Raw genomic sequence first — 57671 nt, 5'->3', positions numbered from 1 at the left:
GGCCAAACAAGCCCCGCATTGAGCTTGCCGGTGAAAGGACGGCTGGTTAGGGTTGTCAGCAATGTGCAATCCTGACGGGCGTTTATTGTGATCAACTATCTGTGGTTCTTTCTCGCGGCGCTGTTTGAAATCGCCGGATGTTATGCCTTCTGGATGTGGCTGCGATTGGGTAAGAGCGCCTGGTGGATCGCCCCGGCGCTATTGAGCCTGACGCTGTTTGCACTGTTGCTGACCCGGGTCGAGGCGACCTATGCCGGTCGCGCCTACGCGGCCTACGGCGGTATCTACATCATTGCTTCCATTGCCTGGCTGGGCCTGATCGAGCGCGTTCGTCCTCTCGGTTCCGACTGGCTGGGCGCCGCGCTCTGCGTCCTTGGTGCGAGCATCATCCTGTTGGGGCCGCGCTTTTCACAGTCCTGAATCCAGCTCTCCTCGGTAAACTCTCTGACCTGAGCAAGTAAGTAATCTGATTCTGTAGGGCGAGTCGATGCTGTCGGTCAGGGCCGGCTGATTTGCCGTGCCTGCATTGAAGAGGCTCATCGGGCCGGGCAGTCTTGGGTGCTCATAAACCCTTGAGGATTGAGTGCCATGCTTGTACTGAGCCGCGTTGTCGGCGAGATGATTTCCATCGGCGATAACATCACCGTGCGAATTCTCGCCATTAACGGTAATCACGTTCGTTTCGGTGTCGAGGCACCGAAGAACGTCAATGTGCACCGTGCGGAAATCTACCGTCGGATCCTGACCCAACTGAGCGACCCCGAGCCTGTCCGCGACTCCGTTGTCTGACGATCAGTCGAAAAACTCTTTCGGCACCGCGTGCCTGGGCAGCAACTGGCATTGCTCGCTTTCGATATCGAAGAGGATCACCGCCTGGCCTTTGCTCAACGCGTGGCGTACACGCAGCACGCGGGTCTCCTGGGGGGTGTCGTCACCGTTATCGGTACCGTCGCGGCTGACGAAGTCTTCGATCAGGCGGGTGAGGGTATCGGGTTCCAGTTGGTCATAGGGAATCAGCATGGAATCGTCTCTGGCGGCTAGGGGGCCTGATGCTACTGTGCCAAGGCCTGTCGGGCTATAACGTCAAGGTGTAAGACAGGCCCCTCGCCTGTTTCGTCCCGTTCTGACAGACATAGGCAAAAAAAGAATGTTCTCTTCCCGGTGGACTGCGAAGGGCAGTTCGTTATCGGTGAGGAGCAACAAAATGAACAGCATTGTAGTACAGCCCATCGGGCCGGTCTTGCACCTGGTTTTTTCCAGTGCCGGTCGCCGAGCGCTCCTGGGGGGGCTGTTGCTGGGCCTTGGCGGTTGTGTCTCGCCGCTGCCCGAGCTGGCGCCTGCGCCCGGGCAGATCACCCTGGTCCGCGAGGGTTTTACCCTGACCTATGACTGTGAAAACCGCACAGCACTGAGGTACGCCTATCAGTTGAACGCGGACAAGGGCAATGTAAAGCGGCCCAGGGGTTTTGAACTCGACCCCGACCTCCCCGCCGGGTGCCCGACGCAACTTTCCGCCAGAGGCTACAGCGCGGTGCCCGGTTGGGATCGGGGGCACCTGGTGCCCTCCAATCAAATGGACCACAGCAATCTGGCGATTCGCCAGGCCCACTACATGAGCAATATCGTGCCCCAGGCCGCGCGCTTCAACCAGGGGATCTGGGTGCAGACGGAGGAGGTTTCGGAGTGCTATCGCGACCTGGCGCCGGTACAGGTCTACGGTGGGCTGGTCTACGACAACCCGGTGAATGATTTCTTCCTCGAGTCCCATGGTATCCGCACGCCTGATGCCTTCTGGAAAACCATCTTGACCACCGACGCGGAGGGCAAGACCCGGGCCATCAGTTGGTACATCCCCAACCAGGCGACGCTGGAGCCGCTGGATCGCTACATTCTCAGCATCGCGGAGCTGGAGGCATTGCTGGGGACGGACAGCGTCGGCATCCAGGCGAGCGAGGAGGTCAAGGCGCAGAAACCCGCGCGTACCTGGCCCCGGCCACGGGACTGCGACCTGGGCTGAGCTCAGCCAACATTTTCCCTGCCCAATCGTGATGAAAAATCGCGCGACCGTGGCTGCTCGGCGGATGGGTTCCGATGGCGCGGCGTGTTGCGCGCCGAGGTGTTACCCGGCTATCCAAAAGATTTGGATTTATGATTTAACTTACTGATAAGTAATAGATTTTTTGAGATTTTCACGCCTCGGCAGGCTGATACCCTCGATGGACATGGACGAAAGGGTATTTCAGTATGTTGAAAGAGTTGAATGCCGGCGAGCAACGTTTAATGCCGCAGGAGCAGCACGGTTTTCGAAGCGAGAGCGTTTTTGCCCAAAACGCCCCACGTTATCTCAGACGCAGGGCCGCCGAGTGTGATCTGTGGCCCGCCTTGGGCGAAAGCATGAGGTTGAGCGAGTATTACCGCGATGAAATAGACGCGGCGCTCAACCAGTATCAGCCCCTGGCGCAATTTGCCGCGCCGCGGGTGGTCCAGGCCTTGGCGGATAATGGCCTGGGCCGGCTGGATCCCCGCCTTGATTGCCTGTTTATCGCGCCGGATACCGATGCCGACACAGGCGCCTCGGACCTTCCGGCGCGCTCCCTGCTTGACAGCGCCTTGCAAAGTTTCGCTCGCGTCGAGACGTCAGCCTCGGGTTTTACCGTCGGCACTGTCGTGCGCCGTCCGCTGGCCGCCGGCGGCTACCTGCAGCAGGATGTCGAGCCACATACCCTGGCGCAGATTTTTCGTGAGCTGGACCTGGGCGGTCGTTATCAGGAGCACTTGCAGAGCATTTTCCATTGCCCGTGGTTTCCGGGAGCGGAGCCCGTGCCGATGCCCGATCCCCGTTTGTCTTTTCTGCTGGAGCGGCATCGTCAGGCCGGCATGCTGTTCGATGCCCATATTGCGTATCTGAACAACGATATCGAACAGCCGGCCTATGAAATGCTCTGCCGGGTGTTGAATCTGGAGCGCTCGGTCAAATGGGCCGGTCAGCCGGTTCAGGTCAGCCATCTGTCGATGCTGGGGGCCGCCCTGGAAGGGGGATTGCTGTTTACCGCAGCGAATGCTCCGACCCTGGAGAGTGGGGCGTGTGTGGTGTACCTGCCGAACGAGCCGGCTTGCCCGTTCCGGGAACATGTATCGATGGCGGCGTTTTCCGACTGGTTGGCGCAGAAGATCGGCATGGGTACGGACTATCGGTATTTTATCGATCGCCTGGTGGATTACCGCCTGCTGCCCGAGTTCGACAAGGCTGTGTTGGAGCAGGCTACCGAGTATTCCCGTGGGGGCGCGTGCTGGTTGTTCACCACCGAGCCGGTTTCGGTTGATCTGTTCCGCGAACTGGTGCGCTTGCAGCTCACCAAGCTGGTCAATGATGCGCGTGAGCTGGCCATTCCCACCGGTACCGAGTCCCGGGCGGAACGCCAGGCACGCTGGCGGCGCTGGCACGAGCGGGGAGTGTCGGCGGCACAATTGTCGCTCTACGGTCTGCCGGAGCCGGGGGCGTTGGTGTTGGGCGGCCGCTCCCGGGGCCTGTTCGATCTGTTTTACGAAGGCTGGCGGGACTGGCGGGCGCGGGATCGCCTGGGGTTGATCGATACGCTGATGGCGCAGATGATCAATCTGCTCGACCTGGAGCCGGGCGAGCGCGAGCAGCTGTTCTGGGCGCGTGGTCGGCCGTTGGAGTCAGACTTCTGCGCAGGTCTGATCGCGATCATGGATGAGCAGCGCGTCCTGCGCTTGTGGAATCCCGACCCGGGTCCCTACGAGCATCGACGTGCGCTGCTTGTGAACGAGCCGGATGCCCAGGGACTGCTGAGTGACGGTGACGGGCGTTATGTGCGCATCGACGGCAAAGTCTACCGCCTGGACGATCAGGCATTCGACGGTCGCCGACGTCTCAAGCATCCGACCCGCGCGGGTGCCTATTCGCCCCTGGTCCTGCACAACGGCGAAGGGGCCTGGCGGTTTGCGTTCGAAAATCCGGCGAAATGGTCCGATGAAATTTATCTGTTTCGTCGCCTCGGCCCGATCGCCGAAGGGCTGTCCGATGCGGTCTTGCAGCAAGTGCTCAAGGTGACCGGCACCAGTGCTGCTGTCCTGCGGCGGCTGCATGTCGACTTGTTGCCCGTGCCGCGAACGCTCACCGAAAGTCTCAGGCGAGCCCGCCAGCGCGAGGCCTCGGGCGGTGCCGCCGAGGTGCTGGTCACCTCGGTTGTCGAGCCGTTGCCCCGGCAATTTTTTCCCGAATTACCCGCGTGTGTGGAACGCGAGCTGATTGCCGATGCCAATGATGTGCAACGTTATCGGTTGCTGGTTCAGGGGCGCATACCCCTGGCCTTGTCCGAGACCGCCTTGCGGCGTCGGGTGGAACTGACGGTCAACCGCGTCAACGCCGATTTTCTCCTCAATGACCGGGCCACCTTCGAGACCGACTGCCTGGCGTTCCATATGCTCGAGCGCTTGCCCGGTTGGCCGGACAACCTGCGATTGGAGTTGCACTACACGCGTCAGGCGGGACAGGGCGTCACGACCTTCGCCCTGGGGCCTGAGTCCGCTGCGTTCAAGCGACACCTGTCCGCCAACGAGCAACGCGGCAATGAATACCAGGTGCTGGATGCGTCGAATCAGCCTCTGGTCTCGGTCGCCAGCCTGTTGCAGGCCGTGCTCCTGGCGTTGTTGTCTGAACACTGCAGGGCCCTGGGCTTCAACCGGCCTGAGCCCATGCGTGAGGCGCTGGTCGAGCTGGCGCTCAGGCATCGTCACCAGGCGGCACGCTTGTGTGCCTTGTCCAGACGGGTGCTACACGAAGAGCCGCAGGGCTATCCCTTGTTGGAGAGCGCTCCTGGCGACTCACGACGGCACACCCTGATTGCCCGGGTGAATCAGCTCTACCCATTGTTACCGATGGTGCATATCCGCACGTATCTGCAATCGTTGGGGACGGCGCAGCAGGCTGTCGCGTTGCTCGAGTTGCGTGAGCGAGAAAGCGCCCGGCTCAAGGCTCAATTGCTGACCTGGGTTGAAGCGGCCGATTCGCTCGATGACCCGTTGTCCGCCACCGGGAGCACGGCGGCGAGCCGAAAGCAGCTGGCGTATTCGATCAAGCGGGCCTGGGAGCAGGGGGGCTGGGGGCCGGCAGGGGCAAGGGTTCGGGTGACGCTCGACCTGCAAGGGATGCGCGTGGGCCGTTTGCCGGAGCTGGACCGGGAGATCGATTTCGGCCACGTCAGCGAGCTGATTGCCCGGAATATGGCATTGACGGATGCCGACCAGGGTTTTCTCAACCGCTTCAGCGGATTGCTTGAGCTGGATCTTGGCGACAACCGGTTGACCGCTTTACCGGAGGCCTTGTTCGAGATGGCGCAACTGACCCATCTGTACCTGCAAGGCAATCAGATTTCCCTGGGCGCAGACAGTGCGGCGTTGCTGACGACCATGGCATCGCTGGAAACCCTCAATCTCAATGGCAATCCCCTCGCTCAGCTTCCGGATCTGGGGGGCTTGCCGGTCTTGCGGCGACTGATGCTGCGCGATACGGGCATCGACCGTTGGCCGAACGGCTTGTTCACGCACATTGCCCTGGAGGCGCTGGACTTGCGCAACAACAGGATCGCCTCGATCCCCCCCGAATTGTTCAATGCGCCTGCTGCGGTCACGCGTTATATCGGCTTGCAGGGCAATCCCTTGTCCGAAGAAAACCTTCGCCGGTTGGCGGCGCTCAAGCAGAACGCGGGAATCAGCCTGGGTGTGGCGCCACTTCCGCTGCGTGGCAGCGCACAAGAGGAAGAGGATGCCTGGATCGAGCCCTGCGATCCGGCGGAGCCGGTAACGACCGCTTGTCAGGAGCGGTTGGCCGCACAGAAGTTGAAATGGCAGCGCTTGCGTGCCGAGCCGATGGCCGAGGGTTTTTTCCTGCTGTTCTGGCGTCTGCACCTGTGGTCGCGGGAGCAGAACCCGTGGACGCAAGAGGAGACGGCCCTGCGTGTCTGGTCGATCGTCGATGCCGCCACCCATGACACGGTCTTGCGTGAAGCACTGTTCAGCTATGCCGATGGACCGCAGAGCTGTACCGAGACCCTGGAGACGCTGGTCGCCGCCCTGGAGAAGCAGGTCGCGGCGGCGAGCTTTTAAAAAAGGATATTTGAAATGTCAGCCATTCCCAGTTTTGTACCCTCTGCTCTGGACGAACAAAGCGAAAACGAAGATGTGATCAATGCCCATATTCCGCCCTGGTTGTTGACGGCCCGGTCCGAAGATATCGCGCGTTTGCGCGAGCACCTGCGGCGTAGTCTGTTTTTCAAGGAGGAAGTGTCCGAGCGGCTCAAGGACTTGAAACCCGTCGAGGATTTTTGCGCGCCGGTTCTGGAGCACGCATTGCTGAGCCGGTTCGGCCCGGGCCTGGATATCCACCGGGATCAACTGAAAATTGCCGATCGATGGCCGTCACTGAACTATCCAATCGACTCGTCTCACGTTTTTCCGATGACCTATACCAGCCGCAGTTTGCTGGAAGCCGCGTTGCAGAACTTCGGCGCGGGCGAACGTTTCCCCCCCAGATCCCATATGAGTCTGAGGGGCGACCCGAAGCGTATGCCAAAAGTTGCCCTGGCGGATTTCATCGAAGTGGTGCGCCAGCTCGATCTGGGCCGGCTCTATCAGCATCACCTGTGCCAGGTTTTTCATCTCCCGGGAGGTTCGGGGGAAGTGGCGGATGACAACGAGTTTCGTATCGAGTCCACCATCGTCCAGCAAAAGAAAGCCGATATGTTGGTGGATGCCTATATCGCCTACCTGAAAAAAGACATCGATCAGAGTGCACATCAACAGATCTGCAAGTTGATCGAGTTGAATGTCGCCGTTGCCCCGAACGGCTCAATAATGATGGCCAATGGATTGAAGGTGCTGGGTGTTTCGTTATCGGGAATTTGCCTGTTCACCCTGCAGAATGTGCCTCGCAGCGAAACCGCCGCGATGAAAGAGCGGGTCCTGGTGCATATCCCCAACGATCCGCTGACCCGCTTCAAACTCTACGCCTCGCTCGCGGCGTTCCACGCCGAACTGCGCAGCCGCCTTTGGCAGCCCTGGTATGAGGCGTTCTTCTGTCGTTTTGTCAGCCAGCGCGATCTGCCCAGGTTCCTGTCGCAGTTGAGGGCGCGCCTGACCCTTGAGACTCGGGATGCCTCTGGCAATGTCACGAAGTCGCTGAATCAGGCTGCCGATTTATCCTTGACACCGGAGTCGTTGAGCGGCGAGTTGTTTTTTCACTTCTATCGACAACATATCCTGCGACTCCAGGAGGATGCGCGGGTCGTGGCGGTCCCCACCGAAGATGTCGACCAGGATGCCCGCGAGGCCAGGAACCAGTCCTTGTTGAGCCTGGGAGTGACCTTGCTGAATCTGGCCGCCTTCGCCAACCCCTGGCTGGGTTTGCTGATGATGGGGGTGGCGGTCGGGCAACTGTTGGCGGAAAGCTACGAGGGCTATGAGGATTGGCAGCGCGGTGAGCGTGACGAGGCGGTCTCGCACATGATGTCGGTGGCCGAGGACATTGCGACGATGGTGGCCCTGGGTCTGGCCGTGCATTGGGGGGGCAAGGCCCTCAAAGGTTTTTTTCAGCGGCATTCGGACTTTTTCCACGACCTGCTGCCGGTCAAGTCGAGGGATGGTCGCTACCGGCTGTGGCAGGCCGACCTGCGTGCCTATCGCCATGATGTCCCCGAGCTTGCGGACAGGGGGCTGGACCACGAGAGCTTTTACCAGGGGGACGAGGCGGGTGACGGACACCGTTACCTGGACATCGCCGGTGAGCCTTACCGGGTTTATAACGATGAGGCTGCCGGAGCCTGGCGTCTGCGCCATCCGAGTCGTGAGTCGGCTTACGAACCCTTGCTTGAGCACAATGGCAGTGGGGCCTGGAGGCTGGCCCACGAATGGCCCTTGCAGTGGCACGACCCGGTTTACCTGCTGCGTCGTCTGGGGCCTGACGTCCGGTTTTTGAGTGATGAAAGCCTCGAGCAGATCCTGTCGGTTCAGCGACTCGACGAAGTGTCGTTGCGTCGGTTGCATATGAATAATGCCAAGATCCCGGCCGCGCTGGTGGACTCGATACAGCGCTTCAAGCTGGACAATGAATTGAGCTGGTTGCTGATGCCGGCCGCTGCGCCGATATCGGCCGCCGCACGTGTGCTCGACCTGAAGTTGCAGATTTTACCCAGCCTCAAGGGCTGGCCCGAGAATCGCACGCTCATGTTGCTGGATAAGGCGCAAAAACCACTCAAGGAATACGGCGCGGATCTGAGCCCGCAACCACTGCGGATCATGCTTCAGTCCAAGGACGTCGAGGCGGACGGATTGGCGCTGGTCCTGAACAAACTGACGACCCAGGAGCAACGGATGCTGCTCGGTCCAGGGGCAGATCCCGACCAGGCCCCGGCGCTTCTGGAGGAGGTGCTGCGTACGCATATCCGCGAGGAGCGCGCCACGGTGTTCCGGCGCCTCTACAGCTTGTGCTGTTTGAACGATACCGACCTGCCATTGAACTTCAGGCAAGGCTTTGTCGATCTGCCAGACGGAGTCTTGCGTGAAATCCTCGGACAGACGAACGACGTGCTGAAAGGGCGCTTGAATCAGGGTGGCCGCCTGCCCTTTCAATTGATTGAAAAGGCTAACGAGAGCAGGCGTGAGATTTTGCTCAGTCACGCGCTGGACGGTGGTTTTCTCAAAAAAATGGGCGAGCTGAATAGTGCCAGGTTGCAGTTGCCCCAGCTGAGAACGATGGTCGGGTGGCCAGTTGATGTGCGCTGGGAGATTCGCCAGGAGCGCTTCGGCGGGCCTCTGTTGCTCAGGATGGGCGATGAATACCTGCCCCGGCGCCGGGTTCTGGTCAGGACCGAGCAGGGCTACCAGGCCTTTGATGACCAGGGCCTGAGCCTGGGGCCGCTGGCCAAGGGCCCAGATGCCTTGAGCGCGGCCTTGCTGAGCGGCTTGCGGCAGGGGGAGCGCGAGGCGATGGGGGTCAAGCTGGGCGAGGCCGACTTGCTGCACAAGTTGCTGATGGGCAAGGTCCTGGAGCGTCCAAGGGTTGAGCTTGAAGAGGCACTTGGCCTGCCTCCACGTAAGCCCGGACAGCGCTCGCCCGCATGGCGCGACAGCGATATGGGCAGTTGCCTGCGTGTCAGGCGCGGCATTACCCATGGTTCGCGACGTGGATTACGCCGGTTGACCCGGCTGTATCCAGACCTCTGCGAGGCGGAAGCGCGCAACCTTCTGTTTTCCTTTGGCGACGATCCGCTTGAGGTCAGAGCCCGGCTCCAGGCGCTCGAAGAGGAACTCCGGGAACTGCGCTCGACGTTGGTCGCCTGGCGCGGAGAGCAGGCGGTGAGGGCGCATGCCTGGCTGGGCGGAATGGCCGAGAGCCGTGAACAGGCGGCCGAAATCATCGAGCGTTGCTGGCGACGACAAACACCCAATACCTACGATAACAATGGCGTGGTCATCGGTCACAGTCTGAGCCTGGCGGGCTTGCGCGTCGACAGTCTGCCGCATCTGCCCGTGGGTATCAGTTTTGATCATGTCACCGAGCTTTCATTGAAAAATATGAGAGTGAGTCGGATCCCCATCTATTTCCTCGAACATTTTCCCAGCCTGCGCCGATTGGAGCTGAACAACAATCGGCTGGAGTTCCTGCCGGGTTCGATCGCCGATATGAACCGGCTCAGGGAGCTTTATCTGCAGGACAACCGGATCGTACTGACTCAGGACTCCGTCAATGTGCTGTCGAACTTGCACAGCCTTGAAGTCCTGAACCTGAACGGTAACTTCGATGTCAGCTTGCTGGATGTTGGCCAGATGCCGCGCCTACGCCGCCTGCACCTGCGCGGGACGGGCATCGACGGTTTGCCGCGGGGCCTGTTGACGCGGGTTCGCCTGTACGAAGCGGACCTGCGCGACAACCAGATCCAGAACATGCCGAACGCTATCTATACGGCGCCTTCGCCGATCAATCGACGGATCATTCTGCGTAATAACCCCTTTACGCTGGATCACCAGAACCTGTTAGCCGCCTATCGGGTACGCACCGGCATTACCTTCGGCATTCCTGATACGGAGCTGGCGTTGGATGACTACAGTGCGCGCCAGCGCTGGCTGGCCGATATCGAAGACGGCGAGCGCCGCGACAGCCTGCGTGACCTGTGGCATGACTTGCGGCAGGAGGAGGGCTCCGAGGAGCTTTTCGCCTTGTTGGGACGCTTGGGCAGCAGCGCGGAATATCAGAAGATTCGCACCGATCTGACGCGACGGGTCTGGGAGGTGCTGGCAGAAGCTGGTGAGGACAGCACGTTGCGCCGTGAGCTGTTCGACCTGGCGGCCGATCCGCTGACCTGTGTTGACAGTGCCGCGCGAAACTTCAGTCATCTGGAAGTCCGGGTGCTGCTGGCCAGGGCCCAGCTCCTGGCAGTCAAGAGTAATGAGCCGACCGAGTTGCTGAAGCTGGCGCGTGGCCTGTTTCGCCTGGAACGTATCGATGAGATTGCCCGGGCTCATATCAAGGCGCTGTCTGAGCACGCCGAGCAGTCTTCAGCCCGTACGGTCGATGAGATCGAAGTGAATCTGGCCTTTCGGGTTGGCCTGGGGCGTTCCCTGTATTTGCCCGGGCAGCCGAAGGAGATGTTCTTCAGATCCATTGCCGATGTCAGCGAGGAACAGATACTGGAAGCCCGCAGTCGCGTACGGCAGGCTGAGGGGACTGCGGCCATGAAGACCTTTATCGCTTCTCGCGATTTCTGGATCAACTACCTGAGGAAGAAATATCCACGGGATTTCACCCTCTTCAACAAGCCGTTTCATGAGCAGGAGGAACAACTGCTGACCCATTCCCCGGAGATTATCAGCGACAGTTATTCCCGGCGTTTGTCGATGTTGATGGAGAGCCGCCTCGCCGAGGAGCAGAGCTTTCTCGAAGCGCTGACCCAATACGAACTGGATGAGCATCCCGCCACGCTCTGATGCCTCGTCGAGGCACGGTTCAGGGGCTCGTCCGAGACTTGCCGGTGCCGCGAATCAAGGCCCGCAAGGCGAAGCGATTCGGGTGGCAGGCCTCGGCAATACTGCGGGGCAGCGGCAGCGGTTCGTTCTCCAGCCACGCGGCCAGCAGCTCACCCGAGAGCGGGGCGCTGATCAAACCACGGGAGCCGTGGCCGCTGTTGATATACAGGCCCTCGAGCCAAGGGCAGGGAACCTGTGGCACCTGTCGCGCATCCCGGGCGAGGATGTCATAGGCGTCGGCGAACGACTGCGGGTCCGCCAGGGGACCGACGATCGGCAGGTAGTCGGCACTGGTGCAGCGAAAGGCGGCCCGGCCTTGCAGTTGTTCCGGCGCCAAGTCAGCGGCGTTCAGGCGCAGGGCCAGGTCAGGCGAGATGTCCTGGAGCAATCCCAGGTTGCCGATGTGCTCCGCCGTGGTGGGAGCCAGATCCTCGCTCTTGAAGTCGAAGCTGGCCCCCAGGGTATGTTCACCGAGGCGGGCCGGCGCGACATAACCTTCGGCGCAGACCACGGTGTTCAAGGCAGCGCTGCCGGCGGTTTGCGCCAAGCGGGTGATCTGCCCGCGAATGCGCTTGAGTGGCAACCCGGCGCTGGCGGCGAAGCGTTTCACTTCGGCGGCCCCGGCGAGGATCACCACCGGGGCACTGCCCAGCAAGGTATCGGCGTCCCACGCCTGCCATTGGCCGTCGACCTGGCGCAGTTCCAGGGCGTCATGATGGGGGCGCACTTCAATATTCGGATGGCTGGCCTGCCAATGACACAAGGCCGGCGGATGGACCCAGCCGCCTTCCGGGAAAAACAGCCCGCCGTGTTCCAGTGCCACACCGGCCAGGGCCTGTGACTGTGCCTGATCGAGGACGTGCAGCAATTCAGGGCTGAAGGCGGTGGCCAGCTGCGCCTGGCGCTCGGCTTCTTTCTCGTCGAAGGCCAGTTGCAGTACACCGCAGCCGTCCCAGTCGAGGCCACGCTGCAACTGTTCGAGTAAACGCCGGGTATGCCCGAAACCGCTGAGGATCAGTTGTGACAGCGCCGTGCCATGGGCCGACAGCTTGAGGTAAAGGACGCCTTGCGGGTTGCCCGAGGCTTCCTCGGCCAGGGCTCCGTGGCGCTCCAGCAGGCAGACCTGCCAGCCGCGAGCGGCGAGGCTGGCGGCACTGGCACAACCGGCCAGGCCGCCGCCGATCACCAAAGCCCGACGTTCGCCGCCGGGTAGCTGCGGGCGGGCGAACCATGGCTTGACCGGTGGCGGCACGGCAGTCTCTGCTGGCCAGCCGATAAACTCGCCCCGGAGGATTTCCCACTTGTGGCCGATCCCCGGTGTACGGCGCATCTTGAAGCCCGCAGCATTCAGTGAGCGGCGGACCCAGCCGGTGCTGGTGAAGGTGCTCAGGGTCGCGCCGGGAGCCGCCAGTCGCGCCAGTTCGGCGAACAGCTCGGGGGTCCACATTTCGGGGTTTTTCGCTGGTGCGAAGCCATCGAGGAACCAGGCGTCGATCTGGGCATCCAGCTGCGGCAACTGTTCCAGGGCGTCACCGATCAACAGCGTCAGGGTCACCCGGCCATTGTCCAGGAGCAGACGTTGGAAGCCCTGATGGATGGCGACATACTGACCGAGCAGTTGGGCGCTGAACGTCGCCAGTTCGGGCCAGAGGGTCAGGGCGCGTTGCAGATCGGCGCGGCTCAGCGGGTACTTCTCCACACTGACGAAATGCAGCCGGGCACCCGGCACCGCACAGGCTTCGAACAACTGCCAGGCACAGAGGAAGTTCAGCCCGGTGCCGAAGCCGGTTTCGCCGATCACCAGTCTTTCGTTCGGGCCCAGGGCGGTAAAGCGTTCCCGTAAGCGATTCTGCTCAAGGAACACGTAGCGGGTTTCGTCCAGGCCCGATTTGTCGGAGAAGTACACATCGTCGAAGACCCGCGAGTGCGGGCGACCCTGGTCATCCCAGTCGATCTGGGCATGGGCGGGAGGGTTGGGTATTACGCTGGTCATGGGCAACTCGACGGCAACAAGGCGGCTATTCTAGCCCATTGCCGGATGCCATATTGATCCACGGCAAGGCCTGGGGATTTCCTGCCCCGCCGTGCGGTCCGATCCGTTAGTCTTGCTCCATCTTGGAAGGGAGTCGCCCATGTTTGAATCCGCCGAAATCGGTCACGCCATCGACAAAGAGACCTACGACGCCGAAGTCCCGGCCTTGCGCGAAGCCTTGCTGGAGGTGCAGTTCGAACTCCAGCAGCAAAAGCGCTTTCCGGTCATTGTGCTGATCAACGGCATTGAAGGGGCGGGCAAGGGCGAGACGGTCAAACTGCTCAATGAGTGGATGGACCCACGCTTGATCGAGGTCCGCACCTTCGACCAGCAAACCGATGAGGAACTGGCCCGGCCACCGGCCTGGCGCTACTGGCGGCAATTGCCGGCCAAGGGCCGGATGGGTGTGTTCTTCGGCAACTGGTACAGCCAGATGTTGCAGGGGCGGGTCCATGGGCACTTCAAGGACGCGGTGCTGGACCAGGCGATCAATGGCGCCGAACGCCTGGAGCGAATGCTCTGCGACGAAGGCGCGCTGATCTTCAAGTTCTGGTTCCACTTGTCCAGGAAGCAGATGAAGGCCCGCCTCAAATCACTGCAGGACGACCCCTTGCACAGCTGGCGCATCAGCCCGCTGGACTGGCAACAGTCGGAAACTTACGACAAGTTCGTGCATTTTGGTGAGCGGGTGCTGCGTCGCACCAGCAACGACTATGCGCCCTGGCATGTGATCGAGGGTGTCGATCCGCATTACCGCAGCCTGACCGTGGGCAAGATTCTGCTCGAAGGCTTGCAGACGGCGCTCAAGACCAAGGACGCCAAGCCGCGCCCGACCAATGCCGCACCGTTGCTGTCGGGAGTGGACGAGCTCAGTCTGTTGGACAGCCTGGACCTGAACCAGCAGCTGGACAAGGACGACTATGAGGAACAATTGATCACCGAACAGGCGCGCCTGGCCGGTCTGCTGCGGGACAAACGCATGCGCCGGCACGCACTGGTTTCGGTGTTCGAAGGCAATGACGCGGCGGGCAAGGGCGGGGCGATCCGTCGAGTCGCGGCGGCCCTCGATCCACGGCAGTACCGCATCATTCCCATCGCCGCGCCGACCGAGGACGAACGTGCCCAGCCTTACCTCTGGCGGTTCTGGCGGCAGATCCCGGCGCGTGGCAAGTTCACCGTGTTCGACCGTTCCTGGTATGGCCGGGTGCTGGTGGAGCGGATCGAAGGCTTTTGCAGCCAGGCTGACTGGATGCGTGCCTACAGTGAAATCAACGATTTCGAGGAGCAACTGAGCGACGCCGGAATCATCGTGGTGAAGTTCTGGCTGGCCATCGACAAGCAGACCCAATTGGAACGCTTCCAGGAGCGCGAAGACATTCCGTTCAAGCGCTTCAAGATCACCGAAGACGATTGGCGCAACCGCGAGAAGTGGGACCTGTACCGCGACGCCGTCGGTGACATGGTTGACCGCACCAGCACCGAAGTGGCGCCCTGGACCCTGGTGGAGGCCAACGACAAGCGTTGGGCCCGGGTCAAGGTGCTGCGCACGATCAACCGGGCGATCGAGGACGCGTTTGAAAAACGCGACAAGCATGACAAGAAGAACAAGTCGAAGTAAGACGATGGCCGCGCATACGCCAGATGAATGATTGTCGCGGTCGGGAATCGGGTGGGCTTATGCTCATTCGATCCTTCCAACCGACAACAACAATCAATGAGGTGGGTCATGCGTGAAGTGGTGATCGTCGACAGCGTGCGGACTGGCCTGGCCAAGTCCTTTCGCGGCAAATTCAACCAGACCCGGCCGGATGACATGGCCGCCCATTGCGTCAACGCCTTGCTCAGCCGCAATGGTATCGACCCGGCCAGCGTCGAGGATTGCATCGTCGGTGCCGGCTCCAACGAAGGTGCCCAGGGTTACAACATCGGGCGTAACGTCGCGGTGTTGTCGAAGCTGGGCATCGGCACCGCCGGCATGACCCTCAATCGTTTCTGCTCGTCGGGCTTGCAGGCGATTGCCATTGCCGCCAACCAGATCGCCTCCGGCTGCAGCGAGATCATCGTGGCCGGTGGGGTCGAGTCCATCAGCCTGACGATGAAAAGCGTCAACACCGAGAATCTGATCAACCCGCTGCTCAAGGAGCAGGTGCCGGGGATCTATTTCCCCATGGGCCAGACCGCCGAGATCGTCGCCCGACGCTACGGTGTCAGCCGAGAGCAGCAGGACCTTTACGCGCTGCAAAGCCAGCAGCGCACCGCTGCCGCCCAGGCTGCAGGCCTGTTCGACGACGAGATCGTGCCGATGGCCGTGACCTACGCGGTCGAAGACAAGGCCAGCGGGCAGATCCAGCGTCTGCAAGGCGTGGTGGAGCGCGATGACTGCAATCGTCCGGATACCACCCTGGAAAGCCTGGCCGGTTTGAAGCCGGTGTTTGCCGAGGACGGTTCGGTGACCGCGGGCAACTCGTCGCAACTCTCCGACGGTGCCTCGATGACCCTGGTGATGAGCCTGGAAAAAGCCCTGGAACTGGGGCTTACGCCCAAGGCTTTGTTCCGTGGTTTTGCCGTGGCCGGCTGTGAACCGGATGAGATGGGGATCGGCCCGGTGTTCTCGGTGCCGCGCTTGCTCAAGGCCAAGGGCCTGAGCGTGGCGGATATCGACCTGTGGGAATTGAACGAAGCGTTCGCCTCGCAGTGCCTGTACAGCCGTGATCGCTTGGGTATCGACAACGACAAGTACAACGTCAACGGCGGTTCTATTTCCATCGGCCATCCGTTTGGCATGACCGGTTCGCGCCAGGTCGGGCACCTGGTGCGTGAGTTGCAACGACGCAAACTGCGTTATGGCATCGTTACCATGTGCGTGGGCGGTGGCATGGGGGCAACGGGGTTGTTCGAAGCGTTGCGCTGAGTCCCGGGATATACGCGCTCACTGTAGTAGCCAGCCAGCTGGTTCCTACAGTGCCCTGATGGCATTCGCCAGTTGCATGCGTTTTACATACAGGTGGGTTTCGCGTTCGGCATCGGTCCGGGTAAAGAACGGTCCTTCCAGGGTGTTTTCCCGGGTGCTGAAGAAAAACAGGCCATTGATGGCCGTGACCCGGTCACTGCGGAAATGGGTGGCCTCGGTGTGGTCTTGCGCGCGTTTGCCGAACATGGCGAAATCTCGCTGGTGAACTTAGCTGTCAGAAATTCAGCATAAAACTTATGAAGATAGCGCGCCTGATCCTCCGATCAATGGTCGGGGCCAGTTTATTGGCGACGCTTCTGGCACGCTCAAGGTCGCATCGGGCTGTGCTCCCCGGCTGTGTTGCCGACCCGGCAAGGCCTAGAATGGCCGCTTCCCCCCCTATGCCCACAGGACTCTTCATGCACATCTCATCCGGCCGCTGGGGTTATGGCCTGTTTCTGGCGCTGTTGACCGCTGTGCTCTGGGGCATCCTGCCGATCAAGCTCAAGCAGGTATTGCAGGTGATGGACCCGGTGACCGTGACCTGGTGCCGATTGATCGTGTCGGGGGGCTGTCTTTTCGTCTATCTGGCGGCGACCCGGCGTTTGCCCAGCCGCCATGTGCTCGGACCGCGGGGTGGCTGGCTGGTGCTGCTGGCGGTGCTCGGCCTGGTGGGCAACTACGTGTTTTACCTGATGGGCTTGAACCGCCTCAGTCCCGGCACCGCGCAGTTGGTGGTGCAGATGGGGCCGATCTTCCTGCTGATCGCCAGCCTGTTCGTGTTCAAGGAGCGCTTCAGCCTGGGGCAGGGCCTCGGTCTGCTGGTGCTGCTGTTCGGCTTTGGGCTGTTTTTCAACCAGCGCCTGGGTGAATTGCTGACGTCCCTGGGGACTTACACCGCCGGTGTCCTGATGGTGTTGCTGGCGTCGACGGTCTGGACCTTCTACGCCTTGAGCCAGAAGCAATTGTTGACGGTGTGGAATTCGTTGCAGGTGATGATGGTGATCTACCTGTTTTGCGCCTTGTTGCTCACGCCCTGGGTGCATCCGGCCGAAGTCTTGCAACTGAGCCCGTTGCAAGGCTGGCTGTTGCTGGGTTGCTGCTTCAATACCCTGGTGGCGTACGGCGCCTTTGCCGAGGCCCTGGCGCACTGGGAAGCGTCACGGGTCAGCGCGACCCTGGCGATCACGCCCCTGGTGACCTTTGCCGCGGTGGCCCTGGCGGCCTGGTTGTGGCCCGGGTTTGTGCGGCCCGAAGACATCAATGGCCTGGGTTACGGTGGTGCGCTGCTGGTGGTGTTGGGTTCGGCACTGGTGGCGTTGGGGCCATCATTGATGGCCGGGCTCAAGGCCCGGCGCATGCGGTTGATGGCCAATTAAGGCTCGGCGTCAGCCGTTCTTGCCGGACTCGAGCATGTTTTCCGGCCTTACCCAGGCATCGAACTCTTCGTCGGTCAGATAACCGAGCGCCAGCGCCGCCTCACGCAAGGTCAGGTTTTCGCTATAGGCCTTCTTGGCTATCTGTGCCGACTTGTCGTAGCCGATATGCGGATTCAACGCTGTCACCAGCATCAGCCCGCGCTCCAGGTGCGCGGCCATCTGCACGGGATCGGGCTCAAGCCCGGCAATGCAGTGCTGCTGGAAGTTACGGCAACCATCACTGAGCAGAAGGATCGATTGCAGCAGGTTGTGGATGATCACCGGCTTGAAGACATTCAGTTGCAGGTGACCCTGGCTCGCCGCAAAACCGATGGTCACGTCATTACCCAGCACCTGGCAGGCCAGCATCGACAGCGCTTCGCACTGGGTCGGGTTGACCTTGCCGGGCATGATCGAACTGCCCGGTTCGTTGGCCGGCAACTTGACCTCGGCAAACCCGGTACGCGGGCCCGAGCCCAGCAGGCGCAGGTCGTTGGCGATTTTCATCAGGGCCACGGCGAGGGTTTTCAGTGCGCCGGAAAGGCTGGTCAGGGGTTCATGACCGGCCAGGGCGGCAAATTTGTTCGGTGCGCTGATGAACGGCAAGCCGGACAGCGCCGCCAGTTCGGCGGCGACCGCCTCGGCAAAGCCATGGGGCGCATTCAGCCCGGTGCCGACCGCCGTGCCGCCCTGGGCCAGTTCGCAGACCGCCGGCAAGGACGAACGAATCGCCCGCTCGGCGTAGTTCAGTTGGGCGATGTAGGCCGAGACTTCCTGGCCGAAGGTGATCGGCGTGGCATCCATCATATGGGTGCGTCCGGTCTTCACCAGTTTCATATGACGTGCCGCCAGCTCCGCCAGCCCGCCGGACAACTCGGCCATTGCCGGCAGCAACTGCTGGTACACCGCCTGGACGGCGGCGATGTGCATGGCGGTGGGGAAGCAGTCGTTGGAACTCTGGGAACGGTTGACGTGATCGTTGGGGTGCACCGGCGACTTGCCGCCGCGACCTTTGCCGGCCAGCTCGTTGGCGCGCCCGGCAATCACTTCGTTGGTGTTCATGTTGCTCTGGGTGCCGCTACCGGTCTGCCAGACCGCCAGGGGAAACTGGTCGTCATGCTCGCCGGCGAGCACTTCGTCGGCGGCCTGCTCGATCAGTCGGGCGATATCGGCGGGCAGGTCGCCATTACGGTTGTTGACCCGTGCCGCGGCCTTCTTGATCAATGCCAGGGCGTGCATGACCGCCAAGGGCATTTTTTCCGTGCCAATGGCGAAGTTGATCAGCGAACGCTGGGTCTGGGCGCCCCAGTAGGCCTCTTCCGGTACGTTCACCTGGCCAAGGCTGTCGGTTTCGATGCGACTCATTCGGTTTCACTCCTGATGGCGGGTTAGCGCAGTTTAGGTCCTGATCGAACGCCTGGGTTCCCTTCCAGGTTTACTCTCTTCGCGACCATCGGACACCTGCGCGTTCGCCTCGGGGTTGAGTGACACACTTTGTTAGGCGCAGAATGGGCGCCCTTGGGGTTTTACCTCGCCTGTTTAGAAAGGAAACTCGATGACCCGTCTTCGTGCCATCTGTACCGCGGTTGCTCTGGTATGCGCCAGCGGCCAGGTTTTCGCCGATACCGCCAGCCACAACGCCAGTGCCGAAGCTTTCCTGACATTGGCCCATGCCGACAAGCTGGGAACCCCGGTCTACATGCAAGTGCAACAAATGTTCGCCCAGCGTTTCGATCAGACCAAGGCGCCGGAGTCGAAAAGGCCGTTGCTGGACACCTATCAGGCCAAGGCCAATGCCGCCCTGGACCAGGCTATCGGCTGGAACAAGCTCAAGCCCGATATGCTCAAGCTCTACACCGACAACTTCAGCGAGTCCGAACTCAAGGACCTGGTCGCGTTCTACCAGTCGCCACTGGGTAAGAAAGTCCTGGAAAAAATGCCGCAGCTGACCCAGCAATCGGCCCAGATGACCCAGGCCAAGCTGGAAAGCGCCGTACCGGTGGTGAACAAGCTGCTGGAAGACATGACCAACGAGTTGGCGCCAGCCAAGGCCGCTACGCCAGCGGTCAAGAAAAAGCCGTAAGCGGAGCCTGAGATGAGCATGCAGCAACGTATCGAAACCGCACTGGGCGCCCTGCAACCCGAGCACCTGCAAGTCCTGGACGAAAGCCATATGCACAGCCGTGGGTTGCAGACCCACTTCAAGGCGGTGTTGGTCAGCGCCCAGTTTGCCGGGTTGAACAGCGTCAAGCGCCACCAGAAGGTCTACGCCAGCCTGGGTGACCTGATGAGTGAATTCCATGCGTTGGCCCTGCATACCTACACCCCTGAAGAGTGGGTGAAAATCGGCACGGCCCCGGCATCGCCGGTCTGTGCCGGCGGAGGGCATTGAAGCTGGTTTTTTGACCGGTGTTTTTTTGCTAGAATCCGCAACGCGCCGCATAGTCGGCGCGTTTTTTTTTGCATCCGGTTCGCCCTTTGCGAGGGCAGCCACCTGGAGAGAATCACCCATGACTCAACCCATAGTCGTGGCGGCACTTTATAAGTTCGTCACCCTGGAAGATTACGTTGCCTTGCGCGAGCCACTGCAGCAGGCAATGGTCGACAACGGTATCAAGGGCACCCTGCTGATCGCCGAAGAGGGCATCAACGGTACGGTTTCCGGTAGCCGCGAAGGTATCGACGGCCTGCTCGCCTGGCTCAAGCTGGATCCGCGGATGGTCGACATCGACCACAAGGAATCCTATTGCGACGACCAGCCGTTCTATCGGACCAAGGTCAAGCTGAAGAAGGAAATCGTCACCCTGGGTGTCGAGGGTGTGGACCCGAACAAACAGGTCGGCACCTATGTCGATCCGCAGAACTGGAATGCCCTGATCGCCGATCCGGAAGTGCTGCTGATCGACACCCGCAACGACTATGAAGTCTCGATCGGCACCTTCGAAGGCGCCATCGACCCGAAAACCACCAGTTTTCGCGAATTCCCCGATTACATCAAAGCCCACTTCGACCCGTCGCGGCACAAGAAAGTGGCCATGTTCTGCACCGGTGGTATTCGTTGCGAGAAGGCCTCCAGCTACATGCTCAGCCAGGGCTTCGACGAGGTCTATCACCTCAAGGGCGGGATCCTAAAGTACCTTGAAGAGGTGCCTCAGGAGCAGAGCAAGTGGCAGGGCGACTGCTTTGTCTTCGACAACCGTGTGACCGTGCGCCATGACCTGACGGAAGGCGACTACGATCAATGTCATGCCTGCCGTACGCCGATCAGCGTCGAGGAGCGTGCCTCGGAGCACTATGTGGCCGGGATCAGTTGCCCGCATTGCTGGAACACGTTGAGCGAGAAAACCCGTCGCAGCGCCATCGACCGCCAGAAGCAGATCGAACTGGCCAAGGCACGCAACCAGCCACACCCGATTGGTTACAACTACCGTCAATCTTCCGAGGGCTGAACCATGTCCGCGCGCCTGCTGTATGTCATGGACCCGATGTGTTCCTGGTGCTGGGGCTTTGCCCCGGTGGCCGAAGCGCTGGTCAAGCAGGCGCAGGCGGCGGGTGTCGAACTGCACCTGGTGATGGGTGGCTTGCGTACCGGCAGCGGCGCGGCGCTGGAGCCGACGACCCGACGTTATATCCTCGAACACTGGCAGGCGGTCACCGAGACCACCGGCCAGCCGTTCAAGCTCGACGGCGCCTTGCCCGAGGGGTTCGTCTACGACACCGAGCCTGCCTGTCGCGCCGTGATCACCGCGCGCAGCCTGGCGCCGGACTGTGCGTGGGCGCTGGTGGGTCTGATCCAGCGGGCCTTTTATGTCGAGGGCCGGGATGTCACCCAGGCCAGCGTGCTGGTGGAGCTGGCGGAGCAGGCCGGGTTGCCGCGAATCGAGTTTTCCGGGGCCTTTGACACGGCCGAGCAGCATGCGGCCACTGCCGCCGATTTCACCTGGGTCCAGGATCTGGGGATTGCCGGTTTCCCGACCTTGCTGGCCGAGCGTAATGGCCAGTTGGCGCTGCTGACCAATGGCTACCAGCCGTTGGCCGAACTTGCTCCGCTGCTCGGCCGTTGGCTGGAGCGCGCGGCCAGTGCTTGAACAGCCCGAACCGATTAACCCCCCTGCGGACCGTCTGAGCTGGGCCGAAATTCGGCGTCTGGCCCTGCACCATCGAAAAGCGCTGTGGATCGCCAACGCGGTGGCCGTGCTGGCGACCCTGTGCAGCGTGCCGATTCCCCTGCTGTTGCCGCTATTGGTGGACGAAGTCCTGCTCGGCCACGGCGATGCCGCGCTCAAGGTGATGAACCACCTGCTGCCCGATCCCTGGCAGCGCGCCGTCGGTTATATCGGCCTGATGTTGCTGGTGACCCTGTGCCTGCGCTGCGGGGCGCTGGTGTTCAACGTGGTGCAGGCGCGGCTGTTCGCCGGGCTGGCCAAGGACATTGTCTACCGCATCCGCACCCGACTGATCGAACGGTTGAAGCGTATTTCCCTGGGCGAATATGAAAGCCTGGGTAGCGGCACCGTGACCACGCACCTGGTGACCGACCTGGACACCCTGGACAAATTCGTCGGCGAAACCCTGAGCCGTTTTCTGGTGGCGATGCTGACGCTGGTGGGCACCTCGGGCATCCTGGTCTGGATGCACTGGAAGCTCGCGCTGTTGATTCTGTTGTTCAACCCATTGGTGATCTACGCCACGGTGCAACTGGGCAAGCGCGTCAAGCACCTGAAGAAGCTGGAAAACGACAGCACCTCGCGGTTTACCCAGGCGCTGACCGAGACCCTCGACGCGATCCAGGAAGTGCGCGCCGGCAATCGCCAGGGCTTTTTCCTCGGGCGCCTGGGCATGCGGGCCCGGGAAGTGCGTGACTATGCCGTGGCCTCGCAATGGAAAAGCGACGCCTCGAGCCGGGCGACGGGGCTGCTGTTCCAGTTCGGTATCGATATCTTCCGCGCGGCGGCGATGCTTACTGTGCTGTTCTCGGACCTGTCCATCGGCCAGATGCTCGCGGTGTTCAGCTACCTCTGGTTCATGATCGGGCCGGTGGAGCAGTTGTTGAACCTGCAATATGCCTTCTATGCCGCCGGTGGTGCCCTGGAACGGATCAACGAACTGCTGGCGCGTGCCGACGAGCCGCAGTACCCCGGTGGTATCGACCCCTTCGTCGGGCGTGACACCGTGGGTATCGAGGTACAGGGCCTGAGTTTCGCCTATGGCGAGGAGCCGGTGCTCGATCAGTTGGACCTGTCCATCGCCCCTGGTGAAAAGGTGGCGATTGTCGGGGCCAGCGGTGGTGGTAAAAGCACCCTGGTGCAACTGCTGTTGGGGCTGTACACGGCCCAGGCCGGGACCATTCGCTTTGGCGGCGCTTCCCAGGCCGATATCGGCCTGGACACTGTGCGCGAGAATGTGGCGGTGGTGCTGCAGCACCCGGCGCTGTTCAACGATACGGTGCGCGCCAACCTCACCATGGGCCGCGAGCGCAGTGATGAAGCTTGCTGGCGGGCACTGGAAATTGCCCAGCTCGACGCTACGATCAAAGTGTTGCCGCAAGGCCTGGACAGCATTGTCGGGCGTTCCGGGGTGCGTTTGTCCGGTGGTCAGCGCCAGCGTCTGGCGATTGCCCGGATGGTCCTGGCCGAACCCAAGGTGGTGATCCTCGACGAAGCGACCTCGGCATTGGACGCGGCGACCGAGTACAACCTGCATCAAGCCTTGAGCCGCTTTCTCAGTGGCCGTACCACCCTGATCATTGCCCATCGCCTGTCCGCGGTGAAACAGGCGGATCGGGTGTTGGTGTTCGACGGTGGACGGATTGCCGAGGATGGCGATCATCAGCAGCTTATTGCTGATGGTGGTCTTTACGCCAAGCTGTACGGACACCTGCAAAAAATTTGACGCACTTGAGTTTTGTCCGGTTTTCTGTGCTTAGTGGTTGAATTGATTGACGGAAAGACTTTTTCCTCTGTGCGTACGAGCACGGGATGAATTCCAGCGATCTGGTAAGGGGGCGTGGATCCCTTCGATAGCGTGGAAATTAGCCTAGGCTGTGCTATCAGGAGTGGATTTCTCTCGAGTGCTCATCTGGTAGTGCTGATGCAAGGGATCTCATGAAGCAAACGCGGACTCTCGGAACGCCACGGCTATTGGGCATTGTCTGGCCATTTATTGCCGTTGTCCTGTTTCAGGCCTTGCTGGGCTGCCTCAGCCTCTACGTGCTTTCTGCGGTGCGCGGATATGTGGCGGGTGAGAGCCTCTGGTCCAAGGGCCAGAAGGACGCGATCTATTACCTCAATCTGTACGCTGACAGCCGCGACGAAACGATTTTCCGCAAATACCAGGAGGCGATTGCCGTGCCTCAGGGCGGGCACGACCTGCGGGTTGCCCTGGATGCGCCCACTCCGGATCTGGCCGCAGCCCGGCGCGGGATCCTGCAAGGCGGCAACCACCCCGACGATGCCTCCAGCATCATCTGGTTGTACCTCAACTTTCGGCATTTCAGTTATCTGGAGCGGGCCATTGAAAAATGGACGGTGGGCGACAGTTATCTGGTGCAACTGGACGCTGTCGCCCAGCAGATGCACAGGGCGATCTCCGGCAACCAGGAGAGCAATGCCGATATCCAGCGCTGGAAGAGCCAGATATTTGCCATCAATGATGGCGTGACGCCGGCGGCGAAAGCCTTCAGCGATGCCTTGGGCGAAGGTTCGCGGGTCATTCTCCGTTTGCTGCTGATCACCAACCTGGCCACCGCCCTGGTCCTGATCGCCCTGGCCTTGCTGCGCACGCACAAGCTACTGGCCCAGCGCCATGCATTTGCCGATGCCTTGCAACTGGAAAAAGAGCGGGCGCAGATTACCCTGGAGTCGATTGGTGACGGGGTCATCACCACCGATGTGGAAGGCTCCATCGCCTATATGAATCCGGCGGCCGAGCACTTGACCCATTGGAAAGCCGGACAGGCCTATGGCTTGCCCCTGGCGGCGCTGTTCAACCTGCTCGACGAAAATGCCCAGGACGAAGGTTTTACCCTGATCGAACATATTCTCACTGGCCGGCTGGGCGGTGGCAGCGAGCATTCCAAGCTGATCCAGCGCCTGGACGGCAGCACCGTCTCGGTGACGCTGGTGGGGGCGCCGATCCGCAACGCCGGCAAAGTCAGTGGCGCGGTGCTGGTGCTGCACGATATGACCCAGGAGCGGCAGTACATCGCCAATCTGTCCTGGCAGGCCACCCATGACGCCTTGACGGGCCTGGCCAACCGGCGTGAATTCGAGTATCGCCTGGAACAGGCGCTGCACAATCTGAGTCGTCAGCCGGCGCGCCACTCGTTGATGTTCCTCGACCTGGACCAGTTCAAGCTGGTCAATGACACCTGCGGTCATGCCGCCGGCGATGAATTGCTCCGGCATATCTGTGCCTTGTTGCAATCCGGGCTGCGGGAGGGCGACACCCTGGCCCGCCTGGGCGGTGACGAGTTTGGCATCCTGCTGGAGAACTGCCCGGCGGACGCTGCGGAAAAGATCGCCGAAGGCCTGCGCCAGACGGTACAGAACCTGCATTTTGTCTGGAAGGGACGGCCGTTCGTGACCACGGTCAGTATTGGCCTGGTGCACATCGCCCAGGCACCGGCCACCCTGGAGGCCTCGCTGCGGGCGGCGGACATGGCCTGCTACATGGCCAAGGAGAAGGGCCGCAACCGGGTCCAGGTGTATCACGCCGACGACTCGGAATTGTCCTTGCGCTTCGGTGAGATGGCCTGGGTCCAGCGTTTGCACATGGCGCTGGAGGAAAACCGGTTCTGCCTGTATGCCCAGGAAATTGCCGCGCTAGGGCCCGCCGACCACTCCGGTGGGCACGTGGAAATCCTCCTGCGTTTGCATGACGAAGCCGGCCGAATGATCCTGCCCGACAGCTTTATTCCGGCCGCCGAGCGTTATGGCCTGATGATCCAGTTGGATCGCTGGGTGGTGCAGAACGTCTTCAAGGTCATTGCCGAATGCATTGCCCAGAAGCGCGAGGGGGTCATGGCGATGTGTGCGATCAATCTGTCGGGCACCACCATTGGCGACGAGGGTTTCCTCGGCTTCCTGCATGAGCAGTTCCGGGTGCATGGGATTCCACCGGATATGATTTGTTTCGAAATAACTGAAACCAGCGCCATTTCCAATCTCGGCAGCGCCATACGATTTATCAATGAACTCAAGAACTTGGGCTGTCGGTTCTCCTTGGACGATTTTTGCGCGGGAATGTCTTCGTTCGCCTATCTCAAACATTTGCCTGTAGACTTCCTGAAGATCGATGGAAGTTTCGTAAAGGATATGCTGGACGACCCGATTAACCGCGCCATGGTCGAGGTGATCAATCACATCGGCCATGTCATGGGGAAGCGAACGATTGCAGAATTCGTTGAAACACCGCAGATTGAGCAGGCCCTGCTCGAGATCGGTGTCGACTATGCTCAAGGCTACATTGTAGAGCGACCGCAGTTATTCACCTGTGACAGCCTGTTGTGTCGACCCGCCCGGCCCCGGCCTCTCCTGTTCAAGGCGCCTGGTACATTCCGCTGAAACCTTTGCTGATCTGCTTAAATCACCATTCAGAAGGAGCCCGACAGTGATCGACACATTCAGCAGAACCGGCCCGCTTATGGAGGCCTCCAGCTATCCTGCCTGGGCGCAACAGCTCATCCAGGATTGTAGCGAGAGCAAGCGCCGGGTTGTCGAACACGAACTTTACCAGCGGATGCGCGACAACAGGTTGAGCGCGAAAACCATGCGCCATTATCTGATTGGCGGCTGGCCGGTGGTTGAACAGTTTGCGTTATACATGGCACAAAACCTCACCAAGACCCGTTTTGCCCGTCATCCCGGCGAGGACATGGCGCGGCGTTGGCTGATGCGCAATATTCGCGTGGAACTGAATCACGCCGACTATTGGTTGCATTGGAGCCGGGCCCACGGCGTGACCCTGGAGGATCTGCAGGAGCAGCAGGTACCGCCCGAGTTGCACGCGTTGAGTCATTGGTGCTGGCATACCAGCTCGGCCGACCCGTTGATCATCGCGATTGCCGCCACCAACTACGCCATCGAAGGGGCCACCGGCGAGTGGTCGGCGCTGGTGTGTTCGACGGGGGTGTATGCGGCAGCCTTTCCGGAGGAGGACCGCAAGCGGGCAATGAAGTGGTTGAAGATGCACGCCCAGTACGATGATGCCCATCCGTGGGAAGCCCTGGAAATCATCTGTACCCTGGCAGGTAACAATCCTGCCAAGGCTTTGCAGGTCGAGTTGCGGCAGGCCGTCTGCAAGAGCTACGACTACATGTACCTGTTCCTCGAACGTTGCATGCAGTTGGAGCATGCGGAAAAGGCTCCGGCCTCCCGCGAGCGTCAGGCCGCCTTCGCCGAGGGCTGATTGTGCCGGCTTGCTTTTAAGCTTGCATCGCTCCTGCCGGCCTCATCGTCGGCAAGTTGGCTCTCACATAAGCTGGGCACGGCGCTAGTGCTGTGACAAAACAGCTTTTTGTGGGAGCCGGCTTGCTGGCGATGGTCTTGCTAGGCCTATCCAGGCTGTGACTCAGCCCGCCATTGCCAGGCGGTTGCGGCCTTCTCGTTTGGCCACATACAGGGCATTGTCCGCGCGGCGCAGCAGGCTTTCAGTGGACTCTCCCGGTAATAACGTGGCGCAACCCAGGCTCACCGTCAGGTTGATCAACTGGCCGTCGCAATCGTAATCCTGCGCTTGCGCTGCATGACGCAGGCGTTCACCGACCATGGCCGCGGTTTCGCGATGGGTGTTGGACAGCAGAATCAGAAACTCTTCGCCGCCGTAGCGAAATACCCGGTCGACATTGCGCAGTTGGTCCTTGATCGACGTCGCGACGATTTTCAGCACCTTGTCGCCGGTGCCGTGCCCGTGGTTGTCATTGATCTGTTTGAAATGGTCGATATCCAGCATCAGCACCGAGATCGGCTGGCCATGGCGGCGTGCCAGTTCGAATTCCCGTTGCAGGGCCTGCTCCATGGCGATTCTGTTGCCGGTTTCGGTCAGCGGATCGCGCAGTGCGCAGCGCGTGGCGGCACGGTAGAGCAGGGCGTTGCGCATCGGGTACAGCAGGCTTGCCAGCAGTGACTCCAGGTTGCTCAGCTCCTGTTCGCTGAAGCGGGTGTTGCGACGGAATATCAACTCACCCAGTTGCTCGCCTTCATGGCTGAGGCTGTAGCTGATCAGGTGGTGCCCGCGATGGCCGAATTCCAGGCGCAAGTCGCTGTCCGGGTGCAGGTAGCTCAGGGCGTCCAGTGGCACCACGCGCTGAATCTCGCGGAAGAAGATTTCCAGGATGCGCTCCGGCTCCAGGCTGATCTGCAACTGCAAGGCCAGTTGATGACGTAATTGCGCCAGGCTGATGGGGCGTTGCAGGGCAGGCGGAAGCTGGCCAAAGCCCAGACGTTGCAATCTGGCGCGATCAAAATCAATTGCGTTGGTCTGGGTCGGCGTTTTCATAGTGGCAAGCCCCTAAGCACAAAATACGGTCTTACAGGGTGGGCGAGAGCGGTTTGAAAGCCAGTCCCGCGCTGCGTGTTGAGAAAGTTAGAGCGAAAGTCGTGCCAATCAGTTCAATCGAATAAAAGTCGTTTGAATTCAGGCAATTGATTTCGAGGGGAGGGTTGCAGTTGGGCGGCAAGGGCGGCAGTTGTTTGACTTTGGCTGATGGCTTTTTGGAACTAGGTTGCCGCGTGCCGGTATTCCGGCACGCGCGGCAGGGTGAGGCGCAGAGGCTTACTGTGCGTCGAAGGCCTGGCCGTTGACGCCGCTGCTGTCGGGCCCCATCAGGTACAGGTAGACCGGCATGATGTGCTCGGGTATCGGGTTGTTTTCCGGGTTTTCGCCAGGGTAGGCTTGGGCCCGCATGCTGGTGCGGGTGGCGCCGGGGTTGATGCTGTTGGCGCGCACTGGGGCCACGGTCTCAAGCTCGTCGGCCAGGGTCTGCATCAGGCCTTCGGTGGCGAACTTGGACACCCCATAGGCGCCCCAGTAGGCGCGACCTTTGCGACCGACGCTGCTGGAAGTGAAGATCACCGAGGCGTCCTGGGACAGCTTGAGCAGTGGCAGCAGGGTGCTGGTCAGCATGAACATGGCGTTGACGTTGATGTGCATGACGCGCATGAAGTTTTCACCGGACAGCTGTTCCAGTGGCGTGCGCGGGCCGATGATCGAGGCGTTGTGCAGCAGGCCATCGATGTGGCCGAATTCGGTTTCGATCATGGCCGCCAATTCGTCGTACTGGTGCGGCAGGGCGGTTTCCAGGTTGAAGGGGATCACCGCCGGTTGCGGGTGGCCGGCGGCTTCGATTTCGTCGTAGACCTGGCTCAGGTTGGCTTCGGTCTTGCCCAGCAGCAGCACGGTGGCACCGTGGGCGGCATAGGTCTTGGCGGCGGCGGCGCCGATGCCACGGCCGGCACCGGTGACCAGGATGACGCGGTCCTTGAGCAGGTCGGGGCGGGCGGAATAATCGAACATGGCTAAACCTCTACAAATCTAAAACGGCTGACGGGCTCAACAGCTGCACAGCGCGTTATCCAATACCTTGCGCAACTCCAGCGGGTGATCGACCACCACATCGGCGCCCCAGTGATCCGGGTTGTCGTCCGGGTGGATATAACCGTAGCGCACCGCGGCGGTACGGGTGCCGGCGTCGCGACCGGACTCGATATCACGCAGGTCATCGCCGACGAACAGGACGCTGGCCGGGTCGAGGTCGAGCATCTTGCACGCGAGGATCAGCGGCTCCGGATCGGGCTTGCTGTTCTTCACGTGGTCCGGGCAGATCAGCAAGGCCGAGCGTTCCGCCAGCCCCAGTTGTTGCATGATCGGCTCGGCGAAGCGCAGTGGCTTGTTGGTGACCACACCCCAGAGCAGATTGGCTTTCTCGATATCGGCCAGCAACTCGGCCATGCCGTCGAACAGGCGGCTATGGACGGCGCAGGCCTTGAGGTAGCGCTCGAGGAACTCCTGGCGCAACGTCTCGAAGCCCGGCGACTCGGGGTCCATCATGAAGGTCACGGCGACCATGGCGCGTGCACCGCCGGAGATCTCGTCGCGAATCGCCCGATCGGCAATCGGCGGCAGGCCACGCTCGGCGAGCATGGCCTGGCAGATGGCGATAAAGTCCGGCGCGGTGTCGAGCAGGGTACCGTCCATGTCGAAGAGAACCGCTCTCAAGCGCATCGGTTACTCCTCGCGCAGGGTCTGGATCATGTAGTTGACGTCAACGTCCGCCGCCAGCTTGTAGTGCTTGGTCAGGGGGTTGTAGGTCAGGCCGATGATGTCCTTGACCGCCAGTCCGGCTTCGCGACTCCAGGCGCCCAGCTCGGAGGGACGGATGAATTTCTTGAAGTCGTGGGTGCCGCGTGGCAGCAGGCCCATGATGTATTCCGCGCCGACAATGGCGAACAGATAGGCCTTGGGATTGCGGTTGATGGTGGAGAAGAACACCTGGCCGCCGGGCTTGACCATGCGGAAGCAGGCGCGGATCACCGAGGACGGGTCGGGGACATGCTCGAGCATTTCCAGGCAGGTCACCACGTCGAACTGCTCGGGCATTTCCTCGGCCAGGGCTTCGGCGGTGATCTGCCGATACTCGACGCTGACCCCGGATTCCAGCTGGTGCAACTGGGCCACGGCCAGGGGCGCTTCGCCCATGTCGATACCCATCACGGTGGCACCGCGCTGGGCCATGGCCTCGCTGAGAATGCCGCCGCCGCAACCGACGTCGAGGACCTTCTTGCCGGCGAGTTTGACTCGCTCGTCAATCCAGTTGACCCGCAGCGGGTTGATGTCGTGAAGCGGCTTGAACTCGCTTTCACGGTCCCACCAGCGATGGGCCAGGGCTTCGAACTTGGCGATTTCAGCGTGGTCGACGTTGCTCATGGACTGTCCTCTAAAACTTGGAAATCAGGTTGATGTCGCCCGCGGGGCGTTGCGCCATCTTCAATATCTTCAATTCAATACGCGCTCTGGCGCGTCAATCAATGCGCGTGACCGCCGATGCGCTGGCCCCAGGCCCGGGCGGTCGCGCCCAGTTGTTGTTCGTCCATGCGGGTCAGGCGACGGTCTTCAAGCAGCGGCTTGCCGCCGACCCAGACATGTTGCACACAGTCGCGGCCGCTGGCGTAGATCAACTGCGACACCGGATCGTAGATCGGCTGCTGGGCCAGGCCCGACAGGTCGAAGGCGACCATATCCGCAGCCTTGCCGACTTCCAGCGAACCGATCTCCTGCTCCAGGCCCAGGGCCCGTGCGCCATTGAGGGTTGCCATGCGCAGCGCGCGATGTGCGTCCAGTGCCGTGGCGGAGCCGGCGACAGCCTTGGCCAGCAGGGCGGCGGTGCGGGTTTCGCCGAGCAGGTCGAGGTCGTTGTTGCTCGCCGCGCCGTCGGTCCCCACGGCCACGTTCACGCCGGATTGCCAAAGACGCTCCACCGGGCAGAAACCACTGGCCAGTTTCAGGTTCGATTCCGGGCAGTGGATCACGCTGCTGTTGCTTTCTACCAGCAACGCCAGGTCGTCATCGCTGATCTGGGTCATGTGAACGGCCTGGAAGCGCGGGCCGAGCAAGCCGAGGCGGCCCAGGCGTGCCAGCGGCCGTTCGCCGCGTTGCTCCAGGGACTGCTGCACTTCGAAGGCGGTTTCATGGACGTGCATGTGGATCGCGGCATCGAGTTCTTCGGCGATGACCCGGACTTTTTCCAGGTTTTCGTCGCCAACGGTGTAGGGTGCATGGGGGCCGAAGGCAATCTTGATCCGTGGATGGTGCTTGAGGTCGCCGAACAGCTCGATGGCCTGGCGCAGCGACTCATCGACGCTGGCGGCGCCGGGGATCGGGAAGTCGAGGATCGGAATGGCGATCTGCGCGCGAATGCCGCTGTTGTGTACGCGGTCGCTGGCGACTTTAGGAAAGAAGTACATGTCCGAGAAGCAGGTGATGCCACCCTTGAGTTGCTCGGCAATGGCCAGGTCCGTGCCGTCACGGACGAAGGCTTCATCGACCCATTTGGCTTCGGCGGGCCAGATATGCTGTTCCAGCCAGGTCATCAGCGGCAGGTCGTCGGCCAGGCCGCGAAACAGGGTCATGGCGGCATGCCCGTGGGCATTGACCAGGCCAGGGGCCAGCAGGCTTTGCGGCAGTTCGCGGACTTCCTTGGCGCCGAGTTTCAAGGCCTCGGCCCGGGGGCCGATAAAGGCGATGTGCCCGTCGCGAATGCCCAGCCCATGCTCCTTGAGTACCACGCCGGCAGGCTCGACCGGGACCAGCCAGGTCGGGAGCAGGAGAAGATCGAGCGGGGCGGCTGTATTCGGCATCGTGGACGGCTTCCGGGCTTTATCTGAAATAATGGCGAAGTATACCCGAGCGTCCTCGCAGGGGGATCGCTATAATCGGCGGCTTTTGTTCCGGAGTATGGGGTGAATCATGCGCGATCGGTTGTTGGCTGCGGAAAAAGTGAAGGCCATCGATTGGCGTGATGGTGCCTTGTATCTGCTCGATCAGCGCATTCTGCCGTTCGAGGAAACCTGGTTGGCTTACGACAGTGCTGCAGGCGTCGCCGAGGCGATCCGCTCGATGGTGGTGCGCGGTGCGCCGGCCATCGGTATCAGTGCGGCCTACGGTGTAGCGCTGGCGGCGCGAGCGCGAATCGCCGAGGGTGGCGACTGGCGGGCCGCCATGGAGGCCGACTTTGCCCTGCTGGCGAACTCGCGACCGACCGCGGTCAATCTGTTCTGGGCCCTGGACCGTATGCGCGAGCGTCTGGAGCGGGTCAAGGACGGCGCCGACCCGTTGGCGGCCCTGGAGGCCGAGGCGGTGGCGATTCATGAAAGTGATCGCGAGGCCAACCTGACCATGGCGCAATTGGGGGTCGACCTGATCCGCAAGCACCAGGGCAATGCCCAGGCGATCCTGACCCACTGCAATACCGGCGCCCTGGCCACTGGCGGCTTCGGTACCGCCCTGGGAGTGATTCGCGGCGCCTTCCTGGAAGGCATGGTCGAGCAGGTCTATGCCGATGAAACCCGGCCCTGGTTGCAAGGCTCGCGCCTGACCGCCTGGGAGCTGGCCAACGAAGGCATTCCGGTGACCCTGAACGCCGATTCGGCCGCCGCGCACATCATGAAGACCAAGGGCGTGACCTGGGTGATCGTCGGTGCCGATCGTATTACCGCCAATGGCGACGTGGCCAACAAGATCGGGACCTATCAGCTTGCGGTCTGTGCGATGCACCATGGCGTGCGTTTCATGGTGGTGGCGCCGAGTTCGACCATCGACATGGAACTGGCCAGTGGCGACGACATTCCGATCGAGGAGCGTGACGGCAGCGAGCTGTTGAGTGTCGGTGGTCATCGGGTCGGGGCCGAAGTGGAGGCCTTCAACCCGGTCTTCGATGTGACGCCGGCGGATTTGATCGATGTCATCGTGACCGAAAAAGGCATTGTCGAACGCCCTGATACCGCGAAGATGACGCAGTTGATGTGTCGCAAACGTCTGCATTGACCGGTTTTTGTCCCCGGCCAAGGGCTATTTTGCACGCCTGGGAGACGGTCATCCGGCCTCTGAGCCTCTCTCGGCGCGCTCTCGGTCGGTTACAGCGGCCGCCCGTCTACTTCCTTGCCTCTGCCGGGGTAGGTGCGTGGCGGCGATTGTGATAACATCCGACGGTTTCCAGGGTAGCCCGAAGCGGCTGCCTTCACTGCGCAGATCCAAGGCATAACTCGTTGATTTGTCGTAAGTCGTTGCAGGGCATCAGGCCCGCGGCGGCGAGCTTCGTTCGTCCCATATGGATGTGACGAAGTTTCACCAGAAAAAGGAATCAGGCTTCTCATGGGCGAACTGGCCAAAGAAATCCTCCCGGTCAATATCGAAGACGAGCTGAAACAGTCCTACCTCGACTACGCGATGAGCGTAATTGTCGGGCGGGCACTGCCTGATGCGCGCGATGGCTTGAAGCCCGTGCACCGGCGTGTGCTGTTCGCGATGAGCGAACTGGGTAACGACTGGAACAAGCCGTACAAGAAATCTGCCCGTGTGGTCGGTGACGTGATCGGTAAGTATCACCCGCACGGTGACACCGCGGTCTACGACACCATTGTTCGGATGGCACAGCCATTCTCCTTGCGTTACCTGCTGGTCGATGGCCAGGGTAACTTCGGTTCCGTGGACGGCGACAACGCCGCGGCCATGCGATACACCGAAGTGCGCATGACCAAGCTGGCGCACGAGCTGCTGGCCGACCTGCATAAAGAAACCGTGGACTGGGTGCCGAACTATGACGGTACCGAGCAGATCCCGGCGGTCATGCCGACCCGTATCCCCAACCTGCTGGTCAACGGCTCCAGCGGTATCGCCGTGGGCATGGCGACCAACATCCCGCCGCACAACCTCGGTGAAGTCATCGACGGTTGCCTGGCACTCATCGACAACCCCGAGCTGACCGTCGATGACCTGATGCAGTTCATCCCCGGGCCGGACTTCCCGACCGCCGCGATCATCAACGGCCGTGCCGGCATCATCGAGGCCTACCGCACTGGTCGCGGACGCATCTATATGCGCGCCCGCTCGACCATCGAGGATATCGACAAGGTCGGCGGTCGCCAGCAGATCGTCATCACCGAACTGCCGTACCAGTTGAACAAGGCCCGGTTGATCGAGAAGATCGCCGAACTGGTCAAAGAGAAGAAGCTCGAAGGCATCACCGAACTGCGCGATGAGTCCGACAAGGACGGTATGCGCGTGGTTATCGAGCTGCGTCGTGGCGAAGTGCCGGAGGTGATTCTCAACAACCTCTACGCCCAGACCCAGTTGCAGAGCGTGTTCGGCATCAACATTGTGGCGCTGATCGACGGTCGCCCACGGATCCTCAACCTCAAGGATCTGCTGGAAGCTTTCGTCCGTCACCGTCGCGAAGTCGTGACCCGGCGTACCGTGTTTGAACTGCGCAAGGCCCGCGAGCGTGGACACATCCTCGAAGGCCAGGCGGTTGCGCTGTCGAACATCGACCCGGTCATCGCGCTGATCAAGGCTTCGCCGACGCCGTCGGAAGCCAAGGAAGCGCTGATCAGCATGCCTTGGGAATCGTCCGCGGTCGTGGCGATGGTCGAGCGTGCCGGTGCCGATTCGTGCCGTCCGGAAACCCTGGACCCACAATACGGTCTGCGTGACGGCAAGTACTTCCTGTCGCCGGAACAGGCGCAAGCCATTCTGGAACTGCGTCTGCACCGTCTGACCGGCCTGGAACACGAGAAGCTGCTGGCCGAGTATCAAGAGATCCTCAACCAGATCGGCGAGCTGATCCGCATCCTCAACAGCGCCACGCGCCTGATGGAAGTGATCCGCGAAGAACTCGAAGTGATTCGTGCCGAGTACGGTGACGTGCGTCGTACCGAAATCCTCGATGCCCGCCTGGACCTGACCCTGGGTGACATGATCCCGGAAGAAGAGCGCGTGGTGACCATTTCCCACGGCGGCTACGCCAAGACCCAGCCGTTGGCGGCCTACCAGGCCCAGCGCCGTGGTGGTAAAGGCAAGTCGGCGACCGGCGTCAAGGATGAGGACTACATTGCCCACCTGTTGGTTGCCAATAGCCACACCACGCTGCTGCTGTTCTCCAGCAAGGGCAAGGTGTACTGGCTCAAGACCTACGAAATTCCCGAAGCTTCCCGCGCCGCCCGTGGTCGTCCGCTGGTGAACCTGCTGCCGCTGGATGAGGGTGAATACATCACCACCATGCTGCCGGTGGAGGAATACACCGAAGGTCACTTCATCTTCATGGCGACCGCCGACGGTACCGTGAAGAAGACGCCGCTGGAGGCCTTCAGCCGCCAGCGCAGCGTGGGTCTGATCGCCCTGGAACTGGACGAAGGCGACGTGCTGATCAGCGCCGCGATCACCGATGGCGAGCGTGAGGTCATGTTGTTCTCCGACGCTGGCAAGGTCACCCGCTTCAAGGAGTCCGACGTCCGCGCCATGGGCCGTACGGCCCGCGGTGTGCGCGGCATGCGCCTGAACGAAGGCCAGAAGCTGATCTCCATGATCATCCCGGAAGAAGGCAGCCAGATCCTCACGGCTTCCGAGCGCGGCTTCGGCAAGCGCACCGCGATCGGCGAGTTCCCCGAGTACAAACGTGGCGGCCAGGGCGTGATCGCCATGGTCAGCAACGAGCGTAACGGCCGTCTGGTCGGTGCGGTGCAGGTGCTCGACGGTGAGGAGATCATGCTGATTTCCGACCAGGGCACGTTGGTGCGTACCCGTGTCGATGAAGTCTCCAGCCTGGGCCGTAATACCCAGGGCGTGACGCTGATCAAGCTGGCCAGTGATGAAACGCTGGTGGGCCTGGAGCGTGTCCAGGAGCCATCGGAAGTCGAAGGCGAAGAGCTGGAAGGTGAAGACGGCGTCGAGTTCGACGGCGACGTGCTGATCGACGATCAGCAGCTTGACGCTGCAACCGACGAAGCTGAACCGCAGGACTAATTAGGCGCCTGCCTCTGTCGTTGTTGCTATTGTAGGAGCGAGCTTGCTCGCGATCGAACGCGAAGCGGTCGTTATTCGGCCGCTTCGTTGTGTCAGGGGTGTCGAGTTGCTCTTGCGTTTTTCGCGAGCAAGCTCGCTCCTACAGGGGACAGCGTAGAATGGGCGGTGTGTGTATTGAAAAGCATAGCGAGAGTGGATGTGAGCAAACGAGCCTATAACTTCTGCGCGGGTCCTGCTGCGCTGCCTGAAGCTGTCCTTTTGCGTGCCCAGTCCGAGCTGCTCGACTGGCACGGCAAGGGCTTGTCGGTCATGGAAATGAGCCATCGCAGCGATGAGTTCGTGTCCATCGCCACCAAGGCCGAGCAGGATCTGCGTGACCTGCTGGACATTCCCTCGAACTACAAGGTGCTGTTCCTGCAGGGCGGCGCCAGTCAGCAATTTGCCCAGGTGGCGTTGAACCTGCTGCCTGAAAGCGGCAAGGCCGACTACATCGAGACCGGTATCTGGTCGAAGAAAGCCATCGAGGAAGCCTCGCGTTTCGGTAACGTCAATGTTGCCGCGAGCGCCAAGCCCTATGACTATTTCGCCATTCCCGGCCAGAACGAGTGGAAGCTGTCGAAAGACGCGGCCTATGTTCACTATGTGTCGAACGAAACCATCGGTGGCCTGGAATTCGACTGGATTCCGGAAACCGGCGACGTACCGCTGGTGACCGACATGTCCTCGGACATCCTCTCGCGTCCGGTGGATATTTCCCGTTTCGGCATGATCTACGCCGGTGCGCAGAAGAACATCGGCCCGAGCGGCATCGTCGTCAATATCGTCCGCGAAGACCTGTTGGGTCGCGCCCGTTCGATCTGCCCGACCATGCTCGACTACAAGGTCGCGGCCGACAACGGCTCCATGTACAACACGCCGCCGACCCTGGCCTGGTATCTGTCGGGCCTGGTTTTCGAGTGGCTCAAGGAGCAAGGTGGTGTCGAAGCCATCGGCAAGCTCAACGAAATCAAGCAGCGCACGCTGTATGACTTCATCGACGCCAGCGGCTTGTACAGCAACCCGATCAACAAGACCAACCGCTCCTGGATGAACGTGCCGTTCCGCCTGGCCGACGACCGCCTGGACAAACCATTCCTGGCCGGCGCCGAAGAGCAGGGCCTGTTGAACCTCAAGGGCCACCGTTCGGTGGGTGGCATGCGCGCCTCCATTTACAACGCTGTCGACATCAACGCGGTGAACACGCTGGTGGCATACATGGCAGCGTTCGAGAAGGAACACGGCTAATGTCCGAGCAAGAACTCAAGGCACTGCGCCTGCGTATCGACAGCCTCGATGAGAAAGTTCTCGAACTGATCAGCGAGCGTGCACGCTGCGCCCAGGAAGTCGCGCGGGTAAAAATGGCCTCGCTGGCCGAAGGCGAAGTGCCGGTGTTCTATCGTCCCGAGCGTGAAGCTCAGGTGCTCAAGCGGGTCATGGAACGTAACCAGGGACCGCTGGGCAACGAAGAGATGGCGCGGCTGTTCCGCGAGATCATGTCTTCCTGTCTGGCCCTGGAGCAGCCGCTGAAAGTGGCTTACCTGGGCCCTGAAGGGACCTTCACCCAGGCCGCGGCGATGAAGCATTTCGGCCATGCGGTGATCAGCAAACCGATGGCGGCCATCGACGAAGTCTTCCGCGAAGTGGCGGCGGGTGCGGTGAATTTCGGTGTGGTGCCGGTGGAAAACTCCACCGAGGGTGCGGTCAACCACACCCTCGACAGTTTCCTCGAACACGACATGGTGATTTGCGGTGAAGTCGAGCTGCGTATTCACCACCATTTGCTGGTGGGCGAAAACACCAAGACCGACAGCATCAGCCGCATCTACTCCCACGCCCAGTCCCTGGCCCAGTGCCGCAAGTGGCTGGACGCCCACTATCCGAACGTCGAGCGCGTGGCGGTTTCGAGCAACGCCGAAGCGGCGAAGCGGGTCAAGGGTGAGTGGAATTCGGCGGCGATTGCCGGCGATATGGCGGCCGGCCTGTATGGCTTGACCCGCCTGGCGGAGAAAATCGAGGACCGTCCGGACAACTCCACGCGGTTCCTGATGATCGGCAGCCAGGAAGTCCCGCCTACCGGCGACGACAAGACTTCGATCATTGTTTCCATGAGCAACAAGCCTGGCGCGCTCCATGAGCTGCTGGTGCCGTTCCACGACAACGGGATTGACCTGACGCGTATCGAGACCCGGCCTTCGCGCAGTGGTAAATGGACGTATGTGTTCTTTATCGACTTCGTCGGCCATCACCGTGATCCGCTGGTCAAGGGTGTGCTGGAGAAGATCAGTCAGGAAGCCGTCGCCCTCAAGGTGCTGGGCTCCTACCCGAAAGCGGTTTTGTAAAGGCGTTGATCATGAGCGGTAACTTCCTCGCCCTGGCGCAGCCGGGCGTGCAACAACTGTCGCCTTACGTTCCGGGCAAGCCCGTGGACGAGCTGGCCCGTGAGCTGGATATCGATCCGGCGCGGATCATCAAGCTGGCGAGCAACGAAAATCCCCTGGGGGCCAGTCCCAAGGCCCTGGCGGCGATTCAGGATGCCTTGGCAGATCTGACCCGTTATCCCGATGGCAATGGTTTCGAACTCAAGCAGCGTCTGTCCGAGCTGTGCCGGGTGCAGGCCAGTCAGGTGACCCTGGGCAACGGTTCCAACGACATTCTCGAGCTGGTCGCCCGCGCCTATCTGGCGCCGGGGTTGAATGCGGTGTTCAGTGAGCACGCCTTTGCCATCTATCCCATCGTGACCCAGGCGGTGAACGCCGAGGCTCGTGTGGCGCCGGCCAAGGACTGGGGGCATGACCTGACGGCAATGCTCGCGGCCATCGATGAAAACACCCGTGTGGTGTTTATCGCCAACCCGAACAACCCGACCGGCACCTGGTTCGGCCCGCAGGCACTGGAGGCGTTTCTTGTCGCCGTGCCGCAGGATGTCCTGGTGGTGCTGGACGAGGCCTATATCGAGTATGCCGAGGGCGTCGATCTGCCGGATGGCTTGAACTACCTGGCGAGCTACCCGAACCTGCTGGTTTCGCGGACCTTCTCCAAGGCCTACGGCCTGGCGGCCTTGCGCGTCGGTTATGCGCTGTCGTCACCTGCCGTGGCGGACATCCTCAATCGTGTTCGCCAGCCGTTCAATGTCAACAGCCTGGCGCTGGTGGCGGCCCGTGCCGCCCTTGACGATGCCGAGTATGTCGCCCGCAGCCGGAGCTTGAACGAAGCCGGCATGCAGCAACTGGAAGAAGGTTTTCGCCAGTTGGGGTTGAGCTGGATTCCTTCAAAGGCGAACTTCATCGCGGTCGATGTCGGTCGTGAGGCCGGTCCGGTTTATCAAGGCTTGCTGCGTGAAGGCGTGATCGTGCGTCCGGTGGCCGGCTACGGCCTGCCGAAGCACCTACGGGTCAGCATTGGCCTGGCCAGTGAGAACAGTCGTTTGCTGGAGGCGCTGGCCAAGGTTCTGGCCCGTGGTTGATGTCATGTCGATGCAATCTGTAAAGCCTATGATCGGCCGCCTTGTGGTGGTAGGTCTGGGGTTGATCGGCGGATCCTTCGCCAAGGGCCTGCGGGAAAGCGGTCTGTGCCAGGAAGTGGTGGGCGTTGATCTTGATCCGCTCTCCCGTGAACTGGCCGTCGAGCTGGGTGTGGTCGATCGCTGCGAGGCTGACCTGGCGACGGCTTGCCAGGGCGCCGATGTGATTCAGCTGGCGGTGCCGATCCTGGCCATGGAGAAAATGCTTGGCCTGCTGGCGGGCATGGACCTGGGCCAGGCGATCCTTACGGATGTCGGCAGTGCCAAGGGTAATGTCGTGCGTGCCGCTGGTCGGGCCTTTGGCTGCATGCCATCGCGCTTTGTCCCGGGACACCCGATTGCCGGGTCCGAGCAGAGCGGTGTGCAGGCCTCCAACAGTGTGCTGTTCCGTCGCCACAAGGTGATCCTGACGCCGTTGGCCGAGACCGATCCGTCGGCGGTTGCGACGGTCGATGCGCTCTGGCGGGCCCTGGGTGCGGATGTCGAGCACATGCAGGTCGAGCGTCATGACGAAGTGCTGGCGGCAACCAGCCATCTGCCGCACCTGCTGGCCTTCGGCCTGGTGGATTCGTTGGCCAAGCGCAACGAGAACCTGGAGATTTTTCGCTACGCGGCGGGTGGTTTCCGTGATTTCACGCGGATAGCTGGCAGCGATCCGGTGATGTGGCACGATATCTTTCTGGCCAATCGGGAAGCGGTCCTGCGGGCGCTGGACACCTTTCGCGGTGACCTGGACGTCTTGCGCGATGCCGTCGATGCCGGGGATGGGCCGCAGTTGCTGGAGGTATTCCAGCGTGCGCAAGCGGCGCGCGAGCATTTCGGCAGAATTCTGGCTCGTCGGGCCCGCAAGGGTACCCAGAACGCCAATGATGATCACAAAGAGGCACGCTCGTGAATATTCAAGCTCCAGTTATCACCATTGACGGGCCGAGCGGTTCGGGCAAGGGCACGGTCGCCGGCATCCTGGCCAAGCGCCTGAACTGGTGCCTGCTGGATTCCGGCGCCCTTTATCGGCTGCTGGCGTTCGCCGCGCGCAACCATGGCGTCGACCTGACCAACGAAGAGCTCCTCAAGGCCCTGGCCGCTCATCTGGATGTGCAGTTCCTCGGCGCGACCAGTGAGCGTGCGGCGCGGATCATTCTTGAGGGCGACGATGTCACCGAAGATATCCGCAACGAGCAGGTCGGTGCCTGGGCTTCCCAGGTGGCGGCATTGCCGGCGGTGCGTGAAGCTTTGCTGCAGCGCCAGCGGGCGTTCCAGGAGCCTCCGGGGCTGGTGGCCGATGGCCGGGACATGGGCACGGTGGTGTTTCCCGATGCGCCGCTGAAGATTTTCTTGACGGCCAGCTCCGAGGAGCGTGCTCGTCGCCGGTACTTGCAGTTGAAGGCCAAGGGCGATGATGTTAGTCTGTCGAGTCTGCTAGATGAGATACGTGCACGTGATGAGCGTGACACCCAGCGAGCGGTAGCCCCGCTCAAGCCGGCGGCTGACGCCATACAGCTGGATTCCACGGAATTGTCCATCGAGCAGGTGCTGGAACGCATCATGAGCGAGATCGCCATTCGCGATATCGCCGGGTGACCAAGAGGTGTGCAGGGGACCAGTCATAGTCCTGCATGGCCTCTTTCATATGAACGTAACCCACACCGTCTGGGGTGTGGCAGATGGGCGTATTCTTCGCCCTTATCAACAGGAATTAAAATGAGCGAAAGCTTTGCGGAACTCTTTGAAGAGAGCTTGAAGACCCTTAATCTTCAGGCTGGTTCGATCATCACCGGTGTTATCGTTGATATCGATTACCAAGCTCGTTGGGTCACTGTCCACGCCGGTCTGAAGTCTGAAGCTCTGATCCCGCTGGAACAGTTCTACAACGATGCTGGCGAGCTGAACATCAACGTCGGTGACGAAGTTCACGTGGCGCTGGATTCGGTTGAAGATGGCTTTGGTGAAACCAAGCTGTCCCGTGAAAAAGCCAAGCGCGCTGAATGCTGGATCGTTCTGGAAGCAGCCTTCGCAGCCGAAGAAGTGGTCAAGGGCGTTATCAACGGTAAGGTTAAAGGCGGCTTCACTGTCGACGTTAACGGCATCCGTGCGTTCCTGCCAGGTTCTCTGGTTGACGTCCGTCCAGTGCGCGACACCACGCACCTGGAAGGCAAAGAGCTCGAGTTCAAGGTCATCAAGCTGGACCAGAAGCGCAACAACGTTGTCGTTTCCCGTCGCAGCGTCCTGGAAGCCGAGAACTCCGCCGAGCGCGAAGCTCTGCTGGAATCCTTGCAGGAAGGTCAGCAAGTCAAAGGTATCGTCAAGAACCTCACCGATTACGGCGCATTCGTCGATCTGGGTGGCGTCGATGGCCTGCTGCACATCACCGACATGGCTTGGAAGCGTATCAAGCACCCATCGGAAATCGTCAACGTTGGCGACGAGATCGATGTCAAGGTTCTGAAGTACGATCGCGAGCGCAATCGTGTTTCCCTGGGCCTGAAGCAACTGGGCGAAGATCCATGGGTTGCTATCAAAGCCCGTTACCCAGAAAGCACTCGCGTCACCGCTCGTGTTACCAACCTGACCGACTACGGCTGCTTCGCTGAGCTGGAAGAAGGCGTTGAAGGCCTGGTACACGTTTCCGAAATGGACTGGACCAACAAGAACATCCACCCTTCGAAAGTCGTACAAGTCGGCGACGAAGTGGAAGTTATGGTTCTGGACATCGACGAAGAGCGTCGTCGTATCTCCCTGGGCATCAAGCAGTGCAAGTCGAACCCATGGGAAGACTTCTCTGGCCAGTTCAACAAGGGCGACAAGATCTCCGGCACCATCAAGTCGATCACCGATTTCGGTATCTTCATTGGTCTGGACGGCGGCATCGACGGTCTGGTTCACCTGTCCGACATCTCCTGGAACGAAGTGGGCGAAGAAGCCGTACGTCGTTTCAAGAAGGGCGACGAGCTGGACACCGTTATCCTGTCGGTTGACCCAGAGCGCGAGCGCATCTCCCTGGGTATCAAGCAACTGGAAAGCGACCCGTTCTCCGAGTACGTCTCGGTTAACGACAAAGGCGCCATCGTTAAAGGCATCGTGAAAGAAGTTGACGCCAAAGGCGCCATCATCGTTCTGGCCGACGATATCGAAGCGACTCTGAAAGCCTCCGAAATCAGCCGTGACCGCGTTGAAGACGCGCGCAACGTTCTGAAAGAAGGCGAAGAAGTAGAAGCCAAGATCATCAGCGTTGACCGCAAGAGCCGCGTGATCCAGCTGTCGATCAAGTCGAAAGACGTTGAAGACGAAAAAGAAGCCATCCAGAGCCTGCGCGACAAGCCAGCTGCTTCGGATGCTCCAGTCGACACCACCCTCGGTGCTCTGCTGCGTGCACAGATGGAAAAACAGAACTAAGTTCTGTTGGACCATAGAAAAAGGGCGACTTCGGTCGCCCTTTTTTGTGCCCGCGATTTGACGTTCAAAGTCTGAAACGAATTCAGGGTAGCGGCGGTCTCATTTATCAGTGTAAAAACGTTTGTCGTCGGTATCGCGCGTTTGTGCTCCGTGAGCGGTTCAGGGAGCGCGCCAGTAAGGAGTGGAATGAGCAAGCTAATGGTTGTCCTCGCGTTGTTGTTACTCGCGGGGTGCGTTACCCAGGCTACGACTCACGTCAGGCGAGGCGTGAGTGGTATCGAGATCGATTGCTCGGGGCTAGGGGGGGATTGGGACAAGTGTTACCAGCGGGCGGCCCAGGAGTGCAAGGCTCAGGGCTATAAGATCGTCACCCGGTCCAGTGATGCCAAGGACGAGGGAGATGGATATCTTTTCGGCTGGAACCCAGCTGGGGCTGTTACTCGTACCATGCTGGTGATTTGTAATTAGGCGATCCCATTTCTTGTTTCTTCTGGGTGTAGATAAGTCAATAGATGGGCTGTTCAAAACCCTCCGCTCATGCTAAAACCTTCGAAGTACTTTCCTAGCTGCTTGAAAAAGAAGGGAAAAATATGACGAAGTCGGAGCTGATCGAACGAATTGTCACCCATCAGGGGCTGCTTTCATCCAAGGATGTGGAGCTGGCCATCAAGACTATGCTTGAGCAAATGTCCCAGTGCCTGGCAACCGGGGATCGGATCGAGATCCGTGGGTTCGGGAGCTTTTCGCTGCACTACCGCGCCCCGCGGGTTGGGCGCAACCCGAAGACCGGGCAGTCGGTGAGTCTGGATGGGAAATTTGTACCGCATTTCAAGCCGGGGAAGGAGCTGCGGGATCGGGTGAATGAAGAAGAAGACGATATTTGAATCGTGAGGGACGACTCATCTGTCCCGGCTGATTATTGATGATGTGCCCCCTGCTCTTCTTGGTCAATGCAAGGCCGAGGTGTTGAGTGTTTTTTGGTTGTCTTGTCCTGCCGCCCTTTGGTTATATTCAGCTCTGAGTATAGTTTGATGCTGGCGTTGCCCGTTGTGGCTTTCTTCTCGAATGCGTTTCTGTACAGGGGCGTACAAGCTGGTTGCTTGTTTTTTTTGCGGCCGTTCGATTGAGATTACTCTGAAATTTCCATTCTGTTTTCACGTTAGGGGTGAGGGCCCGCATCCTTCGCTTCGGCTGTCTGCGGTTTTTGTGTTTTCAATCGACTGTTTCCTGAGTGGTGCGTCAGGGAATGGGAGGGGTGGGCTGGCTTGGCTTGGCTTGGCTTGAACTGCAAGGTCACTTCAGGCAAGGTCTCTGCACAGGGATATTTTTTGCAGTATCCAATGAGGTGGGACGTTACCTGGTCATCGAAATGTATTGGTAAGCGACTCGGTGCGATGAAGATTTCAGTAAAATGGAGTCATCTCGCCACAACGGGCGTCGGATGGCGGAGTATGATGTCAGTTGGTATGACGAGCTACGTCGATTCGTTTGTATTTCAGTGCCTGTAGGGGCTCACGTTCTTGCCGGATTGACAAGGTTGTCGTGATTACAGGGGTAAGGAGCGCCCTTGCTGCGAGTTTTCGTTTTCAAAGGGCTCGCGGCTCTGTGTTGACCAGCCATCTTGGTGGGCTGCAAGAGACGAATTGATTTATTCAGCGCCACTATCGATTGAATGACTATCGAGTCGCGCGCATTGTTTTAGGGTCTAATATGTTCAGCGGAAAAACTCTTCTTATTACTGGTGGTACCGGTTCCTTCGGAAATGCCGTCCTCAAGCGCTTCCTCGACAGCCCAATCGCTGAAATCCGCATCTTCAGTCGCGACGAGAAGAAGCAGGATGACATGCGCAAGCTGTACTCCAACCCCAAGCTGAAGTTCTATATCGGCGATGTGCGCGACTATCAAAGCATTTTGAATGCTACGCGTGGTGTGGATTACATTTTTCACGCGGCGGCGCTGAAGCAGGTTCCTTCCTGCGAGTTTCATCCGATGGAAGCCGTGAAGACCAATGTCATCGGTACCGAGAATGTCCTGGAGGCGGCGATTCAGAATGCTGTGAAGCGTGTGGTCTGCCTGAGCACAGACAAGGCGGTTTACCCGATCAACGCGATGGGTATCTCCAAGGCGATGATGGAGAAAGTCATGGTTGCCAAGTCGCGTAATGTCGATGACAGCAAGACCGTCATCTGCGGTACCCGATACGGAAACGTGATGGCTTCGCGGGGGTCGGTAATCCCTCTGTTTATCGAGCAGATTCGCGCGAATAACGCGCTTACGCTGACTGATCCCAATATGACCCGTTTCATGATGACGCTGGCCGATGCCGTTGATTTGGTACTGTACGCTTTCGAGCATGGGCGCAACGGTGACCTGTTCGTACAGAAGGCGCCTGCCGCAACTGTCGAGACCTTGGCTCGGGCCCTTGTCCTCATGCTCGATAAGCCGGACCACCCTATTCAGGTCATTGGTACGCGTCACGGTGAGAAGCTTTACGAGGCGTTGCTCAGTCGCGAGGAAATGGCCTGTGCCGAGGATAAGGGGGAGTACTACCGCATTCCACCGGATCTGCGCGATCTGAACTACTCTAAATACGTCGAGCAAGGTGAAGAAAAAATCTCGCAGATGGACGATTATAATTCACACAATACCGAGCGGTTGAGTGTCGAAGGCATGCAGCAGCTATTGCTCAAGCTCGAGTTTATGCGGGCTATCAAGGGTGGTGAATACGCCACTCCAGAGGAGTGATCGATGAAGGTATTGATCACCGGCGCCAATGGTTTCGTAGGTAAGAATCTGGTTGCACAGCTGGGCGAGCGCAAGGACATCGAGATTATTTCTTTTACGCGTGACGATGATACTGCTCAGTTGTTGCCGTTGATGTCGCAGGTGGATTTCGTTTTCCATCTGGCGGGGGTAAATCGTCCGAAGTCACCAGAGGAGTTCAAGGTAGGCAATACCGACCTGACCTTGGCCCTGTGTGATGCATTAAAGGCCAGTGGGAAAAAGACGCCTGTGCTCTACACCTCTTCCAGCCAGGCGGAGCTGGATAATCCCTACGGTTGTAGCAAGCGGGCAGCCGAGCAGGTGTTGCTCGATTTGGAGGGCGCTCACGGCTCTCCCGTACACTTGTTCAGGCTCCCGAATGTGTTTGGTAAATGGGCTCGTCCGAATTATAACTCGGTGGTGGCTACTTTTTGTCACAATATCACCCGTGGCTTGCCTATACAGATTAATGATCGGCATACGCGTCTTGATCTTGTTTATATAGATGATGTGATCGGACACTTTATTGCGGTGATGGACGGTGACTTGTTTGGTTCACCTTATGTCGAAGTACGCCCCGATTATAATATTAGCGTTGGTGAATTGGCGGAGCAGTTGAATGCTTTTCGTGATAGCCGTAGTACGCTTATCAGTGAGCCGGTCGGAACGGGGCTGGTTCGAGCCTTGTATTCTACCTACGTAAGTTATTTACCGGTGGAAAGCTTCACGTATGAGGTACCTAAGTATGGTGACCCACGGGGTGTTTTCGTCGAGATGCTCAAGACTGGCGACAGCGGCCAATTCTCTTATTTCACGGCACATCCTGGTGTTACGCGTGGCGGTCATTATCACCATTCGAAAACTGAAAAGTTTTTAGTGATCAAGGGCGAAGCCCGTTTTCGTTTTCGTCATATTGTCTCCGAGGAATTTTACGAGCTGGTCACTACTGGTGAGCGCCCGCAAGTCGTCGAGACGGTGCCAGGCTGGACTCATGATATTACGAACGTCGGTGAGCATGAGATGATCGTGATGTTGTGGGCAAATGAAATTTTTGATCGTGAGCGCCCCGATACTTATGCGATGCCACTAGAGTCATCATTGTAGTATTCGGTGTCGGGGTGGAGTCGATAGCCGGTGATAGGCCAATTGTCAATGAGCCTGTCGAACCGCTCTGCGTTGTTAAAGGTTTTAATAGAGTTTTACGATGAAAAAACTTAAAATTGTTACGGTAGTTGGAACTCGGCCTGAAATCATTCGGCTTTCTCGCGTCATCGCCGAATTGGATCAGCATTGTGAGCATGTGCTGGTGCACACGGGGCAGAATTACGACTATGAATTGAATGAGATCTTCTTCCAGGATCTCGGTATTCGAAAGCCGGATCACTTTCTGAACGCTGCCGGTGCCAGTGGTGCGCAGACCATCGGCAACGTGATCATCGCTGTGGATCGCGTCCTCGAAGAAGAAAAACCGGAAGCGCTGCTGGTTTTGGGCGATACGAATAGCTGCATGGCTGTCATCCCCGCCAAGCGCCGCAAGATTCCTACTTTCCATATGGAAGCCGGTAATCGTTGTTTTGATATGCGTGTTCCTGAGGAAATCAATCGTCGGATAGTCGACCACACGGCTGATATAAACCTGACGTACAGCTCCATTGCTCGGGATTATCTGTTGCGCGAGGGGCTAGCGCCGGACATGACAATCAAGACCGGCAGCCCGATGTTCGAGGTGCTCAACCATTATCGGGGGGGGATCGAGTCTTCTGATGTTCTGGCTAGACTAGGGCTCGAAGCGGGTCAGTTTTTTGTGGTCAGTGCTCATCGTGAAGAGAACATCGACTCCGACAAAAACTTCCTCAAGCTGGTGGATGTGTTGAACACCGTGGCGGCTCACTACGACTTGCCGGTTATTGTCTCTACTCACCCGCGCACGCAGAAGCGAGTGGACGCGATGGGGGTGACCTTTCATGAGAACGTACGCCTGCTCAAGCCCCTGGGCTTCAAGGATTACAACAAGCTCCAACTAACGGCCAAGGCTGTGTTGTCCGATAGCGGCACTATCAATGAGGAGTCGTCGATCCTCAATTTCCCAGCGCTGAATATTCGTGAAGCCCACGAGCGTCCTGAAGGTATGGAGGAGGCTGCGGTCATGATGGTCGGGCTGGAAGTTGATCGTGCGTTGCAGGGTTTGCAGGTTCTGGAGAGCCAGCACCGGGGGGCAGAGCGGAGCTTGCGGCAAGTTGCTGATTACAGCATGCCCAACGTCGCGGAGAAGGTCGTGAGGATCATTCACAGCTACCGTGACTATGTCATGCGTACTGTCTGGAAGCAATACTGATTGAGTTCGCAGTTGATGGACAAAACACTGAAAGTTCTGGTAGTGACTCAATATTTCTGGCCGGAAAACATGCGCATCAACAGTATGGTCGAAGGCTTTGTCGCCAAAGGCCATGATGTGACTGTGTTAACCGGGGTTCCTAACTATCCGGAGGGGCGGGTCTACCTAGATTATAAAAAAGATCCCGAACAATTTTCCAGTTATTGTGGCGCCCAGGTTGTTCGGGTGCCCATGCTCATGCGTGGGCGTCATAGCATAACGTTGGTGCTTAACTACCTGTCTTTTTTTACCAGTGCTTCAGTGCTGGGGGCATACAAGCTGCGGGGCCAGAAGTTTGACGCTATCTTCGTGTATGCCGTGTCTCCTATCGTATCTGCCATTCCTGCATTGGTGATCGGCCATTTGAAGAAAATACCCGTGTTTATTTGGGTGCTTGATCTCTGGCCGGAAACACTAAGTGCTGTAGGCGTGGTAAAAAGCAAGCGATTGTTGGGTTTGGTTGGGCGATTGGTGTCCTGGATCTACAATCGTGCGGATTATCTGCTTTTACAGTCAAAATCATTTGGCGAAAATGTCAGAAAATACTGCACCAAAGACATTTCTCCGGAGCGACTTATTTATTTTCCCAGCTGGGCAGAAGATGAGTTTTCCACGAGAAACGATGCAGTTTCGGATCTTCTTAAACGAGATGATTCGATATTCACCATCGTTTTTGCGGGGAACATCGGAGAAGCTCAAGACTTCCCCTCTATTCTCGAGGCAATGCAGTCGATCAGGGATGAACTACCTGTTCGCTGGGTTATTGTCGGTGACGGGCGTGCCAGTGAATGGCTCGGTGGGCAAGTGGCTGAACGGGGTCTCACCAACGTGCTGCTGCTGGGACGACATCCTCTGGAGAAAATGCCGGCATTATTTGCGACAGCGGATGCTTTATTGGTGTCTTTGAAAACCAATGAAGTTTTTGAAAAAACCATCCCGGGGAAAGTACAAGCGTACCTGGCCTCCGGAAGGCCGGTGATTGCAATGATTGATGGTGAAGCCGCAAACGTTGTTCTTGAGTCCGGTGCGGGCATGGCTTGTCCCTCCGGTGACGCTCTCGGCCTCGCCAATATTGTGCGTTCGATGGCACAGCTTACGGCTGGGCAACGCATTAAAATGGGTGAGGCCGGCCGGAAATTCTATGTTGAAAACTTTTCAAAGGTGACCCTATTTGATCGCCTTGAGATGCTATTCCGAAAGAGCAGTCTGAGAAGGAACGACACGCCGTGAGCAAGGCCTTTTTAACCGGTGTATCCGGCTTTGTCGGGCGTGCATTGTATGATTGTCTATCTCCGGAGTTAGCCCATGACCTGACGGTAGCCTTACGCACGGTTGCACCGGAGGGTAGGAGTATCCGTCGAGCAGATATCCGTAATTGACGCAGATACTGACTGGAGCTGCGGTTTAGCCAGCTGTAATGTTATGTCCATGCGGCTCGCTTCAGGTTGATGCTGCTGGGGTGGGTACCGTCCGTTGCCGTGGACCAGGCTCTCGGTCGTGTGGCAAGGTGTTTTCTGAAGTGGCCTATAAGCAGTCGGTTATTTTTATTGCCCTTGGTTTTGTTACCATAGTGAGTGCTGCGGGCTCGAGAAAACCGATTTATCAGACAGCTACCGGTTTGGCAGGTTTTACAGGCAACCAACGAAAAATTGAAACAGTGGGGCGTGTGACGTGAGCTTGATCAAATGGATTGATTTCCCAAGTCTGGGTGATGAGAGAGGGGCATTGGTCGCTCTTGAAATCGGTATGGAAAAGGCGATACCTTTTGAAATTAAGCGTGTTTATTATATCTATCGAACGGCCGAAGGTGTTAGCCGTGGGTTCCACGCGCATCGTAATCTGAAACAAGTCGCCATTTGCGTTTCTGGAAAGTTTCGAATGGTGCTTGATGATGGTGTGGTCCGAGAAGAGGTCTGGATGGATAGCCCCACCCAAGGATTGTTGATCGAAAGCATGGTCTGGCGTGAGATGCATGACTTTAGCGACGACTGCATACTTCTGGTGCTGGCGAGTGAGCACTATGACGAGTCGGACTACATCAGGGCTTATGCTGATTTTGTCGCCACTGTGAAACAGACATAATACTTATGGATCTGGCCGTCGGTAGCTTTGAAAAAAATATCAGGTATCTGGACAAATGATTAGTTTTCTCGATTTGAAAAAAATAAATGCGGCGATGCGCGATGAATTGATTGAATCGTGCACTCGCGTTATTGATTCGGGTTGGTACATTGGTGGGCAAGAACTTTCAACTTTCGAAGCGCAATTTTCCGCCTATAGCGGCAGCCAGCATTGCATAGGTGTTGCCAATGGTCTCGATGCGCTGAACCTGACTCTGCGTGCCTGGAAGGAGTTGGGGAAACTCAAGGACGGCGATGAAGTTATTGTGCCGGCCAATACCTACATCGCAAGTATTCTTGCCATCACTGAAAATCGTTTGGTGCCGGTCTTGGTCGAGCCCGAGGCAACGAGTTATAATCTATGCCCTGTTAACACGGAGGCTGCCATTACCGCTAATACCCGTGTCATCATGCCAGTCCATTTGTATGGTCAATTATCCAACATGACAGCATTGATGGCTCTGGCGGAACGCCACAATCTTCTGGTCTTGGAAGATTCGGCGCAGGCTCATGGCGCGAGCCACGAGGGGCGTAGAGCCGGTAGTTGGGGAAATGCCTCGGGCTTCAGCTTCTACCCGGGAAAAAATCTGGGTGCCCTTGGCGATGCAGGAGCGATCACCACGAATGATGACGAACTGGCGAAAACGCTGCGTGCATTGCGTAACTATGGCTCTCACGAAAAATATAAAAACCTTTATCAGGGGGTAAACAGTCGTCTCGATGAGATCCAGGCCGCCATGTTGAGCGTTAAACTCAAGTATCTGGATCGGCAGACAGAACAGCGTCGGAAAGTTGCCCAGCTGTATATGGACGGCATCAACAACCCGGCGATCACCCTGCCTTTGGCAGCTGGCGTTTCCGCGCTGTCGTTGGACAGCCATGTGTGGCACCTATTCGTTATTCGTTGCCAGCAACGTGATGCCCTGCAGCAGTACTTGGCCGAGCAAGGTATTCAGACAATTATTCACTATCCTGTTCCACCTCATCAGCAACAGGCCTACAAAGAATGGAACGGCCAACACTATCCGCTGACCGAGACTATCCATCGCGAAGTCTTGAGCTTGCCGATGAGCCCTGATATGACCGTGTCTGAAGTCGAAATGGTCATTACAGCTGTGAATGATTTCTCCTGTGAAGAGTGAGTCGATGATTCAGTTGTTAGGTCGTCTTTGGGGGTGTTTTACACTCAAAAGAAAGCTGCAATTTTTTGTATTAATGGGGCTGATGGTAGTCGCATCATTTGCAGAAATATTGAGCATTGGGGCGATCATCCCATTTTTGGCGGTTTTGATTAATCCAGAAAAAATTCTGAATCAGCCATTGGTGGGTGGAATTTTTGAAAGGTTCGATATAGTTTCTGCCAACGGATTGCTGTTGCCACTGACAGTTGTTTTTGCGTTGGCGGCAATTTTTTCTGGTGTCAGCCGTTTTGTACTGATGTGGTCGCAGAATAGGTTGAGCTCATCGGTCGGCGGAGATTTGTCGGGCGATATATATAAGACAATTATCTATCAGCCCTACAGTAAGCATATATCCAGGAATAGCAGTGAAGTTATAACAGCTATATTCAATAAAGTTGATACGGTCGTTCGTGAGTTTCTGTTTCCGGTTTTGACCATTGTCAGTTCGATTTTTATGATGTTGGCGATACTGATTATTGTTCTTTTTATTGAGCCGGTGGGGGCATTTCTTGCGTTTTCAAGTTTTGCCGGAATTTATCTGTCGGTTGTTCTGGTGACAAGGAAGCAACTGAAAAAAGACAGCTACGAGGTGAGTGCAAGTTCTGATCGGTTGCTCAAACTATTGAGCGAAAGCCTTGAGGGGATTCGTGATGTCATTATTGACTCTTCTCAAAAAACCTATCGGAAAGATTTTGATAGTGCCGATTACAAACTGCGTCGAGCCAAAGCCAATATCCAGATCATCGCGAACTCACCACGATTCGCTATAGAATCATTTGGTATGTTGATGGTGGCTGTTTTTGCGTACTGCCTTGCGCAATTGCCTGGAGGGTTACTCGCTTCGATCCCTATGTTGGGAGCGTTGGCACTCGCGGCGCAACGTCTGCTGCCGGTACTACAGCAGTCCTACGCCGCGTGGGCCTGTATCAGCGGTGCACAGGACTCCTTGCGAGATGTGCTTGACCTTCTTCCAGAGGGGAATGACCAAACTGAAATGGAGGTGTCACGAGCCCCCCTGGATTTCAACGAGGACCTGTCGTTGGATTCCGTGTCGTATCGTTATGGCAGCAATGCCCCTTGGGTATTGGAAAATGTCAGCTTGCGTATTCCCAAAGGCAGTCGAATTGGTCTGATGGGCGCGACGGGCAGTGGTAAAAGTACGTTAATTGATATTTTGATGGGGCTGTTAACGCCGACAGAGGGCGGTTTCTCTGTCGATGGAGTTGAGATAAACACAGCCAACAGTCGAAACTGGCAGGGGAATATTGCCCACGTACCACAACAGATATTCTTATCTGATGCCTCTGTCGCTGAAAATATTGCTTTTGGGGTGCCTTACGAGGACATAGACTTCGGTCGCGTTCGACGTGCGGCAGCAAGGGCTCAGATGTCTGACGTGATCGAGTCTTGGTCTGGCGGCTATGAAACGCCGGTTGGAGAGCGAGGTGTTTTTCTGTCAGGTGGGCAGCGCCAGCGTATAGCAATCGCTCGGGCGTTTTATAAAGAGGCCAAGGTTATTATCTTGGATGAAGCGACCAGTGCACTGGATAGTAAAACTGAACTGGAAGTCATGCGTGCTGTCGAGGCATTAGGTGGTGATATAACGCTTATTGTCATTGCGCACCGACTGAACACCTTGAGGTCGTGTGACACTGTCATCGAAGTTGAAGGCGGCGTGATAGTAAAGTGCGGGTCTTACGAGGCGGTGTGCGGTATTGCTGATTAGTTTTTGTACCTTTGAGAGTCGATTGGATAATGGTGGAGAGGGTATGATTGATAGTGTTGATTTGGTGAGTGGGGCAGACTGCACTATCATTATTAATTCGTGTGATAGTTACGAAGATGTTTGGCTTCCTTTTTTTTATGCGTTTAAAGAAATGTGGCCTAATTGCCCGTGTCGCATAATTTTAAACACAGAGTGTAAGACTTTTGATTTCGATGGACTTCAGCTACGGACCTTGAATTTAGACGCGGCAGACGCTGTAAAGCCTTGGGGTTGGCGTCTGCGCAAAGCCTTGTCATTGGTTGAGACAAAGTTTGTCATTACATTGTTTGACGACTTTCTTCTGGAGGCGCCTGTCAATCAGCTTAAGATAGCTGATTGTATTCGTCATATGAAAGAACATTCTGCTGTTGCCGTTTGTTATTTTAGTCATATACCGGGTGTCAACAAGGACGATGGATCGCTTGATGGCTTTGAGGTGGTCGGAAGCCGGAATGATTATAGATTGAATTCCGCTCCTGCTATTTGGAGAACCCAGCGACTTATCGATTTTACGGGAGAGTTGGACTCACCGTGGGCATGGGAATTTTTTGGTAGTGCGCGGACCTATACTGGGAATGAGTTATTTTATTGTGCTCAGGCAGATAGGGAAAACACGTTTGTCTATAATTATATGCTGGGAGGTGCCATCCGCCGAGGAAAATGGGTCTTGAGTGTGATTGCGCCGATTCTGGATAAGTACCGTCTGGGTATTGATCTTTCCCAGAGAGGTATTGCCAGTGAGTCATTGTCAGATGGAAAATACAGCTTAAGATGGAAGATTGATTTTTTTATATTGGGTTTCAAAATGGTGGGATTTAAAGCTTTTATTTTTTTGTATAGGGTTTTGTTGAAGAAAATAATAAAAGGTATCGCGCGTGATTAAAAATAAATTTACGTTTGCTGTTTTGACGTTTAATCATGAGCTGTATATTGTCGAGCACCTTGAAAGTATAAGGTTCTTGATTGAAAGTTATGGTGATGATTACGATTTTCATTTGATTGTTGCTGATGACGGTTCCCGGGATCAGACGGTTGCTCTGGTCAACCGTTGGTTGTCAGTTTACGGTGGCTTGTTTAGTCACACCCAGGTTTTGGCTGACGGTACGAATAATGGTACGTGTTTTAACTATATTCGTATCTGGCCTCTGGTTGAGGGCGAGCGATTTAAGATAACCGCGGGTGATGATGTGTACTCGTGTTTAAATATCTTTGAAGAAGTTGAGCGACTGAAGTCGAATGATTTTTTTTCTGGCTTGCCGCTGCTATTGATTGATGAAGAAGTTCTCGGCTCAAGATCAACGATTTTTCATATTCTGGCGACAGACATTATTTATAAAGATAAGCCCTTTATGGCTCGTCTGAAAAATATCAGTAGCATCAATACGCCTAATTTATTTTGTAATAAGAAGTTTTTGTTGAATAATGAGCTTTCGAATTATATTAGAAGTTATAGCGTTACTGAAGATTTTCCGATGATGGTGAAAGTAGCCGAAATTTATCGGGATGTTAGCTTTTATCAATCGCGTGATGTATACGTTTATTATCGTCGTACCTCGGGTTCGACTTACCTGGTTAGGGGGTCGGATTTTGATTTGGATAAGTTGAAGGTTTTTGAGCATATGCTTTCGCTGGAGCGGGGGTGGATGGGGCGGTTGCTTTTGAAAAATAGAATTTATTGTTATAAGCTTGATAATAAATTTCTTAAGATCTTTTTGAATGCAAATTATGCTACGTATATTTTCAGGCTGCTTGCGAATGCGCTCCCTGTTCTACGTGCTGTATTGAGCCTTCAAGTGGATTTGCAGAAGCATAAGGCTCATTTCAAGTTGATAAACGATAGGGCGAGGTTTTTTCTGGTTGAGAATACTGAGGCGCGGGCTAAATAATTAGCCCGCTATAACCGATCCTGATCATTGACTGCTGACAGGGCTGCCACTAGCCGACTTTAACGGCGCCAGGATCGATACGGTACAACCTGTCTCCATGGGGCGAAGAGATCATCAATTTATCAAAGAGGTGGCGCATGTGTTTTTTTTGCCAGCAGCCGAAAATGACGAAAATGTAGTGGTCGAGCACTTCTGGATTTCTAAAGTGGCTGCGAGCGGCAGTGTTCACATAAACGCCCTTGTTCTCTGGTTGCGGTAGCGCTGATTAATGCGGGCCGTTGATCACGGCGAGCAATTGATCCACGCCAGCCTCCAGACTCACATTTTGCGTATCGATCCTCAAGTGCGGCTGTTCGGGGGCTTCATAGGGCGAAGAAACCCCGGTGAAATTCGCTAGACCGCCCGATCTGGCTTTGTTGTACATGCCTTTCGGATCACGGGATTCGCAGACCCTCAATGAGGTGCTGACATGAACCTCACGGAAGTGCTCGGCTCCAATGATTGTCCTGGCCAGTGCACGATCCTGGGCGAAGGGGGAAATAAAGGCCGCGATGACGATGAGCCCGGCATCGTTCATCAGTTTTGCCACTTCTGCCACGCGACGGATATTTTCCGCACGATCCTCGGCACTGAAGCCCAGATTGCTATTGAGCCCATGGCGCACATTGTCGCCATCGAGGACGAAAGACAGTTGCCCCTTATCCAGCAAGCGTCGTTCCAGCGCAAAGGCCAGGGTCGATTTTCCTGAAGCACTCAAACCAGTCAACCAGACAGTGATCGGTTTTTGCCTCAGTAACCGCTGGCGGTCTTCCGGTGTTACTTGGCTGGCATGCCAGATCACGAGTGGAGGTTGTGCGTCGGTCATAAGGCGGTGGTCCTGAATGCGTTGTGAGGTTGATATAGGCCCGGTGGCGCGGTCAGCGACCTGGGGGCGGCGGGGCACCTGCGCGAGCGTCCGAGAGCAAGCGAGTTGCCGAAAAGCGTGTAGCCCACAGATTGTCCTGGCGAAACGCCTGGATCCTTGAAAAATTGCAGCGATAGTCAAGTGCCTGCTGGCTTGTCAGGCGAAGATCGCTGTTTTCATCGATCAGCCATACCGCCGTCTCTTCATTACGCAATGCCATTTCGCCGAAGCGAGTGGAGATCACCGGTAGGCCTAGCGAGCGGTATTCGTAGTATTTGATCGGATCGACGGATGCTGTCAGGCGACTGAGCTTGAAGGGGATCAATCCGACCGAAAACGTCGCCATGGCGGCAATGGCCTCGGCGTGGGGGCGCTCAGTTAATAATTCGATATTCCCCGGTAGCGGGCGAGGCGGAGGGGTAAAGATGGGGCCAATCAGTTGAATCCGGTTGTTGGGGTTGGCCTGTGCCAGTGCGATGGTCAGGTCCCAGTCGAACCAGCTTCCCATCGTTCCCACATAGCCAAGCAACTGTTGCTTGGTATCCAGCACCAGTGATTCGAGGGGGGCCAGTTTCTGTATGTCGCAAGCATTGAGTGCCAACTCCACGTTGTTGGCCATGACGCCCAGTGTTTTACCGATGGCGGTGGAGGAAACCAGGATTTTCGATACTCGCTCAACAAGCAAGCGCTCGCGAGCGGCCATGGAGCGACGAGAAAGTCCTTTGTAGAAGGCAGGGAAGTCGTCCATGGCATCGTAGATCGCGTAGCTTTCGGGCAGGCGTTCAAGGAGCTGCAGCGCAAGTTCTGACGGTTTTCCAACGCAGATCATACAGGGATGTTCCGCAGCGAAAGCCAGGGCTTTGTTGATGACCTCGCGCCAGAGCAGTGTTTGAAGCAAGCTCGAGCCAGGAATGGGCTCGATGGGTAAGACCTTGGGCTTGATCACCTGCAGCCATTGGGGGGAAGGCTGCTCTTTTACGTTTTGAGCAGCAGGTTTGCGCTTGAAGTCGGATTGTCTTGGCAGTCTTGTGGGGTACGGGTCTATCCACAGTATCTCTGCCTGTGTTTGCTCGTGATACCAGGCCACGAAGTGATGCGAGCGCTGGCTGAAGCTGGCCCAGGGGACAGGGGAAAGATAGATCATGCGCATGTTTGAAAATGCCGTACCAGGACCTCGACGATGCGCCCGGCTGCCAGGCCATCGCCATAAGGGGAAACGCCTCGCGCCATGTCTTTATAGGCCGCGGAATCGTCAAGCAATCGCTGAGCCTGTTCGATGATGTTTTGCTGATCCGCACCGACCAGCTTTACGACGCCGAGTTCGACTGCTTCAGGGCGCTCGGTTTCTTCCCTCAGTACCAGAACCGGCTTGCTGAGGGCCGGAGCCTCTTCCTGAACGCCGCCGGAGTCACTGATGATCAAGTAGGAGCGTTTCATGGCGGCGACGAACTGTGGGTAGCCCAGGGGCTCGCAGAGAATAATATTAGGCGTCTGGCCCAGTATTTTGTGGGCAACATCCTTGACGTTGGGGTTGGGGTGCACAGGGTAGAGTATCTGCACGTCGGCGTTTCTTTCGGCGATTGTCTTGAGTGCCTGACATATGGAACGGAAAGGGGCGCCGAAGTTCTCGCGTCGGTGGGAGGTCACCAATACCAGGCGTTTGCTCTCATCCAACTCCATATCAAGGGCAAGCGGTTTGGCTGCTGCCATCAATAGTGCGTCGATGACGGTATTTCCGGTCATGGTGATCGTTGTGGTGGCAATACCTTC

General features: G+C 58.3%; 47 protein-coding genes and 1 pseudogene (2 of these 48 cut by a window edge). 36 read left to right on the top strand and 12 right to left on the bottom strand.

The window, feature by feature from the left end:
* The 3 genes from HX866_RS15120 to csrA all read left to right on the top strand — a co-directional run.
* Positions 1-22 carry the end of an SDR family oxidoreductase gene (locus HX866_RS15120; protein ID WP_177092530.1) on the top strand. It extends 794 nt beyond the left edge of the window, so 22 of the gene's 816 nt are visible here — the last part of the coding sequence; the start codon falls outside the window, past its left edge; the stop codon is at positions 20-22.
* A gap of 65 nt (positions 23-87) precedes the next feature.
* Positions 88-420: a YnfA family protein gene (locus HX866_RS15115; RefSeq protein ID WP_177124988.1), complete on the top strand. Its 333-nt coding sequence runs from the start codon at positions 88-90 to the stop codon at positions 418-420.
* A gap of 168 nt (positions 421-588) precedes the next feature.
* Positions 589-789 (top strand): carbon storage regulator CsrA, encoded by a 201-nt coding sequence (gene csrA, locus HX866_RS15110; RefSeq protein ID WP_177092528.1) that lies wholly within the window; start codon positions 589-591, stop codon positions 787-789.
* A gap of 3 nt (positions 790-792) precedes the next feature.
* Here the strand turns inward: csrA and HX866_RS15105 are convergent, their stop codons facing one another.
* Positions 793-1020, bottom strand: coding sequence for a YheU family protein (locus HX866_RS15105; RefSeq protein ID WP_177092527.1), 228 nt, complete (start codon positions 1018-1020; stop codon positions 793-795).
* Between the two features lie 184 nt (positions 1021-1204).
* Here HX866_RS15105 and HX866_RS15100 point away from each other — a divergent pair, with 184 nt between their 5' ends.
* The 3 genes from HX866_RS15100 (at position 1205) to HX866_RS15090 (ending at position 11004) form a co-directional block, all read left to right on the top strand.
* Positions 1205-2017, top strand: a complete 813-nt coding sequence (locus tag HX866_RS15100) for a DNA/RNA non-specific endonuclease (RefSeq protein ID WP_177140055.1) — start codon at positions 1205-1207, stop codon at positions 2015-2017.
* 377 nt (positions 2018-2394) lie between these two features.
* Positions 2395-6129, top strand: a complete 3735-nt coding sequence (locus tag HX866_RS15095; protein ID WP_177140054.1) for a dermonecrotic toxin domain-containing protein — start codon at positions 2395-2397, stop codon at positions 6127-6129.
* Positions 6130-6144: 15 nt separating this feature from the next.
* Positions 6145-11004 carry an NEL-type E3 ubiquitin ligase domain-containing protein gene (locus tag HX866_RS15090; RefSeq protein ID WP_177125825.1) on the top strand — a complete coding sequence of 1620 codons (4860 nt, stop codon included), beginning with the start codon at positions 6145-6147 and terminating at the stop codon, positions 11002-11004.
* A gap of 19 nt (positions 11005-11023) precedes the next feature.
* On the opposite strand, the gene mnmC is transcribed toward HX866_RS15090, so the two are convergent.
* Positions 11024-13036 (bottom strand): bifunctional tRNA (5-methylaminomethyl-2-thiouridine)(34)-methyltransferase MnmD/FAD-dependent 5-carboxymethylaminomethyl-2-thiouridine(34) oxidoreductase MnmC, encoded by a 2013-nt coding sequence (gene mnmC / locus HX866_RS15085; protein WP_177092523.1) that lies wholly within the window; start codon positions 13034-13036, stop codon positions 11024-11026.
* Positions 13037-13175: 139 nt separating this feature from the next.
* Here mnmC and pap point away from each other — a divergent pair, with 139 nt between their 5' ends.
* Positions 13176-14693 carry a polyphosphate:AMP phosphotransferase gene (pap, locus tag HX866_RS15080; protein ID WP_177092522.1) on the top strand — a complete coding sequence of 506 codons (1518 nt, stop codon included), beginning with the start codon at positions 13176-13178 and terminating at the stop codon, positions 14691-14693.
* Between the two features lie 108 nt (positions 14694-14801).
* Positions 14802-15986, top strand: coding sequence for a thiolase family protein (locus HX866_RS15075; protein WP_177140053.1), 1185 nt, complete (start codon positions 14802-14804; stop codon positions 15984-15986).
* Positions 15987-16031: 45 nt separating this feature from the next.
* On the opposite strand, the gene HX866_RS15070 is transcribed toward HX866_RS15075, so the two are convergent.
* Entirely contained in the window at positions 16032-16232 is a 201-nt protein-coding gene (locus tag HX866_RS15070; protein WP_177092520.1) for a DUF6316 family protein, read from the bottom strand.
* Positions 16233-16444: 212 nt separating this feature from the next.
* Here HX866_RS15070 and HX866_RS15065 point away from each other — a divergent pair, with 212 nt between their 5' ends.
* Positions 16445-17404, top strand: a complete 960-nt coding sequence (locus HX866_RS15065) for a DMT family transporter (RefSeq protein ID WP_177140052.1) — start codon at positions 16445-16447, stop codon at positions 17402-17404.
* A gap of 9 nt (positions 17405-17413) precedes the next feature.
* Here the strand turns inward: HX866_RS15065 and HX866_RS15060 are convergent, their stop codons facing one another.
* On the bottom strand, positions 17414-18808 hold the full coding sequence (locus HX866_RS15060; protein ID WP_177140051.1) for a class II fumarate hydratase: 1395 nt from the start codon (positions 18806-18808) through the stop codon (positions 17414-17416).
* 190 nt (positions 18809-18998) lie between these two features.
* Here HX866_RS15060 and HX866_RS15055 point away from each other — a divergent pair, with 190 nt between their 5' ends.
* From HX866_RS15055 to HX866_RS15025, 7 genes are all read left to right on the top strand, one after another.
* The gene (locus HX866_RS15055) at positions 18999-19526 is read left to right on the top strand and encodes a DUF2059 domain-containing protein (protein ID WP_177092517.1); all 528 of its coding nucleotides are present in this window, start codon (positions 18999-19001) and stop codon (positions 19524-19526) included.
* A gap of 12 nt (positions 19527-19538) precedes the next feature.
* Positions 19539-19835 (top strand): BolA family protein, encoded by a 297-nt coding sequence (locus HX866_RS15050; protein WP_177092516.1) that lies wholly within the window; start codon positions 19539-19541, stop codon positions 19833-19835.
* 118 nt (positions 19836-19953) lie between these two features.
* Positions 19954-20892: an oxygen-dependent tRNA uridine(34) hydroxylase TrhO gene (gene trhO, locus HX866_RS15045; protein WP_177100192.1), complete on the top strand. Its 939-nt coding sequence runs from the start codon at positions 19954-19956 to the stop codon at positions 20890-20892.
* A 36-nt stretch (positions 20893-20928) separates the two neighbouring features.
* A complete protein-coding gene (locus tag HX866_RS15040) occupies positions 20929-21531 on the top strand; it encodes a DsbA family protein (RefSeq protein WP_177093342.1) in 603 nt (200 codons plus the stop codon).
* A complete protein-coding gene (locus HX866_RS15035) occupies positions 21524-23335 on the top strand; it encodes an ABC transporter ATP-binding protein (RefSeq protein ID WP_371319254.1) in 1812 nt (603 codons plus the stop codon). The genes HX866_RS15040 and HX866_RS15035 overlap by 8 nt, the downstream gene beginning before the upstream one ends.
* Positions 23336-23547: 212 nt before the next feature.
* Complete coding sequence (locus HX866_RS15030) at positions 23548-26007, top strand: EAL domain-containing protein (protein WP_177100194.1); 2460 nt, start codon at positions 23548-23550, stop codon at positions 26005-26007.
* Positions 26008-26086: 79 nt separating this feature from the next.
* On the top strand, positions 26087-26851 hold the full coding sequence (locus tag HX866_RS15025) for a TenA family transcriptional regulator (RefSeq protein ID WP_218177331.1): 765 nt from the start codon (positions 26087-26089) through the stop codon (positions 26849-26851).
* Between the two features lie 162 nt (positions 26852-27013).
* On the opposite strand, the gene HX866_RS15020 is transcribed toward HX866_RS15025, so the two are convergent.
* The 5 genes from HX866_RS15020 to HX866_RS15000 all read right to left on the bottom strand — a co-directional run bounded on the left by HX866_RS15020 (position 27014) and on the right by HX866_RS15000 (position 31797).
* Positions 27014-27940 (bottom strand): GGDEF domain-containing protein, encoded by a 927-nt coding sequence (locus tag HX866_RS15020; protein WP_177092513.1) that lies wholly within the window; start codon positions 27938-27940, stop codon positions 27014-27016.
* Positions 27941-28216: 276 nt separating this feature from the next.
* Positions 28217-28957, bottom strand: a complete 741-nt coding sequence (locus HX866_RS15015) for a YciK family oxidoreductase (RefSeq protein ID WP_177092512.1) — start codon at positions 28955-28957, stop codon at positions 28217-28219.
* 36 nt (positions 28958-28993) lie between these two features.
* Entirely contained in the window at positions 28994-29665 is a 672-nt protein-coding gene (gene mupP / locus HX866_RS15010) for an N-acetylmuramic acid 6-phosphate phosphatase MupP (RefSeq protein WP_177092511.1), read from the bottom strand.
* A 3-nt stretch (positions 29666-29668) separates the two neighbouring features.
* Positions 29669-30367, bottom strand: a complete 699-nt coding sequence (gene ubiG, locus HX866_RS15005; protein WP_100939083.1) for a bifunctional 2-polyprenyl-6-hydroxyphenol methylase/3-demethylubiquinol 3-O-methyltransferase UbiG — start codon at positions 30365-30367, stop codon at positions 29669-29671.
* Positions 30368-30465: 98 nt separating this feature from the next.
* Positions 30466-31797 carry a TRZ/ATZ family hydrolase gene (locus HX866_RS15000; RefSeq protein ID WP_177140050.1) on the bottom strand — a complete coding sequence of 444 codons (1332 nt, stop codon included), beginning with the start codon at positions 31795-31797 and terminating at the stop codon, positions 30466-30468.
* A 109-nt stretch (positions 31798-31906) separates the two neighbouring features.
* Between HX866_RS15000 and mtnA the strand changes: the two genes are divergently transcribed.
* The 20 genes and pseudogenes from mtnA (at position 31907) to HX866_RS14905 (ending at position 54997) form a co-directional block, all read left to right on the top strand.
* The gene (gene mtnA, locus HX866_RS14995; protein WP_177100202.1) at positions 31907-32983 is read left to right on the top strand and encodes an S-methyl-5-thioribose-1-phosphate isomerase; all 1077 of its coding nucleotides are present in this window, start codon (positions 31907-31909) and stop codon (positions 32981-32983) included.
* Positions 32984-33310: 327 nt separating this feature from the next.
* Positions 33311-35956 carry a DNA gyrase subunit A gene (gene gyrA / locus HX866_RS14990; RefSeq protein WP_177092508.1) on the top strand — a complete coding sequence of 882 codons (2646 nt, stop codon included), beginning with the start codon at positions 33311-33313 and terminating at the stop codon, positions 35954-35956.
* A gap of 198 nt (positions 35957-36154) precedes the next feature.
* Complete coding sequence (serC, locus tag HX866_RS14985) at positions 36155-37240, top strand: 3-phosphoserine/phosphohydroxythreonine transaminase (protein WP_100939218.1); 1086 nt, start codon at positions 36155-36157, stop codon at positions 37238-37240.
* A complete protein-coding gene (gene pheA, locus HX866_RS14980) occupies positions 37240-38334 on the top strand; it encodes a prephenate dehydratase (protein ID WP_017129662.1) in 1095 nt (364 codons plus the stop codon). The genes serC and pheA overlap by 1 nt, the downstream gene beginning before the upstream one ends.
* 11 nt (positions 38335-38345) lie before the next feature.
* Positions 38346-39458 carry a histidinol-phosphate transaminase gene (gene hisC, locus HX866_RS14975; protein ID WP_177092507.1) on the top strand — a complete coding sequence of 371 codons (1113 nt, stop codon included), beginning with the start codon at positions 38346-38348 and terminating at the stop codon, positions 39456-39458.
* Positions 39451-40386, top strand: a pseudogene (locus HX866_RS14970) (prephenate dehydrogenase/arogenate dehydrogenase family protein); the annotation flags it as partial. The gene hisC and the pseudogene HX866_RS14970, both read left to right, overlap by 8 nt.
* Before the next feature lie 20 nt (positions 40387-40406).
* The gene (cmk, locus tag HX866_RS14965; RefSeq protein ID WP_177092505.1) at positions 40407-41096 is read left to right on the top strand and encodes a (d)CMP kinase; all 690 of its coding nucleotides are present in this window, start codon (positions 40407-40409) and stop codon (positions 41094-41096) included.
* A gap of 120 nt (positions 41097-41216) precedes the next feature.
* Positions 41217-42908 (top strand): 30S ribosomal protein S1, encoded by a 1692-nt coding sequence (gene rpsA / locus HX866_RS14960; RefSeq protein ID WP_100939090.1) that lies wholly within the window; start codon positions 41217-41219, stop codon positions 42906-42908.
* Between the two features lie 186 nt (positions 42909-43094).
* Positions 43095-43376 (top strand): hypothetical protein, encoded by a 282-nt coding sequence (locus HX866_RS34355; RefSeq protein ID WP_256344926.1) that lies wholly within the window; start codon positions 43095-43097, stop codon positions 43374-43376.
* Positions 43377-43498: 122 nt separating this feature from the next.
* Positions 43499-43792 (top strand): integration host factor subunit beta, encoded by a 294-nt coding sequence (gene ihfB / locus HX866_RS14955; protein ID WP_177092504.1) that lies wholly within the window; start codon positions 43499-43501, stop codon positions 43790-43792.
* Between the two features lie 826 nt (positions 43793-44618).
* On the top strand, positions 44619-45653 hold the full coding sequence (locus HX866_RS14950; protein WP_177092503.1) for a polysaccharide biosynthesis protein: 1035 nt from the start codon (positions 44619-44621) through the stop codon (positions 45651-45653).
* Positions 45654-45656: 3 nt separating this feature from the next.
* On the top strand, positions 45657-46775 hold the full coding sequence (gene wbjC / locus HX866_RS14945; RefSeq protein WP_177140049.1) for a UDP-2-acetamido-2,6-beta-L-arabino-hexul-4-ose reductase: 1119 nt from the start codon (positions 45657-45659) through the stop codon (positions 46773-46775).
* Between the two features lie 100 nt (positions 46776-46875).
* Positions 46876-48006, top strand: coding sequence for a non-hydrolyzing UDP-N-acetylglucosamine 2-epimerase (gene wecB, locus HX866_RS14940; RefSeq protein ID WP_177140048.1), 1131 nt, complete (start codon positions 46876-46878; stop codon positions 48004-48006).
* 15 nt (positions 48007-48021) lie between these two features.
* On the top strand, positions 48022-49275 hold the full coding sequence (locus tag HX866_RS14935; protein ID WP_177092500.1) for a glycosyltransferase family 4 protein: 1254 nt from the start codon (positions 48022-48024) through the stop codon (positions 49273-49275).
* A gap of 289 nt (positions 49276-49564) precedes the next feature.
* Positions 49565-49720, top strand: a complete 156-nt coding sequence (locus tag HX866_RS14930) for a hypothetical protein (RefSeq protein WP_177092499.1) — start codon at positions 49565-49567, stop codon at positions 49718-49720.
* Complete coding sequence (locus HX866_RS14925; protein ID WP_177092498.1) at positions 49717-50127, top strand: sugar 3,4-ketoisomerase; 411 nt, start codon at positions 49717-49719, stop codon at positions 50125-50127. The genes HX866_RS14930 and HX866_RS14925 overlap by 4 nt, the downstream gene beginning before the upstream one ends.
* 55 nt (positions 50128-50182) lie before the next feature.
* Positions 50183-51307: a DegT/DnrJ/EryC1/StrS family aminotransferase gene (locus HX866_RS14920; RefSeq protein ID WP_177092497.1), complete on the top strand. Its 1125-nt coding sequence runs from the start codon at positions 50183-50185 to the stop codon at positions 51305-51307.
* 4 nt (positions 51308-51311) lie between these two features.
* Positions 51312-53072 carry an ABC transporter ATP-binding protein gene (locus tag HX866_RS14915; RefSeq protein ID WP_218179699.1) on the top strand — a complete coding sequence of 587 codons (1761 nt, stop codon included), beginning with the start codon at positions 51312-51314 and terminating at the stop codon, positions 53070-53072.
* Between the two features lie 43 nt (positions 53073-53115).
* Positions 53116-53994: a hypothetical protein gene (locus tag HX866_RS14910; RefSeq protein ID WP_177092496.1), complete on the top strand. Its 879-nt coding sequence runs from the start codon at positions 53116-53118 to the stop codon at positions 53992-53994.
* Entirely contained in the window at positions 53987-54997 is a 1011-nt protein-coding gene (locus HX866_RS14905) for a glycosyltransferase family A protein (RefSeq protein ID WP_177092495.1), read from the top strand. The genes HX866_RS14910 and HX866_RS14905 overlap by 8 nt, the downstream gene beginning before the upstream one ends.
* Positions 54998-55262: 265 nt before the next feature.
* On the opposite strand, the gene cysC is transcribed toward HX866_RS14905, so the two are convergent.
* The 3 genes in view from cysC to wecB (HX866_RS14890) are tightly spaced (at most 52 nt apart) and all read right to left on the bottom strand, a layout consistent with a single transcriptional unit that may run on beyond the window.
* Positions 55263-55862 (bottom strand): adenylyl-sulfate kinase, encoded by a 600-nt coding sequence (gene cysC, locus HX866_RS14900; RefSeq protein WP_177092494.1) that lies wholly within the window; start codon positions 55860-55862, stop codon positions 55263-55265.
* Positions 55863-55914: 52 nt separating this feature from the next.
* The gene (locus HX866_RS14895) at positions 55915-57051 is read right to left on the bottom strand and encodes a glycosyl transferase (protein WP_177092493.1); all 1137 of its coding nucleotides are present in this window, start codon (positions 57049-57051) and stop codon (positions 55915-55917) included.
* Positions 57042-57671, bottom strand: the 3' portion of a protein-coding gene (gene wecB / locus HX866_RS14890; RefSeq protein ID WP_177140047.1) for a non-hydrolyzing UDP-N-acetylglucosamine 2-epimerase. It continues 480 nt past the right edge of the window; 630 of the gene's 1110 nt are visible here — the last part of the coding sequence; its start codon lies off the right edge, out of view; its stop codon occupies positions 57042-57044. Before wecB (HX866_RS14890) ends, HX866_RS14895 begins: the two co-directional genes overlap by 10 nt.

It is taken from the genome of Pseudomonas gingeri (assembly GCF_013386165.1).
Lineage (GTDB): Bacteria > Pseudomonadota > Gammaproteobacteria > Pseudomonadales > Pseudomonadaceae > Aquipseudomonas > Aquipseudomonas gingeri_C.
This window is presented reverse-complemented; position numbering and strand designations above follow the sequence as displayed.

Bases quoted from the DNA above. Each gene is read 5' to 3' on its own strand.
- csrA (WP_177092528.1), top strand. From the start codon at position 589: ATGCTTGTACTGAGCCGCGTTGTCGGCGAGATGATTTCCATCGGCGAT.
- HX866_RS15105 (WP_177092527.1), bottom strand. From the start codon at position 1,020: ATGCTGATTCCCTATGACCAACTGGAACCCGATACCCTCACCCGCCTG.
- HX866_RS15100 (WP_177140055.1), top strand. From the start codon at position 1,205: ATGAACAGCATTGTAGTACAGCCCATCGGGCCGGTCTTGCACCTGGTT.
- HX866_RS15095 (WP_177140054.1), top strand. From the start codon at position 2,395: ATGAGGTTGAGCGAGTATTACCGCGATGAAATAGACGCGGCGCTCAAC.
- HX866_RS15090 (WP_177125825.1), top strand. From the start codon at position 6,145: ATGTCAGCCATTCCCAGTTTTGTACCCTCTGCTCTGGACGAACAAAGC.
- mnmC (WP_177092523.1), bottom strand. From the start codon at position 13,036: ATGACCAGCGTAATACCCAACCCTCCCGCCCATGCCCAGATCGACTGG.
- pap (WP_177092522.1), top strand. From the start codon at position 13,176: ATGTTTGAATCCGCCGAAATCGGTCACGCCATCGACAAAGAGACCTAC.
- HX866_RS15075 (WP_177140053.1), top strand. From the start codon at position 14,802: ATGCGTGAAGTGGTGATCGTCGACAGCGTGCGGACTGGCCTGGCCAAG.
- HX866_RS15070 (WP_177092520.1), bottom strand. From the start codon at position 16,232: ATGTTCGGCAAACGCGCGCAAGACCACACCGAGGCCACCCATTTCCGC.
- HX866_RS15065 (WP_177140052.1), top strand. From the start codon at position 16,445: ATGCACATCTCATCCGGCCGCTGGGGTTATGGCCTGTTTCTGGCGCTG.
- HX866_RS15060 (WP_177140051.1), bottom strand. From the start codon at position 18,808: ATGAGTCGCATCGAAACCGACAGCCTTGGCCAGGTGAACGTACCGGAA.
- HX866_RS15055 (WP_177092517.1), top strand. From the start codon at position 18,999: ATGACCCGTCTTCGTGCCATCTGTACCGCGGTTGCTCTGGTATGCGCC.
- HX866_RS15050 (WP_177092516.1), top strand. From the start codon at position 19,539: ATGAGCATGCAGCAACGTATCGAAACCGCACTGGGCGCCCTGCAACCC.
- trhO (WP_177100192.1), top strand. From the start codon at position 19,954: ATGACTCAACCCATAGTCGTGGCGGCACTTTATAAGTTCGTCACCCTG.
- HX866_RS15040 (WP_177093342.1), top strand. From the start codon at position 20,929: ATGTGTTCCTGGTGCTGGGGCTTTGCCCCGGTGGCCGAAGCGCTGGTC.
- HX866_RS15030 (WP_177100194.1), top strand. From the start codon at position 23,548: ATGAAGCAAACGCGGACTCTCGGAACGCCACGGCTATTGGGCATTGTC.
- HX866_RS15025 (WP_218177331.1), top strand. From the start codon at position 26,087: ATGGAGGCCTCCAGCTATCCTGCCTGGGCGCAACAGCTCATCCAGGAT.
- HX866_RS15020 (WP_177092513.1), bottom strand. From the start codon at position 27,940: ATGAAAACGCCGACCCAGACCAACGCAATTGATTTTGATCGCGCCAGA.
- HX866_RS15015 (WP_177092512.1), bottom strand. From the start codon at position 28,957: ATGTTCGATTATTCCGCCCGCCCCGACCTGCTCAAGGACCGCGTCATC.
- mupP (WP_177092511.1), bottom strand. From the start codon at position 29,665: ATGCGCTTGAGAGCGGTTCTCTTCGACATGGACGGTACCCTGCTCGAC.
- ubiG (WP_100939083.1), bottom strand. From the start codon at position 30,367: ATGAGCAACGTCGACCACGCTGAAATCGCCAAGTTCGAAGCCCTGGCC.
- HX866_RS15000 (WP_177140050.1), bottom strand. From the start codon at position 31,797: ATGCCGAATACAGCCGCCCCGCTCGATCTTCTCCTGCTCCCGACCTGG.
- mtnA (WP_177100202.1), top strand. From the start codon at position 31,907: ATGCGCGATCGGTTGTTGGCTGCGGAAAAAGTGAAGGCCATCGATTGG.
- gyrA (WP_177092508.1), top strand. From the start codon at position 33,311: ATGGGCGAACTGGCCAAAGAAATCCTCCCGGTCAATATCGAAGACGAG.
- pheA (WP_017129662.1), top strand. From the start codon at position 37,240: ATGTCCGAGCAAGAACTCAAGGCACTGCGCCTGCGTATCGACAGCCTC.
- hisC (WP_177092507.1), top strand. From the start codon at position 38,346: ATGAGCGGTAACTTCCTCGCCCTGGCGCAGCCGGGCGTGCAACAACTG.
- rpsA (WP_100939090.1), top strand. From the start codon at position 41,217: ATGAGCGAAAGCTTTGCGGAACTCTTTGAAGAGAGCTTGAAGACCCTT.
- HX866_RS34355 (WP_256344926.1), top strand. From the start codon at position 43,095: ATGAGCAAGCTAATGGTTGTCCTCGCGTTGTTGTTACTCGCGGGGTGC.
- ihfB (WP_177092504.1), top strand. From the start codon at position 43,499: ATGACGAAGTCGGAGCTGATCGAACGAATTGTCACCCATCAGGGGCTG.
- HX866_RS14950 (WP_177092503.1), top strand. From the start codon at position 44,619: ATGTTCAGCGGAAAAACTCTTCTTATTACTGGTGGTACCGGTTCCTTC.
- wbjC (WP_177140049.1), top strand. From the start codon at position 45,657: ATGAAGGTATTGATCACCGGCGCCAATGGTTTCGTAGGTAAGAATCTG.
- wecB (WP_177140048.1), top strand. From the start codon at position 46,876: ATGAAAAAACTTAAAATTGTTACGGTAGTTGGAACTCGGCCTGAAATC.
- HX866_RS14935 (WP_177092500.1), top strand. From the start codon at position 48,022: ATGGACAAAACACTGAAAGTTCTGGTAGTGACTCAATATTTCTGGCCG.
- HX866_RS14920 (WP_177092497.1), top strand. From the start codon at position 50,183: ATGATTAGTTTTCTCGATTTGAAAAAAATAAATGCGGCGATGCGCGAT.
- HX866_RS14915 (WP_218179699.1), top strand. From the start codon at position 51,312: ATGATTCAGTTGTTAGGTCGTCTTTGGGGGTGTTTTACACTCAAAAGA.
- HX866_RS14910 (WP_177092496.1), top strand. From the start codon at position 53,116: ATGATTGATAGTGTTGATTTGGTGAGTGGGGCAGACTGCACTATCATT.
- cysC (WP_177092494.1), bottom strand. From the start codon at position 55,862: ATGACCGACGCACAACCTCCACTCGTGATCTGGCATGCCAGCCAAGTA.
- HX866_RS14895 (WP_177092493.1), bottom strand. From the start codon at position 57,051: ATGCGCATGATCTATCTTTCCCCTGTCCCCTGGGCCAGCTTCAGCCAG.